Consider the following 57,016-nt stretch of genomic DNA (forward strand, 5'->3'; position numbering starts at 1 on the left):
TATATGCCCCGGAAGCATATACTTTCCTGAAACCTACAGGTCACCCCATGAAAATCGGCGATTCCGGACACACATTTTGACCCTTAACCCCAGTAACATCGTGGAGCTTTTTGGCACTTTAGTCTGTCCAAAGTGTTTGACCGGTGCGGGCGGACGCTATAACTTTGTTACAGGTTTGTCATCTTTTCCTTCATGTTCTTTCAGAAAGAGGTCCTCGTGGGCAAGCACCGCGCTTCCTCCCGTCGCACGTCGCGTCCGATCGTTGCAGCTGGCGTACTTACAGCCGTCGCAGCTGCGGGTTCTACCGTCCCGGCTTATGCCGAGGACGTTGAGACCATGATCAAGGAGATGGAAGATGTCTCCCACCAGGCCACCGAGAAGGCCGAAGAGGTCAAGGAGATCGAGGACCAGATCGTCAAAGGCGATAAGGAAGTCAAGACGCTGCAGAGGCAAGCTGATGATGCAAAGCGTGAAGCAGAACGCGCGGTAGGCGCTCGGTCGGGCGCGCAGCAGGAGGTCGACGGCCACGCGCGTACGCAGTACCGCAACGTCTCTAACGACGCGCGACTTAATGCCCTCGATGCAATGAATCCGCAGGAGGCTATTGACCGCGCTTCCTACCTCGGTTCTCTGAGCCGCTCCGCGCAGCGCACCCTGGATAACTCCACCCAGTTGAACAAGCAAGCAGCCCAGCGGGCCACCGACGCTAACATTGCCGTGGCTGTGGCCAACTACCGCAAGGCGGAGCTGGAGGGCAAGCGCGACAAGCTGGAGAAGGAGCGCAAAGACCTGGACGCCAAGGTCAAGGAAGTCGAGCGTCGCGTGGATGCGTTCACCCCGGAGCAGCGCGCCGCGTGGGAGGCGAAGAACGGACCGGTAGCTCTCAACGTCCCGGCATCCGCCTATGGTGACGGCGTGGTGGGTGCAGCCTTGTCCAAGATTGGTTCACCGTACGGCTGGGGCGCAGCTGGCCCGAACCAGTTCGATTGCTCCGGCTTGATGTACTGGTCCTACGCTCAGAACGGCAAGACCATCCCGCGCACCTCACAGGCGCAGCTGGCTGGCGGCACGCCGGTGCCTTTGTCTGAGCTGCAGCCGGGCGACATCATCGGTTACTACCCGGGAATTACTCACGTGGGCATGTACATCGGTGACGGCCAGGTTGTGCACGCCTCCGATTACGGTATTCCGGTCCAGGTCGTGCCGTTGAACTCGATGCCTGTTCAGGGCGCTGTCCGCTACTAAGCGCTAAGGCATCTGCGCCATTAAGGTTCTCCTGGTCACCAACGACTTCCCGCCTACTTTCGGCGGGATTCAGTCGTATTTGCGGGATTTCACCGACGCTGTCGCTGCTACCTGCGGTGCGGAGTCCATCGTTGTTTTCGCATCGACACAGGATCATGAGCAAGCATCGCTTTACGACGCTTCTTCTGCCATCCCCATCTTTCGCTGGCCGAAGCAGGTCATGCTCCCTACCCCTCGAACCGCTGAACGCATGAGCCAGATCATTCGAGAACAGGGCATTGACACCGTGTGGTTCGGCGCCGCCGCCCCGTTGGGGTTGATGGCCGGGGTCGCGCGCAAGGCGGGTGCGAAGAGAGTTGTCGCAAGCACCCACGGCCATGAAGTCGGGTGGTCGATGCTCCCAGGGCCGCGCCAGGCACTACGGCGGATTGGAAACTCCTCCGACGTGGTGACTTACGTGTCGGACTACACCCGCAGGAGGTTCTCACGCGCCTTCGGGAAGCACGCCGAGTATGTCGCGTTGCCGTCGGGCGTGGATACGGACTTCTTCCGCCCAGCTTCAGAGTCGCAGCGGAGAACGGCCCGGCAACGCTACGGCTACGGGGCAGACCCGTTGGTGGTTGTTCCGTCTCGGCTCGTCGCGCGCAAAGGACAGGACATGTTGATTCGCGTTTGGCCAAGTATCCGGCAGGTCTTTCCGGATGCGAAGCTCGCGATCATCGGGCAGGGACCTTATGAAGACACGCTGCGCAAGCTGGCCGATAGAAACGCCGTCACAGACTCAGTGCGTTTCCATGGCCGCCTGGAGCGTGAGGACATGCGTGATCTTCTCGCTGCGGCCGACGTCATGGCAATGCCGGCCCGGACACGCGGCTGGGGGCTAGACGTCGAAGGCTTAGGCATCGTCTACCTGGAAGCCCAAGCGTGCGGTATCCCCGTTGTGGCGGGGGACTCTGGCGGAGCGCCGGAGACGGTGACGCCGGAGAGCGGCATTGTCGTGGACGGGCATTCAGAGAAAGAGATCACCACGGCCGTGCTCACTTTGCTTGCGGACCCGGAAAGGCGTCGACGCATGGGGCGCGCAGGCCGCGAGCACGTAAGCCAGGCTTTCTCGTGGGAGATGCTGACGAGCAGGCTCGTCCGTGTGTTGGGTCTAGAATGATCTGTCATGGTCACAATCGGATTCGACATTGGCGGGACGAATACGCGCGCTGGTGTCGTCGATAAGTACGGCGACATCGTGGACGTGGAGGAAACTCATACTCCCCACGACGCGGACGGACTGACTCACGCCATCGTCGAACTGGTGGAAGTTTTGCGCCGCAGGCATTCCATCGGCGCTGTCGGTCTCGCCGTCGCCGGTTTCTTGGATCCGGACTGTGAAGTGGTCCGTTTCGCTCCGCACCTACCGTGGCAGGACAACGCGCCAGTGAAGCAGCTGCTGGAAGAAGAGCTGGAGTTGCCGGTATGCCTGGAGCATGATGCGAACGCCGCGGCGTGGGGCGAATACCGCTACGGTGCCGCCCAGGACGCAGACACGTGGGTGTTCTTTGCCGTGGGTACAGGCATTGGTGCAACACTCATGCATCACGGTGAGATCTACCGCGGTTCTTTTGGTACCGCACCCGAATTCGGTCACATCACCGTCGTCCAAGGTGGGCGTGCATGCTCCTGCGGGAAACAAGGGTGCTTGGAGCGCTATGCCTCTGGCACTGCGCTGGTGGACACCGCCGTTGAGATTGCTACGAAGGGTGGATTTGAACCCTGCACGCTGTACCGCAGGGCCGTCGATAAGCGCGCGACTGGCAACGATGTTGTCGCTGCCGCACGCAACGGCGATGCGCTGGCGCTAGCAACAATGGATGACTTTGCGTGCTGGCTCGGACAGGGTCTTTCCATCGTGAGCGACGTGCTCGACCCGGAGTTGATCGTGCTGGGCGGGGGAGTGAGCGCGGATGCTGACCTGTTCCTCGATGCTGCGCACGAAGCCATGCGTCGCAACATGGTCGGATCCGGCTTCCGCCCGATTCCACGTCTGCAAACTGCGGACCTTGGACCGCAGGCAGGTATGATTGGCGTTGCTGATTTGGCCCGCAAACTTCTTTAGGGGAAAACATGAACAACAAGTGGTACAAGTTTTTCAAGTACATCTTGATTGGTCCCTGGCTGCGGTTGTGGAACCGGCCTGAAACGCACGGCCTGGACAACATTCCGCCCGAAGGAACTCCCGCGCTAATGGTGTCCAACCACCAGGCCGTGATGGACTCCTTCTACTTTCCCCTGGTGTGCCCGCGCCAGCTGGTGCACCCCGCAAAGAAGGAGTACTTTACCGCTCCGGGATTGGTCGGGCGCATCCAGAAATTCTTCTTCACTTCCGTGGGACAGGTTCCCATCGACCGATCTGCGAAAGATGCCGGCGACAACTTGCTCAAAGTGACCAAGGAAGTCTTCGACAACGGCGACCTGTTCTGCATCTACCCGGAGGGCACTCGTTCCCCGGACGGCCGCATTTACAAGGGCAAGACTGGCATGGCGCGAATCGCGATGGAAACTGGTGTGCCTTGCATCCCAGTGGCCATGATTGACACCCGTGAGGCAAACCCGATTGGCACCTGGATTCCGCGTCCGGTCAAGGTGACCATCAAAGTCGGTGAGCCCATCGACCCGCACCAGTGGGCCCGCGACAACGGCTACGACCCGTCTGACTCCGCCGTGTGGCGCCCGTTCACGGACTTCTTCATGGAGCAACTCGAGGAACTGTCCGGCTACCCCTACTGCGACGCCTACGCGGCGGCCGTGAAGAAGTCGCTCGAAGCTGGCAACGGGTACCCGGAGGGCACCGAGCCGCCGTGGGGTTGGCTGCAGTAAAGCGTGCGGTACTTCTATGACACGGAGTTCATCGAAGATGGCTCCACCATCGAACTGATCTCCATCGGCATCGTGGCTGAGGACGGACGCGAGTATTACGCAGTGTCCACGGATTTCAACGGTTCACGCGCCAACCCTTGGGTGCGTGAGAACGTTCTAGAGAAACTCCCGAACCCGTCCAGTCCGGAATGGAAGCCTCTGGCGCGCATCCGTGAAGAAGTGCATGCCTTTCTCACCCCAAACGGCACGAGGCCTGAGCTGTGGGCGTGGGTGGGTGCCTATGATCATGTGGTTTTCGCGCAGATGTGGGGCGACATGACGAAGCTGCCTAAGGACTTGCCGCGGTTCACCCGCGAGCTCAAGCAGTACTGGGAGATGGCTGGCCGCCCGAAGATTCCTCCTGCTCCGAAAGATGCCCACGACGCGCTTGTGGACGCTCGACACAACCTGATCAAGTTCCGCGCCTGCAACGACGTTCTGCCATTGGACCGCCGTGGAAGAATTACCCGCCCTGAGTAGGAGAAACGTCTCGGGCGTGCTACAAGTTATAGGGTGAGTTGGACTGTAGACATCCCCAAAGAAGTACTGCCCGATCTACCGCCGTTGCCCGGCGATATCAATGAGGAATTCCAGAAGGTTCTGGGCCTCGAAGCGAAACAGCAGCCGACATGGGATGAGAACGCGGCCGTATACGTCCGCAAGATCCTCGAATCGGTCCCGCCGGTGGTGGTTGCACCCGAGATCCACAAGCTGAAGAGCCAGCTAGCAGACGTCGCTGAGGGCAATGCGTTCCTCCTGCAGGGCGGCGACTGCGCTGAGACATTCGAGTCCAACACTGAGCCGCACATCCGCGCCAACATCAAGACGCTGCTGCAGATGGCCGTCGTGCTCACCTACGGAGCGTCCACCCCGGTGGTGAAACTGGCCCGCATTGCTGGCCAGTACGCCAAGCCGCGTTCCTCGGACTTGGACGAGAACGGTCTGCCGAACTACCGCGGTGACATTGTCAACGGTGTGGAACCCACCGAAGAGTCCCGCAAGCACGACCCGGCACGCATGGTCCGCGCTTACGCCAACTCCTCTGCCGCCATGAACTTGGTGCGCGCTCTGACTACCTCCGGTACCGCTGACCTGTACCGCGTTGAGGCATGGAACCGTGAGTTCGTGGCTAACTCCGCTGCCGGCGCCCGTTACGAGGCCCTGTCACGCGAGATCACCCGCTCCCTGCACTTCATGGATGCCTGCGGCGTGAATGACCGTGAGCTGCGCACCTCCGAGATCTACGCTTCCCACGAGGCGTTGCTGGTGGATTACGAGCGTGCCATGCTGCGCCTCGCCGAAGACGAGAACGGCGAGACCAAGCTCTACGATCTGTCTGCTCACCAGCTCTGGATCGGCGAGCGCACCCGCGGCCTCGACGACTTCCACGTGAACTTCGCGGCGCTGATCAACAACCCGATCGGCCTGAAACTCGGCCCGTCCACCACCCCGGAGGAAGCCGTCGCTTACGCCGCGAAGCTGGACCCGAACCGCGAACCCGGCCGCCTCACCTTTGTCGCCCGCATGGGCCACGACAAGGTGCGTGATGTCCTTCCGGGCATTGTGGATGCTGTTGAGCGCGAGGGACACAAGGTCATTTGGCAGTCCGACCCGATGCACGGCAACACCTTCACCGCGTCCAACGGATACAAGACCCGCCACTTCGACAAAATCATCGACGAAGTGCAGGGCTTCTTCGAGGTCCACCGCCACCTGGGCACCCACCCGGGCGGCATCCACATCGAGCTGACCGGCGAGCACGTCACGGAGTGCCTCGGCGGTGCCCAGGACATCACCGACATCGACCTGCCGGGCCGTTATGAGTCCGCGTGCGACCCGCGCCTGAACACCGAGCAGGCTCTGGAGCTCGCGTTCCTCGTCGCGGAGATGCTCCGCAACTAAGTTGCGCTTAGTAGTACTCCGGCATCCGGATAATCTCGGGGATCTCCCCGTACCATCCGGAGCCGTACCACCAGCCACCGACGGCGACAGCCGCGGTGGCTGTAATCATGAGTAGCACTATGACGGCTGTTGCCGCTGCGGAGCGGTTCGTCTCCGGTTCGGGGATGCGCGGAGCTTCAGGTTCGCGCACCGGTGCCTGTGCTGGAACGGGCGGGTGCGCAGGTGCATCCGCTGGCACTGGCGCAGGGGCTTGCGGCCGATACTGCTGCTGGTGGTCCTGGTGATACAGCGCAGGCGATGGTTCGCGTACTGGTTCTTGCAGGTGCTCGCGCTCTGGTTCGTATACCGGCTGGTGGTCAAAGCGCGTTTCGGGCGCAAGCTCGGGTTCCTCTGCCCCGTCCTGTTCGATCTGCGTCACCCCGGTCGGAATGGCGGCCACACGGTGGGCGGCCGACTGGGTCGGTGCCGGAACGGTGAAGTCGGGCAAGTCCAAGTCGGCGGAAACGTCCTCGAGGGCGTCGAGGAATTCGTCTGCGTCAGCGAAGCGGTCGCGGGGGTGGCGGGCAGTGGCGGTGGCCACGAGCTCGTCGAAAAGCATGGGCACCCCCGCGATGCGTGAGGATGGTGGCGGCACATCCCTGTGCAACCGCGCCATCGCGTGCGCCAGTGAGGTGTCGCCGGAAAACGGCTGGGTACCGGTGAGCAGTTCAAAGAGCACGATGCCGGCGGAGTAGACGTCCGAAGCTTGGGTGAGCTCGGAACCGTCGACTTGCTCCGGGGAGAGATAGGCGACGGTGCCCACGATCTGGTCGGTGGAACGCTGGGATTCGCTGGCTGCGCGAACCAAGCCGAAGTCTGCGAGCTTCACCGAATTGTCGCCGTTAATGAGGATGTTGTCCGGTTTGATGTCGCGATGGACCAACCCGCGGCGGTGCGCCACAGACAGCCCGGTGAGCATCGAACGCATGACTTCAGCAGCGGCATGCGGGGGCATGGGGCCTCGCTCGGCCAAAAGCTCGCGCAGCGTGCCGCCGGTGATGAGCTCCATGATGAGGAAGACATCCTCGCCGTGGGAGGAGAAGTCGTAGACGTTGACTAAGTTCGGGTGGCTCATCTGCGCCATGGCGCGAGCTTCGCGTTGGAAGCGGTCGAGAAACAGCGGATCGTCGACATAGCGCGGGTGCATGACCTTGGCGGCGACTTCGCGGTCGAGACGAGTATCCAGGCAGCGGTAGACCGTGGACATGCCACCGCGGGCAATGGGGCGGTCCACGGCGTAACGTCCTTCCAATACGTCGCCAGCTGCAAGGTCACTCATGGCATATAAGTATGGCCGACGAGGCTGGGGAAGTGCTAGCAGCGCGCGTACAGTGAAGAGCGTGAGTGATATCGAATATGACCTTGACACGCTTCTTGAGGGCGAAACGCTGCTGTCTTTCCCTGAGGTGGCGGACCGTCTCGGTGTCCCAGTGACCAAGGTCCACGATTACGTTGGTGCGGGAAAACTCGTTGCGCACAAGGCTGACGGTGTGAAGTACATTCCAGAGGCGCTTCTGAGCGGTGATGAGCTATCCAAGTTCGTTGGTGGCGCGATCACGGTGCTTCTCGACGGCGGATACCGCCCCGACGAAATCCTCGCCTACCTCTTCACTGACGACGACAGTCTGCCTGGCCGCCCCATCGATGCGTTGCATGGGCATGGTGCCCGCGAAGTAATCAGGCGCGCGCAGGCAATGGCGTTTTAACGCTCCGGGCTGCAAGCCAGCCGAGAAGGAAGACCGCCAGCATCCACCAGCCGACGTAAAAGCGGTGGTTTCCGCTGCCCATGAACGACAGCGCGACAATGACTGACGCAGCGACGGTCACCTTCACCAGCCAGCGCGGCGGTGCGAACGTTCCCGCAACGCTGATCGACGATGCGTAGTACCACGGCAGCGTCACCGCGTTGAACACGAACGCCACTAGGTACGCCAGTGCTACGCCCTTGACGGCGCGGCGCTGCGACTGGCGGTAGAGGACCCACACCACGACGAGACCAACCAGCATGAGCACAGACCCGATGGTGCGGGTGAAGTCGCGGACAGTGTTGTAAGGGAATTCCTCATCCACCAGCCACACGAGCGGAGTGACCAAGTCTGTGATGAGTGTGGCGCCGGAGAGGGGATTGACCACCTTCGAGTTGCCCGAGATCTCCGCTAGCCAACCCCACGATGTGCCGGATGCCCAGGTAACTGCGGCGACGACGGCGATGGACAGCGCGACGACGCTTACTCCCGCGGCCAGGAAAACGGTGACTCGGCGGCCGTAACGCTGCATCGCGATCCACACGACAAACGGCAGTGCAATGGCCGCCGTCGCCTTGAGCGAGACTGCCACGGAGATGAGCACGATCCCCGCAAAGAAGCGGCTATGCAGGCAGGCGAGCAAGCCGATGCTGACCAGGCCGACCATCACAGACTCGTTATGCATGCCGCCGACCATGTGGATGATCATCACTGGGTTGGCCACGCCGAGCCACAGCGCCAATGCAGGATCCCCACCCAGCTCACGCGCGATGCGCGGGACTGCCCACGCGATAGCGGCGAAACCGGCGAAGGAGATGAATTTGTAGACAATGATGCCGGCCATGACGTTGTCGCCGACAGCAGTGGTCACTCCTTCGCCGATCCACAAGTGCAGCGGGCCATAAGGGGTGGTCGTATTCCGCCAGTCGTGCGAGACCTCCAGCAAGTACGGCCCTGGGTTGACGGCCGCGCCCTCGTCGTAAGGGTTGAAGCCGTCGCGCACCATGGCGCCCTGCATGAGGTAGGAGTACACGTCGCGCGACATCAGCGGTGCCGCGAGCAGCAGGGGAGCGGTCCACCCCCATACCGCAGCGCGGACCTGTTCCACGTGAGCTCCCTGCAGCATGACCCACGCGAAAACGAGGAGAAAAAGCCCGGCAGTGAGAGCGACGTCGGCAAGCCCGCGCGCGTGGCCGTAGGACAGGAAGGCCCATCCGAAGTAGTCGAGCATTCCGCCGCGGTTGCGGGTGGCGCCCGCGCCGAAAGAACCGAGCGCGATAAGCGCGGTGCCGGCAACGCCGAGCGGAACTACGACACGGGGAGACATGGTGCGGAGCTTACATGCGCCGCGCGGTGGCATTGACCGCCAGGGTCTCGAGTGTCTCCACCGCCTCGGGCGACAACGCGGCACCACGGACATGTGCAAGGCCGGATTCGGTCAACTCGTCGATACGCTTTTCGACGTCTTCTACCGCCCCCGTCTCACGAATGATCCCCGAGAGTTCGGCGATCTCGTCGGGGGTCAGGGCCGTACCAATGCCGTCCCGGAGGCGCTGCGCTGCCGCCGGGTCACGCTCATCGGCTGCCTGGAGCGCACGGGAATACAGCACAGTGCGCTTGCCTTCCCGCAGGTCGTCTCCGGCGGGTTTTCCGGTGACCTTCGGGTCGCCGAAGACACCGAGAATGTCGTCGCGAAGCTGGAAAGCGATCCCGATGTCGTGGCCGTAACGCCGCAGAGCCGCAATCGTGTCATCGTCCGCACCCGCGATTGCTGCGCCCAAGTGGAGGGGGCGCTCGATGGTGTATGCGGCAGTTTTGAAACGATTGACTGCATTTGCAAGCTCTTCGCTTTCGCAGCCGGCGGCTTCGAGCGAAATATCCAGAATCTGGCCGCCGATGACCTCCGCGCGCATGCCTCGCCAGGGCTCGGAAGCGCGGAGAAGAGCCGCATGGCTCAGGCCGGAGTGGTGCCACATGTCGTCTGCCCACACGAGCGCCAAATCACCGACCAAAATGGCGAGGCTTTCCCCGAACTTGTCGGAATCTCCGAGCCAGTTGTGTTCGCGGTGACTGTGCGCGGCGGCGACGTGCACGGTCGGGTTTCCGCGCCGGGTCGCAGATGCATCGATAATGTCATCATGGATGAGTGCGCATGCCTGAATGAATTCCAAGGAACTCACCGCGCAGAGCACAGCTGCCGGATCCTCCTCCGTATTCTCCAGCCCGTTCGCACCGACAAACCCGACCCATCCGAATGTGGGGCGAATGCGCTTACCACCCCCGAGAACGAAGGTGCGCAGGTGCTCTACCGCCTCCGATACCGGCGGACCGATGACGTCCACTGAATGGCCGTGCTCGGTGAAGAACTTTTCCAGTTCCCGTTCCACAGCCGCGGGGATCTGTGCAGTAGTCGGGACATCGGCCTTATCGGGATGGGTCACCATAGCGGCCACTCTACAGACTGGGAGCCCAGCGGTAGCGTGCGTCCGAGCACCGCAAAGGGACGGGAATCTCCCGCGTAGAGGAAGTTGCGTAGGACATCTTTGAATCCGAGTGAGCGGTAGAGACCGAAAGCGGCATTTGCTTCCGCCGGGACTTCAGGCGTTGACAGCAGGACGTACTTGCGACCTATATCTACTAGCAGCTCGTGAATCAGGGCGTGTCCAACGCCCTGTCCCTGTAGGTCAGGCGCAACGTGGATCTCCGCTAGCTCGAAGTAATGCGATGTCAACTCGCGCCGTATGTGGTCGGGGATGCTCTGTTGCTGCATACCCAGACGAAGTTGCTGGTCCCACCATCTGTCGGGCGTGCCGTTGAAACCGTAGGCGACACCGGCGAGCGCTCCGGTCTCTGTGAATGCCGCCACGGCAGTGAAACCCGGATGTGAGGTCTCACGGCGCCATACCCCGATTCGCTGTTCGCGGAGGGTGCGCGGGTACTTCATGGCAGTGATATAGAGATCAACCAGGTCCGGAGCCATGCGGGCAAAGTCAAAACCGGACAACCTGCGGATAGTGAAGGTCACGTCTTAATCGAATCACGTCGGGGTTAGTGCGGGGCCATTTTTGGGGTTCGAATGTGCGTTCGATTGGGTAGCCCGGTTTGTCGGGTGGGGGTCCTAGGTTGTTACTCAACAAAACGAACTGCCGACAGGTGAGACGGCCAGCCAAAGGAGGCCCATTATGAACAGCGTTATCTCTGCAACCACTGGCACGGTGTACGGAACGGTTCCAGCTGCCTCCCGGAGTGAGAATTTTCTCGGCACCGCTCGAGCTCTGCTGGATGAGTCGTATGCGCACCTTGGCGCCGGCCGGTCCGATCTTGCGCTGGAGAGCGCCTACCGCGCAGCACTGCGAACGGCAGGCGCAGTCGTGGCGGATTCGGCGGTGATTGCTAAAAGGAAGAGGTTGCCAACCAGTGCGTGGGCAAAGCTCAAGCTGACCGGTGTCCGCGGCGGCTATTGGGCGGAAGTGTTCGAGGGCTACTCGCGATTGCGCGGGCGGGTCGCCTCGGGCATCGAGCTAAAGCCTGATGGTGCACTAGTCGCGGAGCTGGTTGACCGGGCCGCCGCGTTCTATGCGGAGGTAGCGGGGGAGGGGCCGGGTATGGCGGCGGCGTAGCATGTCCAGGCGTGTGCAGGCGCTATGATGATGTGAGCGTCCAGGGAACAATGCCGTGTAGTTGAGCGTTGTACTCACATAGTGGACACCGACCAAACATGGCTGGGAGGAAAAGTGGCTCTTTCAGAGCAAGAACAGAAGTTACTCCGTGAGATTGAGGAGTCGCTTCTCGCTGACGACCCTAAATTTGGGTCGACGGTGGCTTCCTCGGCGGGGTACGGGGCTGAGCAGCCGGCCGGCAAGCTGACGATTCGCTCTTTCGCCATCATCGTTTTGGGTCTGCTGCTGCTCATCGGTGGTGTTGCTTTGGCTACGCAGAGCATCTGGTTTGTCATCATCAGCATCGTTGGCTTCGTCGTGATGTTCGCCGGTGGCATGTGGGCGTTGCAGACGCCGAACGAGTCCGCTTCGCCGGCGCAAGAAACGCGCCAAGGTAGTCAGGCGCAGCGCAATGGCATGAGCTCGCGCATGGAAGAAAACTTCCGCCGCCGTTTCGAAGATAGATGACGCTTAACCGCTGACCCCTCGCGCCGCTATCAACGGCGGTACTCAACCCTCCAGGAATTGATGTTCTTGGAGGGTTTTCTTGTATGCGCGATGTCTGCCACTTTGCCCCACCTCGTCCACCCACTTTGCCCCACACGAGCTCATTGACTCTGGCGAACTGGGATATTGCCGATATTCAAGGTGGTGCCATTGTGATTCAAGAGATGTATTTAGGTTAAAGTCATTCATGTTTCGCGCATTTTGACCGTTTTTGGGGCTGGGTGCGGGAGATTCTGCCACCGTATTCAAGCGGTGTGACCTGCAGTGAAGAAACTTTATTAAGAAAACACGCCGCGGAAACTAGCGTTTGTGGGACGAAGTGGGTTAAAGTGGGGCCAGCGAAACGCGATGTGTCGTGTGGAGCTGCATAAAAGTTCACAACCGGAGTCGTTGAGTGAAGGAAGGTAGGGCGCCGGATGTTTCTGGGCACCTATACTCCCAAGCTGGACGACAAGGGACGCCTGACACTGCCAGCGAAATTCCGTGAGGGACTCGCTGACGGTCTGATGGTGACCAAGGGGCAAGACCACTCTCTGGCGGTCTATCCCCGCGAGGAGTTCGCGGCCCGCGCTCGTAAGGCGGCAGCGGTCTCCCGTACGAATCCGAAGGCGCGTGCTTTCATCCGTAACTTGGCAGCAAGTGCGGACGAGCAAGCGCTCGATGGTTCGGGTCGCATCACTCTGTCGCCGGCGCACCGCGATTACGCGAACCTCTCAAAGGAATGCGTGGTCATCGGGTCAGTGGATTTCTTGGAGATCTGGGACGCGGAGTCCTGGGAGAAATACCAAGAAAATACCGAGGCTGCCTTCTCGGCGGCTGATGAGGACGACATTCTCTCGGGTCTGCTCTAACAGGGCAGGCGAGTGGAGAGCGTGTACGAACTCTGCTCGGGGCGCGAGTCGTTCTGGTGTACTTCCCCGATATCAGAATGACCGCCCCGGGCAGGGCTCTATACGTTCCCCGCGGCAACAACTGCAGGTACTTCAAACCCAGGGCGCTCCAAGGGGGTGGACTCGATGGCACAGGAAACAGCAACCGACAACGGCCACGGCCACATCCCCGTCATGCGCGACCGCATGGGAGAACTCCTTCGCCCTGCGGTAGAGCGCTTCGGGCCCCACGCTGTCATCGTCGACGGCACGCTGGGTGCCGGTGGACACACGGAGTACTTCCTGGACACCTTTCCGGAGGCATCAGTCATCGGCATTGACCGTGACGGTGCTGCGCTTGCCCAAGCGGGCGAGCGTCTCGCGCGATTCGGTGACCGTTTCGCGCCGGTGCGGGGCCGCTTTGATTGCCTCGCGGAATCGCTGCGCGACGGTACCGGGCCGGTCTTTGAGACCGTACGCGCGCATGGCTTAGCCGGGGCATTTTTCGACCTCGGTGTCTCATCAATGCAGCTCGACCAGGAAGAGCGCGGCTTCGCTTACCGCGTGGACGCCCCGCTGGACATGCGCATGGACCCGTCGGCAGGTATTACTGCGGCCGATGTGCTGAACACCTACAGCCACGGTGACCTCGCGCATGTGCTCAAGGCGTACGGCGACGAGCGTTTCGCCGGTAAGATCGCCAGCGCTGTCCTCGACGAACGGGAGAAAGCTCCCTTCGACACGTCCGCACGCCTGGTGGAGTTGCTCTACCGGGTGATTCCGGCCGCCACCCGCCGCACCGGCGGCCATCCGGCGAAGCGGACATTCCAGGCGCTTCGCGTGGAAGTCAACCGCGAACTGGACGCACTCACCAACGTGTTGCCGATGGTCGCCGAAGCCCTCGGCCCCGGTGGCCGGGCGGTGTTCATGAGTTACCAATCGCATGAAGACAAGCTGGTCAAGCGCGCGTTCACGGAGTGGACAACGTCCAAAACGCCCGCCGGTTTACCGACCGAACTGCCGGGCATGGCCGCCGAATTCCGCATGGTCACTCACGGTGCAGAGAAGGCGTCGGAGGCGGAAGTGGAAGTCAACAGGCGTGCGGCGCCAGTGCGTGTACGAGCCGTCGAAAAGCTGGAACAACAGTGAAGGGAACAACAATGGGAGCAAGCCGAGACCTCACCGCCGGATCGACGGCGCTGTTGGAGCGTACGACAAAGACCGCTCCGGCCCGCCCGAAGACGACTGGGCTGAAGCCGCACTTGCCTCGCGGCCCACGACGCTTGGGTTCGAAGCAGGTTGTGTCTGTCCGTGGACGCCGCGTGGTCAACACCACGGCGGCAAAGCGAACGTTCTCCAAGCTGTCCATTCTGTCGCTGCCGCTGCTCATTTTGGGCATCTTCGGTGCCATGATGCTCTCCGCTCTGTCCACTCAGCAGACGTTCACCATTCAGCAACTCCAGAATGAGGAACGCACGCTGAGCAACGAAATTGAGACCCTCAACCGCAACCTGGAGGATGCGCGCGCAGCCGCAGACATCGCCGCGAAGGCGGACGCGGCCGGTCTCGTTGTTCCCGAACAACCAGGAATTATTGCCGTGAATGAGAAGGGCGAAGCCCACGAGACGCGCGAGGCCGATCCGGAGAAAACCGGCCAGGTCGTGGACGTCAACGGAGAGACTATTCGCGTCGACCGCGCAACGAGCGACCGTGACGCGACGAGCGATGTTGCCGACAATCTGTCTGCTTTACCGCAAACGTCTAACGGCGCACCGACTGGACCGCCCGCGCCAGCTGCTCCACCCGCAGCGGGCGGGGCCCCGGCAGCGCTGCCGAGCATTCCTGGCGCTCGGTAAAAACGTAAAGGCGTGGCGGTCATCACCTAGCCCCCGTCGCGGGGCAAGATGAGACCCTGAAGTTATTGGGCGTGAGCGAGGTAGGTGACACAAGCGCCGTGAGCAGATTGGACCCGCAACGGCGGAGAATGCCGCACCCGCGGCGGCGCCCGCCGGCAGCGCCAGCACAAAAGGTCATTACCACCAGCCGGATGCGGATTCTCACGGCTATTTTCCTGGTCCTTGCCCTCGTGCTCATTGGGCGTTTGGCATGGGTGCAGCTCAAGTGGGGGCCGGAACTGCAAACCGTCGCTGCGGACCAGCGCACCCGGACCTTCACCGATCCCGCTCGTCGCGGTGAGATCGTGGACCGGGAAGGCAATTATCTTGCCTACACGATGCAGGCGCGCTCCCTGACTGTTTCGCCCGTGATCCTGCGCAAAGAACTTGGCGAGCTCGTGCGCAACGAGATGTATGAAGAGGGTGCCTCCCGTGCGGAAGCCGAAGCTCAGCAGGATGCTCGCGTAGAGGATTATCTGCGCCAGATGGCTAATGAGATTCCCGTCATGGTCGGGGAGGATCCGAAAGCCATCGAGCGTGAGAACGCGGACGACAACGCCGAAAAAGACAAAGACAACAAGGACAGTAAGGACAACAAGGACGCAAAAGGTAAATACGAGAAGAAACTCGAGACTCCGCGCGTGAGCTCCAAAGACATCCTGGAAAAGCTCCACGCGGACACAGATTATGAGGTTCTCGTCCGCAATGTCGACCCAGATGTCGCTGCTGAGGTTGCACAGAAGTTCCACGGTGTTGCAGCTGACCACCAAGACATCCGCGAATACCCCAACGGTGCAATCGGGGAGAACATTATTGGCCGCGTCTCCATGGACGGGCAGGGCCAGTTCGGGCTCGAAGCCTCTAGCGACGCGATTCTGACGGGCATCAACGGCCGCTCCACCGAAGATGTCTCTGCCAACGGCCAAGTCATCCCCGGCACGTTGCGCGACGTTGTGCCGGCAGTGAACGGATCGCGCGTTGAGCTGACTATTGATCTGGATCTGCAGGCCTACGTGCAGCAGCTGTTGGAGCAAGCGAAGGCGAACTCGAAGGCCAAGGACGCCGAGGCTGTGGTCTTGGATGCTGCCACCGGCGAGGTGCTCGCCATGGCCAACACGTCCACGATCGACCCGAACGGCGACTTGGAGAAGCAACTGTCGCAGGGCCGCAGCTTTGATAACCCGTCGATTTCCCACCCCTTCGAACCTGGCTCGGTGGCCAAGATCATCACGGCTACCGCGGCCATTGAAGAGGGCATCACCACCCCGGATGAAGTGCACACAGTTCCGGGACGAATCGAAATGTCCGGCGTCACTGTCGCAGACGCGTGGGAGCACGGTGATGCGCCGTACACCACGACAGGAATCTTCGGTAAGTCCTCGAACGTTGGCACGCTCATGCTCGCTCAGGAGGTGGGCGAGGAGCGTTTCGACGACTACTTGCAGCGCTTCGGAATCGGGCAGGGCACCGGCATTGAACTCCCGAACGAATCCCCTGGTCTCGTGCCGTCCCGCGAGCAGTGGTCGGGTGGCACCTTTGCCAACCTGCCCATCGGTCAAGGCATGTCCCTGACCACCCTCCAACTCGCCAGCGTGTACCAGGCCTTGGCGAACGACGGTGAACGCATCGAGCCGCGCATCGTCAAAAAGGTTGTGCAGCAGTCCGGGGAGGAGCTGCCGCAAGACGAGCCCCGCCGCTCCCGTGTCGCCAGCGAAGAGACCGCACAGACAGTTGTGAATATGTTCCGCTCTCCGTTCCAGGATGATCCGAATGGTGTCCAGAATGGTACTGCTGCCGGCAACGAGATCCCCGGCTACCAGCTCGCCGGCAAGACCGGTACTGCCCAGCAGGTCAACCCCGAAACGGGCGCATACTCTAACTCGGATTACTGGATCACTTTCGCCGGTATTGCTCCGGCGGATGATCCTCGCTTCGTCGTCGCGGTTATGCTGGACGACCCGGAGCGGGGTCCGCTCGAAGGCGGCGCTGGCGGCCAGTCGGTGGCACCGGTGTTCACCGAGATTGCGAACTGGTTAATCAACCGCGAGAACATCGGTCAGAGCCCCGACCCAGGTGAGCCGTTCGTGCTGGAAGCGCGTTAGAAAAGGGAGTGCATAACCATGGCTAAGGTTTCGCTGGAGAATCTGGCGGAGATCGCAGGCGCGCGCGTGGAGAACGCGCCGGAGAGTTCGCTATCCGTCAGCGCAATCAGCCTTGATTCGAATGCCGTGAAAAGCGGTGCGATGTTCGCTGCGCTTCCGGGCACCCGAGTGCACGGCGCCACCTTCGCGCACGCGTCGGACGCCTCTGCGGTGCTGACCGATGATGCCGGGTGGGACATCCTGCGTGAGACGGGATTTGAGCGCCCAGTACTCGTCGTTGAGCGTGTGCGCGACATCCTCGGTGATGTCGCTGCCGAAATCTACGGACACCCGACTGAGCACCTGACGGTGATCGGAGTGACGGGAACGTCGGGAAAAACGACCACGACGTACTTGCTCGAATCCGGGTTGACCGCCGCCGGTTGCGCCGTCGGGTTGATCGGCACGACGGGCACCCGCATCAAAGGTGAGGATGTGCCCACATCGTTGACCACTCCTGAAGCTCCGAAACTTCAAGAGCTGTTCGCGGACATGGTCTCCCGCGGCGTGACGCACGTGGTCATGGAGGTTTCCTCTCACGCGCTCGTGCTGGGCCGCGTCGATGGCACGAAGTTTGCGGCGGCCGGGTTTACCAACCTCTCCCAGGACCACCTGGACTTCCACCCCACGATGGAGGACTACTTCGAGGCCAAGGCCATCCTCTTCGACCGGGCAGAGAAAGCCGTCGTGTGCATTGACGACGAATGGGGCCAGAAGATGACGCAGCGCGCCCACTCACCTGTCACCGTGGGGGTGCATAACACCAGCGCCGATTGCACGGCGCGGCTGGATAGTGTGACTGAGTCCGGTGCGCAGGACATCACTGTGCGCATCGGCGGGCAGGACATTTCCACGCGCATCCCTCTGCCGGGGGCGTTCAACATCGCTAACACTGCGCTGGCGACAGCTCTCGCCGATTCGGTGGGCATCGATCCGAAGGTCTTCCTGCAGGGGCTGGACGCGGCCCGAGTCCCGGGGCGCATGGAACGCGTGAGCGTTGGGCAGCCGTTCGTTGCTGTTGTCGACTACGCCCACAAGCCCGCTGCTGTCGCAGCTGCGCTGGACAGCTTGCGCGAGCAGGTTGACGGTCGGATCGGTGTCGTTGTCGGTGCCGGTGGTGACCGCGACCATTCGAAGCGCCCGCTCATGGGTGCAGAGGCAGCAACACGGGCAGACCTGGTGATCATCACCGACGACAACCCCCGCACCGAGGACCCGGCAGCAATCCGTGCGGCTGTAAAGCAGGGTGCTGAAAGCGTCATCGACGGTGCCGCGACGGACATTCGCGAGGTCGCCTCCCGTGCACAGGCAATCGCGGACCTGGTTGCATGGGCAGAACCCGGAGATGCCATTATCGTCGTGGGTAAAGGGCACGAAGTCGGGCAGATCATTGGGGAGACCACGCACCACTTCGATGATCGTGAAGAAGTCGCGTTCGCCCTGGCGCGTCGAGAGGGCAAGGAGGTCAAGGAATGATCGAGATAACACTCGCCGACATTGCCCGCGTTACAGGTGGGCAGTTGAGCCCGGGCGCAGATCCAGAGGCCACCGTCACTGGTTATGTTGAGTTCGATTCGCGGAAGATCACCGAAGGCGGGTTGTTCGTCGCACTTCCCGGTGCGAACGTGGACGGCCACGACTTCGCGCAGTCCGCGATCGACCGCGGTGCTGTGGGAGCCCTGGTTGCCCGCGACGTAGGGGTGCCCGCTGTCATTCTTCCGCCCGTCGAGCAGATCGAGGGTGATAATTCGGACTTGGCCGCTAATGATCCGGATGGTTCCGCCCGCGCAGTTGTCGCGGGGATGGCGAAGTTGGCGGCGCATGTGGCGACGACGCTCGTCGATAAGCATCAGCTGCGCATCACGGGCATCACTGGTTCTGCTGGAAAGACCTCCACTAAAGACCTCATTGCCAGCGTGCTTGCGGATGCCGGCGAAACGGTTGCACCGCCCGGTTCTTTTAACAATGAGATCGGTTTGCCCTACACCGTTTTGCGCTGTACGGAGGACACAGACTTCCTTGTCGCGGAGATGTCCGCTCGCGGGATCGGGCACATCGCGCAACTCACTCACGTCGCGCCGCCGCAGATCGGCGTGGTACTCAATGTCGGTAGCGCCCACCTCGGCGAATTCGGCTCCCGCGAAAACATCGCGCAGGCGAAGGGCGAGCTCGTCGAAGCGCTTCCAGCCGACGGCATCGCGATCCTCAATGCCGACGACGAGCTAGTTGCCGGCATGGCGTCTCGCACGAAAGCGCGCGTCGTGTGCTTTTCCACTGACCCGCGCTCCAACGCGGAGTATGTCGCCGAGGGCATCACGCTTGACGACGTCGCACGTGCCTCCTTCACCATGCATTCGCCCAACAGCGAACCCCAGCAGGTGAGATTGAAAGTGTTCGGGGCCCACCAAGTCTCCAATGCCCTGGCCACAGCAGCGGTGGGGATGGAAGCCGGCATGGATGCCGCCACCGTTGCCCGCGCTTTGTCTAACGCACATAGTTTGTCCGTTAACCGCATGGACGTGAATACCCGCGCCGACGGCGTGACCGTGATCAACGATGCGTACAACGCTAACCCGGACTCCATGCGCGCTGGCATCGCCGCCCTGGGGTACACTGCTGCGGGCCGCCCCGGCGTCCGCTCCATCGCGGTGCTGGGGGAGATGGGTGAGCTCGGCGAGGACTCGGTGGAAGCACACACCGCGTTGGGCAATGAGCTCGCCCGCTATCGTGTGACGCACCTCGTTGTCGTCGGCGAGAGCGCTGAAACGGCCGCCCTGCTCAGCCGCGCTGCGGAGCGGGGAATTGAAAGTGTCAGCGCCCTCGACATCGAGGACGCAACGGAACGGGTCAGTGAGATCCTGCGCACGGTACCGCTCGGCGAGGAGAACTGGCGCGACCGTCCCGACCGCGACGTTGTGTTGGTGAAAGCCTCCAACGCTGCCGGTCTGTGGAGGGTAGCGGAACGACTGTTAGACGGAGGAAAGCAATAGTGACGCAGATCATCATGTCGGGGGTCATTAGCTTCCTCGTAGCCATCTTCACCACCCCGCTGCTCATCCGCTACTTCACCAACCACGGCCAGGGCCAGGAAATCCGTGAGGACGGTCCGAAGTCGCACATCCGCAAACGCGGCACACCCACGATGGGTGGCATCGCCATTTTGCTGGGCATTGTCGCGGCCTATGTAATTGTGGGCATCTGGGGTTCTGTCACCGGCAAGGGCGGTTTCACGGCCTCGGGTTTGCTCGTCCTTGGCCTGACTATGGGCCTGGGCCTCCTCGGTTTCGCCGATGACGGCATGAAGCTCTTTTTCAACCGCAACCTTGGGCTGAACAAGAAGGCCAAGCTTGCCGGCCAGCTCGCCATTGCCCTGATCTTCGGGTACTTGCTGCTCCAGTTTGAAAATGACAGTGGACTGACTCCGGGCTCGACGCACCTGAGCTTCATCCGCGACATTGAGACCTTCGACATTGCGATCGGTGGAGCGGTCGTGGGCACGATCCTTTTCCTCGTGTTCATCTACTTCCTCATCGCGGCATGGTCTAACGCTGTCAACCTCACTGATGGTCTCGACGGTTTGGCGGCGGGTTCTACAGCGCTGGTCATGTTCGGCTACATGGTGATCACGTTCTGGCAGTTCAGGAACTCGTGCTCCGTGACTCCAGGACCGGGGTGCTACGACGTCCGCGATCCGCTCGACCTTGCCATCTTGTGTGCCGCAGGAATGGGCGCGTGCGCCGGTTTCCTGTGGTGGAACGCCGCCCCGGCGAAGATTTTCATGGGTGACACCGGTTCGCTCGCGCTCGGTGGACTGGTGGCTGGCGTGTCCATCAGTAGCCACACCGAGGTGCTCATGGTGATCATCGGCGCTCTCTTCGTCATGGAAGCCACTTCCGTGGTCATCCAGGTTGCCGCCTTCAAGACCACCGGTAAGCGTGTGTTCCGCATGGCCCCGTTCCACCACCACTTTGAAAATGGTGGTTGGGCTGAGACGACAGTGGTCATCCGCTTCTGGCTGATCTGCGGTATCGCCGTGGTCATCGGTCTGGCGGTCTTCTACGCCGAGTGGCTCACGGCAACCGGAGTGACCTTGGCATGAGCGTAAGCATGCAGGCCGGCGACCCTTTCCTCTCCTTGCTCTCTGGCGGAGTACTCGTGGCTGGGGCTGGTGTCTCCGGGCTCGGCACTGCGAAACTGCTCCGCGCTGCGGGAGTGGACTTCGCTGTCGCCGACGATGATGCGACTAAATGTGCCGCTGTGCAGGAGGAAACAGGCTGCGCCACCATGGACACGGCGGAAGCTGCGCGGCGCGCGACCGAGTTCCCCCTTGTGGTGACGTCCCCGGGATGGCGCCCGGATTCGCCGCTCCTCGTCGCCGCCAGCGATGTCAATTGCACCGTCATCGGCGATGTGGAGCTGTGCTACTCACTCGATCAGCACCGTTTCTTCGGCCCGCCGCGTGATTGGCTCGTGATCACTGGAACGAATGGCAAGACCACCACGACAGGCATGCTCGCCGCGATCATGGAAGAGGCCTCCTCCTACACAGGTAAACGCGCGGCCGCGTGCGGCAACATCGGCATCGCCGTCGCCGACGCACTCACGCGAACTCCACGCATCGACGTGCTTGTCGCTGAGCTATCGAGCTTCCAGCTCCACTGGTCCCACGAACTCACCCCAGACGCCGGAGTGCTCCTCAACCTGGCTGACGACCACATCGATTGGCACGGTAGCTTCGACGCGTACGCGGAGGCAAAAGCGAAAGTCTTCACCGCCTCCACCGCGGTCGCCGGTGTCGACGATGAGCAGGTTGTCCGTTTCGCAGCACAGACCGGCCGCAGTGACATCATCGGGTTCACGCTGAACGCGCCGGACGACAACCAGGTCGGCGTCATTGACGGAAACATCGTGTCCCGCATCGGGGATACGCCGACGCGCATTTCGCTTATCGACGGCATCGAGCCCGCCGGCGAAGCCGGCATCCTCGACGCACTTGCCGCCACGGCCGTCGCTGTCACCCGTGGGGCAAGCCCGGAGCAGATTGACCGGGCACTGCACTCATATCAGGTCTCCGGCCACAGGGGAGCAGTGGTTTACCGGGCAGGCGGTGTCGCCTGGATCGACAACTCTAAGGCGACAAACCCTCATGCGGCTGATTCCGCGCTCAACGGCACGGCAGGCAAGATCGTATGGATCGCCGGCGGTCAACTCAAGGGCGCGGATGTCGATCAGCTCGTGCGCGACCACGCCCATCAATTCAGAGCGGTCGCTCTGTTGGGGGTGGATCGGGATGTGATTGCTGGGGCCGTCGATAAACATGCGCCTGATGTGAATGTGTTCGTGACGGACTCGAGCGACCCTGTTACCGCCATGAACGATGTCGTCCGTTTTGCCTCTGAGCAGGCAAAAGAAGGTGACAGCGTCATCCTCGCTCCCGCCGCGGCGAGCCTGGATATGTACTCCGGCATGGTTCAACGCGGAAATCTTTTCGCGGACGCTGCGCGCGCCCTCGCCGAAAACGGCTAGCCGTAAGGCAATGTGAAAATTGTGACGATGACGAGGCCTGCCGCGAACAAGCGGCCACCGCAGCAAAAGAAGCCGAGCCAGTACTCCTCCGGCATGGCTCGTCGCTTGGCGCGCCTGAACGAATGGATGGATGCCCGGCCGTTGCTGGACTACACCATGACGCGCACCATCGTGCTGGTTCTTGCGGGGCTGGGCGTGATCATGGTGACCAGCTCGTCGATGACGTGGTCCGTTCTCGATGACTCCTCTGTGTGGGCGCAGCCTCTCAAGCAGGGCATCGTCGTGGCGCTTGGTTTGCTCGCGTTCTGGGTCGCGCTGCAGATTTCCCCTGAGCGCGTGCGCGGCTTCGCCTCGCTGCTCATGGTGGGGTCGGTTCTCCTGCTGGGCGCTGTGCTTGTTCCCGGTATCGGAACCGGCCGTGAGGAAGTGGGTTCACAATCGTGGATCTACATTGGCGGATTCCAACTTCAGCCGTCGGAAATCGCCCGCGTAGCTATCTGTGTCTGGGGCGCATCGATTCTGGCGAACAAGAATCCGCGGAGGATGTTCGAACTCACCAACGGGTACGTTCCATTCATTTGCGTCGCTGCGCTGTGCATGTTCCTCATTGGCGCCCAGGGCGACCTAGGCATGATGGTGTCGTTTGCGATCGTTGTCGCTTTCATCCTTGTCTTCGCAGGTGTCCCGTGGAAGATCATCAGCGTCGCAGCCGGTTTCGGCGCGGTATTGCTCGTCGCGGTCATGGCAGCCGGCGGTTACCGTTCGCAGCGTTTCCATGTCTACTCCGACGCGCTCTTCGGCCACTTCGAGGACACGCGCGGCACGGCGTTCCAGTCCTACCAAGGCTTCCTGTCGCTTGCCGACGGCTCCCTTTTCGGTGTGGGCCTGGGCCAGTCCCGCGCGAAGTGGTTCTACCTGCCGGAAGCGAAAAACGACTTCATTTTCGCTGTCATTGGTGAAGAACTCGGCTTGTGGGGCGGGGCACTGGTGATCACCCTGTTCACAATGCTGCTCTACTTCGGTCTGCGCACGGCCCGCCGTGCCCAGAACCAGTACCAAGCTCTCCTGGCAGCGGCGATTACCACCGGGATCGTCTCCCAGGCCTTCATCAACATCGGCTACGTTGTCGGCCTGTTGCCGGTGACTGGTATTCAGCTGCCGATGATCTCCGCCGGAGGCACCTCCGCCGTGATCACCCTGGGCGCGATGGGCTTGGTCGCCTCGGTCGCCCGCCATGAACCGGACGCAGTATCGGCGATGCAGAACTACGGCCGCCCGATGTTCGACCGGGTCTTCTTCCTCCGCGAACCACGCGTCGTTGGAAACGCCGCCGGAACCCCGAACCAGCGCAACATCCGCCGCCAGGACCGCCGCGAACGTGACTACGGAACCCCGGTTACCGCACGTCCGGCACCGCAGCGCCGACCAGCCCCACAGCGCCGCCCGGCCGCGCGTTACGATGGCCGGGAAGAAGTTCGTCGCGCTAGTTAACAAGGCGGTGCACTGCACAATATGAACGATAATGATGCCCCGGTGAATATCGTTGTGGCCGGTGGTGGAACTGCCGGCCACATTGAGCCGGCTCTTGCTGTCGCGGAGGTGCTGCGCGACAATCACGGCGCTGTAGTCTCCGCGCTTGGTACGGAGAAGGGCCTGGAGACGTCTATTGTCCCTGCCCGAGATTTTCCCCTCCACTTGGTGGACCCTGTTCCGATTCCGCGCAAGCAGCCCCTCAAGCTGCTCGGCGTGCCGGGCAAGCTGATGAAATCGGTCAACCAGACCCGTGCAGTCCTGAAGGAGACTCAGGCTGACGCCGTTTTGGGCACAGGTGGCTACGTTGCCGCTTCCGCTTACCTGGCGGCGAAAAGCCTGGGCATTCCGTTCTTCGTCCTGGAGACCAACGCTCTGGCAGGCATGGCGAACAAGCTGGGCACTCGTCTCGGCGGCACGGGCATTAACGCCGTGCCGAACTCAGGCATGCCTGGTGATGTCCTGGGCATTCCCGTGCGTCCTGGTGTCGGCCAAGATCCGGACGGTGTGAAAGCTGAGCGCGGATACAAAATGTGGAACCTGGACCCGGCCCGCGACACCATCCTGGTCACTGGAGGCTCCCAAGGTGCCCAGAGCATCAACCAGGCTCTCGCTGGCGCGGTGGGTAGGCTGACAGCGTCCGGCTACCAAGTCCTTCATGCGTATGGCAGGAAGAACGACGCGCCTGATTCGCACGAGCACTACACGGCCGTCCCGTACATCGACGACATGGAAGCGGCCTATGCAGTCGCAGACGTGGTGATTTGCCGCTCTGGTGCAATGACCGTTGCCGAGAACTCCGCAGCCGGAGTACCGGCGATATATATCCCCCTGCCCCACGGAAATGGTGAGCAGGGGTTGAACTCTGCCCACCTCGTCGAGGCAGGCGCAGCAAAGCGTATCGACGACGCTGATCTGACCGCCGACGCGCTTGTCGGCGCCGTCGTGGAGATTCTCGGCGATGCCGGGGTGAAAGAACAGATGCGCGCCATTCTTCAGGGGTCCGGCGCCGGTAATGCCGCCGAAGAAATTGCCCGTCGGATTGTCGCAGCTGCAGGAGGGAAGTCATGAGCATCGATCTCTCCCGCGTCCACTTGATCGGTATCGGTGGATCCGGCATGTCGGGCGTAGCCCGCATTCTGCTCGACCGTGGCAGCGTGGTCACGGGGTCCGACGTGAAGGATTCCCGCCCGGTGCGGGCACTGCAAGCCCAAGGCGCTCACATTGCCGTCGGTCACGCGGCCGAGAACCTCGAGTTGGCCGGTGAATTGCCCACGGTCGTGGTGACCAGTTTCGCGGCCATCCCGAAGGACAACCCGGAACTTGTCGGTGCCGCCGAACACGGTATCCCTGTCATCCGCCGCTCCGACCTGCTGGGTGAGCTGATGGAGGGCTACACCCAAATGCTCTTCGCCGGCACCCACGGTAAGACTTCGACGACGTCGATGGCTGTCGTGGCGCTCCAAGCCGCAGGGGAGGACCCCTCTTTCGCCATCGGCGGCCAGCTCAACCGCGCGGGCACCAACGCCCACCACGGCAGCGGCGCTGTCTTCGTGGCGGAAGCGGACGAGTCCGACGGGTCGCTGCTGCGCTACCGGCCCGACATCGCTGTGATCACGAACATTGAGCCGGACCACCTCGACTACTTCGGCGATGCCGAGACCTACTACAAGGTTTTCGACGATTTCGCTGACCGCATCACCGACACCGGCACCTTGATCGTGTGCCTTGATGATGAGTCCGCCGCCGAATGCGGCGTGCGCGCCCTGGAGCGGGGTGTGACTGTCGTCGGTTACGGCACCATGACTCACCCCTCGATCCCGAACGCAGCGCATGTCGTGGACTGGCGCACGGAGAACGACCTCAGCGTGGTCAAGGTCAACCTCAACGGCACGGAGATGACGTACCACCTGTCCATCCCCGGAAAGCACATGGTGCTCAACTCTGTCGCAGCTCTGGTAGCTGGCGTGACCGCCGGTGCGGATCCGTTCGCGCTCGCCGAGGGGTTGAGCGGTTTCACCGGTGTGCGCCGCCGGTTCGAGCTGCGCGGTGAGTTGTCGGACGGCACGCGTGTCTACGACGACTATGCCCACCACCCGACGGAGGTCGATGCAGTTCTCAAAGCTGCGAAGGGGACCGGGGCGCGCGTTGTTGTGTGTTTCCAGCCGCACCTGTACTCACGCACGCAGGAATTCGCCGGCGAGTTCGCGGACGCGTTGTCGCTTGCCGACGCCGCTGTTGTCCTCGACATTTTCGGCGCCCGCGAAACTCCGGTGGAGGGGCTCGACTCGCGCATCATTACGGACCACATGTCCATCACAGATGTCGTGTACGAGCCGAACTTCTCTGCGGCGCCGGCAGCCGTCGCAAAGCTTGTGCGCCCTGGTGACCTGGTATTGACGATGGGCGCGGGGTCGGTGACGATGCTCGCCGACCCGATTCTGGACGCACTCGCGGGAGCATGAGAGCAATGCCTGTGAAGAGAATCGCCGGCGCCATTGCGGCCCTCCTTGTCCTCGTCGCCGTAGCGTGGGCGATCATCTACTTCACCCCTGTGATGACTGTGAAGAACGTGGTGGCCGATGGCAACCAGCACGTCTCAGACGAAGACATCGCCTCCGCGACCGGGGTGGAGCCAGGAATCCCGCTCGCGCAGGTGAATACACGGGAGGCAGCGTCCGGGGTCGCTTCCTTGCCGTGGGTGAAGTCGGCGACGGCCTCACGTAGTTGGCCCAGCACGCTCAAGATCAAGGTCGAGGAAAACGTCGCAGTCGCGTTCATGAAGGGCTCGCAGGGTGCCACGCTTATCGACGCTGAAGGCCGCGAATTCGCCGTCGACACTCCGCCCGACAACGCTGTAGAGCTCACAGGCGGTATGAACGACGAGAACGTCCGGAAGGATGCCGTCGATATTGTCGCTAGCTTGAGTGAGAAGGCTAAAGGTGCCGTGGACTCGATTGAGGCGCGGTCGAAGTACGACTTCGTGCTGCATCTCAAAGACAAAACTGTGGTGTGGGGCGCGTCTGAGGACAACGAGAACAAGTCTTTAGCTCTGGACACAGTTCTGCAGCGCGAGGGTGGCGAATTCAACGTGAGCAACCCGCAGCAAATCACCTCTAAATAGCATAACTCCAGGTCACAAACCCTAAAGTAGAGGTTGAGGGTACCGACACGCCGGAAAAATTCGCCGATTTTCGCGGTAGGTTGGTCATGATGGAAAGCGTCTTGTGAAACCCGATTCCCCGTTACCCCTGAAAGGCGAGACCACACCAATGACCTCTCCCAGCAACTACCTCGCCATGATCCGCGTCGTCGGAGTCGGCGGCGGCGGTGTCAACGCAGTTAACCGCATGATCGAAGAGGGCCTCAAGGGTGTTGAGTTCGTTGCCATCAACACCGACTCCCAGGCACTTCTGTTCACCGACGCTGACACCAAGCTCGACATCGGCCGCGAGGCCACCCGAGGCCTCGGTGCCGGCGCCAACCCGGAGGTCGGCCGCACCTCCGCAGAGGACCACAAGCAGGAGATCGAAGAGTCCCTGAAGGGCTCTGACATGGTGTTCGTCACCGCAGGTGAGGGTGGCGGTACCGGTACTGGTGCCGCTCCGGTCGTCGCCGGCATCGCCAAGAAGATGGGCGCGCTGACCATCGGTGTTGTCACCCGCCCATTCTCCTTCGAGGGCAAGCGCCGCACCCGCCAGGCCCTAGAGGGCATCGAGGCGCTCAAGGAAGTCTGCGACACCGTGATCGTCATCCCGAATGACCGTCTGCTGCAGCTTGGTGACGCTGAGCTGTCCATGATGGAAGCGTTCCGCGCCGCTGACGAGGTGCTCTACAACGGTGTCCAAGGGATCACCAACCTGATCACCATTCCGGGCATGATCAACGTCGACTTCGCCGACGTTCGCTCCGTCATGGCTGATGCCGGCTCTGCCCTGATGGGTGTCGGCTCCGCACGCGGAGAGAACCGTGTCATGGCCGCCACCGAGCAGGCCATCAACTCCCCGCTGCTGGAAACGACGATGGAGGGCGCGAAGGGCGTACTCATCTCCGTCGCCGGTGGTTCCGACCTGGGACTGATGGAGGTCAACAACGCCGCATCGATCGTCGAGGAGAAGGCTGACGACGACGCCAACATCATCTTCGGCACGATCATCGACGACAACCTGGGCGACGAGGTGCGCGTGACCATCATCGCGACTGGCTTCGACGAGAAGGCCAACGCCCGCCCGGACCGCACCGGTGCCCCGGAGCAGGTGGTCGTCGAGGCCGAACCGGCGCAGGAGACCCCGACCCCGGCGCCGTCCTCGAGCTCCCTGTTTGAACCGCGCGAGGAGGCCCGCGACTACGACAGTGAGCCCGTCCAGCCTGCCCAGCCAGCTCAGCCGGTCGAGCCGGCAGAGCCCCAGTACGAAGCCCCCGCTCCGCGCCACCGCTACGACGATGACCGCGGCGGGCTGTTCACTGACTCCCGTACCAGCCGCAGCCGCGAAGAGTACCGCCCGCGCCGCCGGGAGGAGCGTCTGGACGACGACCTCGACGTACCGGACTTCCTCCGCTAAGCCGAGCGAAAAACAGGAGTACTCTGGGGTGTCATGATTGACACCACTTCCCGCCCCGTCCGCATGGTCTTCACAGGCCGCGCGGCCGGGGACTTGTCTTTGGAGGACACCCGCCGCACCCTGGGCGAAAAGCTCGGCATCGAGCGTCAGGTGTGGATGGAGCAGCTCCACACCAATACCGTCACCGTGGTGGACGGCGCCACGGCTTCCCCGGTTGAAGCGACTGACGCGATTGTCACCACGACCCCGAAACTGGCGCTGTGCGTGAAAGTCGCCGACTGCGTGCCTGTCTTGCTCGCCGACCATGCCGCTGGCGTGATCGCCGCCGCGCACGCGGGCCGCATGGGTGCGCGCAACGGGATCGTCCGCAACACCGTGGAGACAATGGTCGAACTGGGCGCGACCCCGGCGAATATCCAGGCTCTTCTCGGACCGGCTGCGGCAGGGGAATCCTACGAGGTTCCGCAGGATATGGCTGATGACGTCGAAACGCACTTGCCTGGCTCGCGCACCCGCACAAAGCAGGGCACACCGGGCATTGACGTGCGCGCAGGCCTGGTGCGCCAGTTGCTTGGCCTCGGCGTGACGCACATTGACGCTGATCCGCGCGACACCATCACCGACCCCGACTTCTTTTCCTACCGCCGCGAAGGGCAAACCGGCCGCCAAGCCGGCATCATCTGGCTGACGGGAGCATGATGACACGCAAAGACGAACTAGCCGCCAACCTGGCAGGACTCCGTAAGGATGTCCGCGCCGCGGAACGCTCGGCCGGGCGCGAAGACGGCAGCGTAGCCATTCTGCCGGTGACGAAGTTCCACCCCGCATCTGATGTGGCGCTGCTTGCGGAACTCGGCATCGCCACCGTCGGTGAGAACCGGGAACAGGAAGCGAAGCAGAAGGCGGCGGAGCTGCCCAACATGCGGTTCGCCATGATCGGTCAAATCCAGACGAAGAAGGCGAACTCGGTCGCGCGGTGGGCCAGCGAAGTCCACTCACTCGACTCCGTCAAACTCGCCCGCGCGCTGGATAGCGGTGTGGCGCTTGCGCTCGAGCGCGGCGACAGGACGAGCGATCAGCTGCCCTGCCTCATTCAGCTCTCCTTCGACGAAGATGAAAACAGGGGAGGGGTGCGCGAATCCGACCTCGCGGAACTCGTCGCGGAAGCCGAGCAATTAGAGCATGTGCTTGTCGACGGCTTCATGGTCGTGCCTCCCATCGATGCAGACCCTGCGCGGGTTTTTGAGGCGTCGAGAAGCATCGCGGATGACTACGCTGGGCGCTTGGGTCGCCCAATGTTGCTATCTGCCGGGATGTCACATGATTTTGAGCAGGCAATTACCTGTGGATCCGACATCGTGCGTGTCGGAACACGGCTGCTGGGACAGCGGCCCGTAGGCTGACGGACAACGCATCAACAATCCTCAAAACCGCCCGCGAACAGGAGACTTAAGCCATGTCTTTCTCGAACAGCCTGAAGGAATTCTTCGGCCTCGGCCAGTACGATCCGGCCGTCGACCCGTACTACGATGACCCGGCTTACGAGGAAGCTGGCTCCACGTCCTACAGCGCCCGCGGCTACGTAGAGCGCGACTACGAACAGCGCGACTACACCGCAGCCATCATCAGCGTCCGCCCGCGCAACTACAACGACGCCAAGGAGATCGGCGAGCCGTTCCGTGACGGCGACGCAGTGGTGATGGACCTCTCCGCCGTGGACAAGCCGACCGCGATGCGGCTGATCGACTTTGCCGCAGGCCTGTGCTTCGCTGCCCGCGGCAAGATGCACAAGCTCTCCCGCACTGGTGATGAGCACCTGGTTTTCGCTATCGTTCCGGAGAACGCCCGCACCACCGTAGGCGAGCTGGAGCGCGCAGCACACCTGCGTTAGGGTTTAGTGCCGTGACTATGATCGGCGCCATTCTCTATGCACTTGTGGGTTTGTACACCCTCATGGTGATCGTCCGGCTCATCATCGAGATGATCCAGTCTTTCGCTAAACACTTCGATCCTCCGTCGTGGTTCATGGTCGCTGCGGAGGTCTTTTTTGTCACCACAGACCCGCCGATCCGCTTCCTGCGCCGTTATATTCCGCCACTTCCGCTCGGTGGGGTGGCCTTGGATGTCAGCGTAATTGTGCTGTTCATAGGCCTAATGATCCTTTCTGCGTTGATCGTCACCATCTTCGGGATTTAATCAATCATTGCGCGTTAATACTTACCCTCTGGTAAAGATTGAGGGTACAAGTAACGTGGGTTATTATTTACCTCGGTAAACCAAAACCCCCGGACCATTAACTCGAAGGGAACGCAAATGCCGCTGACACCAGCAGACGTGCACAATGTCGCTTTCAGCAAGCCGCCGATTGGGAAGCGTGGATACAACGAGGACGAGGTCGACCAGTTCCTGGACCTCGTCGAGGACACACTCGCCCAGCTGCAGGATGAGAACGACGATCTGCGCGCTCGTCTCGAGGAGGGCGGCTCCGCCCCGGCTCAGGGTGCCCCGCAGGCAGATGAAGGCGCGATCCGCCGCCGGATCGAGCAGGAGCTGCGCCAAGAGTACGAAGGCCGTCTCCGCGAGGCTCAGCAGGCTCGCGAGCGCGCAGAGAACGAGGCACGCACCGCCCGCGAAGGTGCTGCCGCATCTGCGTCCACCAAGATCGACCCGTCGGCACAGGCCACCGAAGAAGCCAACGTGCAGGCAGCACGCGTTCTGGGCTTGGCTCAGGAAACCGCCGAGCGCGTTACCCGCGAGGCCGAGGAAGAATCCCGCCGCCTGCTCGAGGAAGCACGCACCAGCGCTAGCCAGCAGGTCGGCGAGGCTGAGAGCCGTGCTGCAGCAACCACCCAGGCTGCCGAGCAGCGCGCCAACCAGCTTGTCAGCGACGCAGAGCGTCGCGCCGAGGAAACCACCAACGAAGCAAACTCCCGTGCCGAGGCTCAGATCCGCCAGGCAGAGGAGAAGGCAGCCCAGCTGCAGGCAGATGCCGAGCGCAAGCACACCGAGATCATGAACACGGTGAAGCAACAGCAGTCCGCACTGGAGGCTCGCATCGCCGAGCTGCGCACCTTCGAGCGCGAGTACCGTACCCGCCTCAAGACCCTGCTCGAGTCCCAGCTCGAGGAGCTGGAGACGCGCGGTTCTTCCGCACCGTCCGGCGAAAACTAAAGCCCTGCACTAGGGCTCCATCCCCGCGCACCATTCGGTGGCGCGGGGTTTCGTCGCGCGCACGGCTGGCTTCGGCTTGGCGGGGGTCTGAGCGGTCCGTGCGGAAAAGTTGATATCCCGGTTTCTGTGACCTGGGTTTATTGCGTTCCCGGTCAGCCAAAATGTCAACTTTTCCGCACAGCCCCCCCCAGCGGCACCACTAAATAGGCCCACACAATTGCGCACATCTTCTTGTGGGTGGCTACAATGAGCGCCAGAAAGAGACACGCAATGATCCGGCCATCACCGGGGAGCGTTCCGGAAGAACGGCCGCGGCTACTAAAGCTCGCAGCTCACTAGACCCGGACTTCACCACAAACGAAGAGGGAGTCCGTACATGGGTTCCAAGCGGGGTGGTACCGCGCAGTGATTCAGTGAACTGCGTCCCCGCACGGCAGCAACAGTGTGAGTGAAGGATCGGATTATGAGCAGCAACACCGCCGGCCGTGCGTACCCCAAGGTGGATATGACCGGGGGATCCAACAAGTTCCCCGACATGGAGCGCATCGTTCTGGACTATTGGCAGAAGGACTCCACCTTCCAAGCCACCCTGGAGAACAGGGAAAACTGCGAGGAGTACGTCTTCAACGACGGGCCCCCGTTCGCCAACGGTCTACCGCACTACGGCCACTTGCTCACCGGGTACGTCAAGGACATCGTTCCGCGTTTCCGCACGATGACCGGCTACCACGTGCCGCGCGTCTTCGGCTGGGATTGCCACGGTTTGCCCGCTGAGCTCGAGGCGGAGAAGCAGCTGGGCATCACTGACAAGGCCCAGATCGAAGATATGGGCTTGGCTAAGTTCAACGAGTACTGCGGCCAGTCCGTCATGCACTATGCGGGCGAGTGGGAGGACTACGTCACCCGCCAGGCGCGCTGGGTGGACTTTGAGAATGGCTACAAGACGATGGACATCGAGTACATGGAGTCCGTCATGTGGGCGTTCAAGGAGCTCTATGACAAAGGCCTGATCTACCAGGGCTTCCGTGTCCTGCCGTACTCCTGGGCTGAGCACACACCGCTGTCGAACCAGGAGACGCGTCTCGACGATTCTTACAAGGAACGCCAGGATCCCACCGTCACTGTCACGCTGCCCATCACCGGTGCACGCGCGGGCTTCAAGGCGGAGCAGACGCTTGCTGAGCACCCAGAGCTTATCGACGCCAACGCGCTCGCCTGGACCACCACCCCCTGGACCCTGCCCTCGAACCTCGCGTTGGCTGTCGGCCCGGAAATCGAATACGCACTGTGTGTCGCACACGGCGACACACAGAAAGAAAAGTACCTCATCGCGACCTCGCTCATCGGCTCGTATGTAAAGGAACTGGGGGAGGACCCGGAGGTCCTCGCAACGTTCAAGGGCGCTGAGCTCGAGGGGCTGGAGTACACCCCGGTCTTCGACTACTTCGCCGATCAGCCGAACGCGTTCATGATCCTCGTTGCGGACTACGTCTCCACCGAGGACGGCACCGGTATCGTCCACCAGGCCCCGGCCTTCGGTGAGGACGATATGATCACCTGCGAGAAGTACGGCATCGGCCTGGTCATCCCCGTTGACGCTGACGGCACGTTCACCAGCCAGGTGCCCGAGTACGAGGGCCAGCTCGTTTTCGACGCCAACCGTGACATCATCCGCGACCTGAAGGCTCGCGGCCGCGTCTTCCAGGACAAGGTGATCGTCCACTCCTACCCGCACTCCTGGCGCTCCGGTGAGCCTCTGATCTACATGGCGCTGCCTGCGTGGTTTGTGAAGGTCACCGACATCCGTGACCGCATGGTGGAGCTGAACCAGACCATCGAATGGATCCCGGAGCACGTCCGCGACGGCCAGTTCGGTAAATGGCTGGAAGGCGCACGCGACTGGAACATCTCCCGTACCCGTTACTGGGGCTCCCCGGTGCCCGCCTGGGTCTCGGACAACCCGGACTACCCGCGTGTGGACGTTTATGGCTCACTCGACGAGTTGGAGGCGGACTTCGGCATGCGCCCCGAGTCGCTGCACCGCCCGTACATCGACGAACTGACCCGCCCGAACCCGGACGACCCGACAGGCCAGTCCACGATGCGTCGTGTACCGGATGTACTCGACTGCTGGTTCGAATCCGGCTCCATGCCGTTTGCGCAGTACCACTACCCGTTCGAGAACGCCGACGAGTTCGACACCCGCCAACCGGCAGACTTCATCGTCGAATACTCCGGCCAGAGCCGCGGCTGGTTCTACGTCCAGCACGTGCTGTCTACCGCGCTGTTCGACCAGGTGGCGTTCAAGCAGGTCGTCGCGCACGGCATTGTGCTTGGCGACGACGGCCAGAAGATGTCCAAGTCCAAAGGCAACTACCCGAACATCTACGAGGTGTTCGACCGCGACGGCTCCGACGCCATGCGCTGGTTCCTCATGTCCTCGCCGATTCTGCGCGGCGGCAACCTCATTGTCACCGAGCAAGGGATCCGCGACGGCGTGCGCCAGGCAATCCTGCCGATCTGGAACGCCTACACCTTCCTGCAGCTCTACTCTGATCGGGAGGCGCAGTGGGACACCAGCTCGGATAACGTGCTGGACCGCTACATCCTGGCCAAGCTCCACGACACGGTGGGCAACGTGCGCGCAGCGCTTGACGCAACGGACATCTCTGGCGCGTGCGATGAGGTCCGCGTCTTCGCCGACACCTTGACCAATTGGTACGTCCGTCGCTCCCGCGACCGTTTCTGGGCGGGCCAGGACGAGCACCCGGAGGCATTCAACACGCTCTACACGGTGCTGGAGGTCCTGTGCCGGGCAGCTGCCCCACTTTTGCCGTACATCACGGAGGTCATGTGGCGCGGTCTCACGGGCGAGCGTTCGGTCCACCTCACCGACTACCCGGACGCGGACCAGTTCCCGGCCGATGACGAGCTCGTTGCTGCAATGGACGCGACGCGCTCGGTGTGCTCGGCGGCGTCGTCGCTACGCAAGGCGAAGAAGCTGCGCAACCGCCTGCCGCTGCCTGCGCTGAAGGTGGCGCTACCGGAGGCGAAGTCCTTGGAGCCGTTCACTGATGTGATCCGCGACGAAGTCAACGTGAAGAACGTCGAGCTGACCACGGACGTCGACTCTGCAGGCTCGTTCGAAGTCGTCGTGAACGCCAAGGTGGCGGGCCCGACCTTGGGCAAGGATGTGCAACGCGCGATCAAGAACGTCAAGGCCGGCAATTACGTTCACGACGGCGCAAACGTCGTTGTCGACGGCGATATCGTGCTCACTCCAGAGCTCTACACCGAGCGTCTTGTTGCTGCGGACCCGGATTCGACCGCACGCATCGAGGGCAAGGACGGGCTCGTGGTGCTGGATGACACGGTCACGGAAGAGCTCGAGGCCGAAGGCTGGGCTGCTGACGTGATCCGTGGCCTGCAGGATGCCCGCAAGAAGGAGGGACTGGACGTTTCCGACCGGATCACCGTCACGCTCTACGTTCCGGCCGATAAGGAGCAGTGGGCGAACCAGCACGCTGATCACATTGCGGCAGAGACCTTGGCCACGCAGTTGTCTGTCGCTACCGACGGTGCCGGTGCCCACGAGGTGCTCGACGGCGTCACAGCATCGGTGGCTAAGAACGGCTAGGTGACCGCGGCGAGCCATGAGCGGGCTGAATTCTGCTTGAATGGCGGCATGGGTAGGTCTCCGTCTTTGTTCGTGGTCAACCTCCCGGACGACGCGCGGGCCCACAAGGATCTCCAGTGGGCGCGCAAGCATTCGGTGCTCGGTTTCACCAGCCGCTTTCGGGATCAGCCCGAGGTGGGTGACATCCTCATGCTGTGCACCGGTGTGAAGACGGGCAAACGGAAGGCTGTCGGCCACGTTCTCTTGGCCGTCGTTGTCAGCGCGCCGTTCCACCCCGATAAGGAAATTCCGCCAGTCAACCTGTCATGGCCGTCTGAGGTGGAGGAGCGCAAGCGCAAGTACATCCGCCGGGTTCCTGTGTCCTTCTTCGCGGAGCAACAGGACAATGATGCAGCCAAGCTCGCGCCGCTTTTCGACGCTTTGCGCCGCTCCGGCAAAAACGGCACCCCGCGCAAAGTCGAGGCGTCACCGGAGGATCTTGACACCATTGCACGAAACTTCTGGTTTGGCAGCTGGGCGGAGTTGGAGCGCGCTACGTCCTTCCCGTTTCGCGCGATCGACACGCTGGTGGCCCGCGCAGAGGACTCAGCCCGGGCACATTTCGAATCGGAGGGATGGGACGTCATTCACGTCGGCCACCCGCACAACTTCCTGTGCCGAAGGGGCGGGGAGGAAAAGCGCGTCACGGTCAAAGTGTCCGACACCGCTTCGATCCGTCTCGACCCTTCAGAGCTGGCCAGCGCGCGCCAGCAGACCACCGATCTCGTCGTTGTCAGCTCCGACGACGACTTGCGCATCCTGCCGGACTGGCACCCGCTGGATGCAGACCTGACCGCTTCCGAATTTGAATACCGACTTCCTGAAGGATGACAGAACTTACCCGCTGGGTCCTCCATATCGACATGGACGCGTTCTACGCGTCGTGCGAGCAACTGACCCGCCCCACACTCAAGGGCCGCCCTGTCCTCGTCGCTGGCGTGACAGGTAGGGGAGTTGTCGCCGGAGCGAGCTATGAAGCCCGGAAATTCGGGGCGCGCTCTGCCATGCCCACATACCGCGCCACTCGGCTCGTCGGTCCGCAGGCAGTCCTGGTCACCCCGCGTAGAAAGGTCTACACCACCGCGTCGCGGCGCGTGTTCGAGATCATCGCCCGCCATGTCGACGTGGTGGAACAGCTCTCGATTGATGAGGCATTCATGGAGCCGCACGAGCTCCAAAGCGCGACCGCCGACGAGGTCCGCGACTGGGCGAACACCCTGCGCGACCAGATCCGTGAGGAGACGGGTCTGCCCAGTTCCATCGGTGCCGGCAGCGGCAAGCAGTACGCCAAGATCGGCTCCGGGTTGGCCAAGCCCGATGGCACCTACATCATTCCGAAAGCTCAGCAAACGGACATTCTCCATCCCCTGCCCGTCAAGGAACTGTGGGGTGTTGGGCCGGTGACAGGGGCGAAACTCACAGGCGCTGGAATCGAGACCATCGGCGACTTTGCGGCGATGACAGAGAGGGAAGTGGATATTGCGTTGGGGGGAGTCGTCGGCAAGCAATTGTGGATGCTCGCACGCGGCATCGACGAACGTGAGGTCAAACCCCGCGCCGAGTCGAAGCAAATTTCCGCCGAGCACACATACCCGCAGGATCTGACCACGACAGCAGATGTCGAGGCTGCCATCAGGCGCGCGGCATCCGAGGCGCACCGCCGGTTGCTTATCGACGGCCGCGGCGCCCGCACCGCCACCGTCAAACTGAAAATGGCCGACTTTCGTATTGAGTCCCGCTCAACAACATTGCCGTACGCGACCGATGACCTCGAGACCCTCATCGCCGCCGCGTTCCGGATTGCCCGGTACCCAGATGAGGTCGGCCCGGTCCGCTTGGTGGGGGTGGGGTTCTCGGGCCTCGAAGACGTCATGCAGGACACCCTGTTTCCGGAGTTGGACCAGGCCATCACCCCGCACCGCGTCATTCCGGAGGAAACGGGCGTGAGCGATCTGGCGGACGAACCTCTGCCGACGTTCTCGCACACCGAGCAGTCCGGGTGGACCGCTACCCAAGACGTGTTCCACCCCGAGCACGGTCATGGGTGGATCCAAGGAGCTGGCCATGGGTTTGTCACAGTCCGGTTTGAAACCCGGGCAACGGGTCCGGGGAAGGTGTGTAACTTCCGTGCTGACGCCCCTGACCTCGTCCCGGCCGACCCAGTCGATTCGCTGGCCTGGGACGACTGGCTTGAGAAACAGGACGACTAGGCTCAGCCGAACACGGTCTTAGGGTCGAGTCCTGCCCGCAGCGCTACTGCCAGGGCCATCCGGGCTTGTCCTGCCCGCAGCGGCCCGGATGGGATCGCGCCGAACGCACCCAGGGTGCTGCCGCCGCCGGGGCCGCCGTAGGTGAACTCGACGGTGCCGAAGGGCACAGACGTGGTGACCACTACCGGCACTGTCTGCAGGGCGGCCTCGATCGCTGTTCCCATTGCGTCGGAGACGTTGCCGGCGCCGAGTGCCTCCACCACGATCCCGTTCGCGCCGGAGCGCACCGCAAAGTCGATGAGCTCACCGCCCGCGCCGGGCCACGCGCGAATGATCGGGATGTGCACGCCCGCAAGTGCCACTGGTGCAACCGGTTCGGGCCGCGACGATGGGTTGGCGGAGAACGGCGACATCTCCGCGGTGTCGCGCTTGAACAGCCCCCGCGCCGGCAGCACATCGCCCACGCACACGAGGACCCCGCCAGCGCTGTTGTCAGGATCGTGTGCGAGTTCGATCGCCCGCCTCAGGTTGCACGCCCCGTCTTCGGTGCCCATCGCGCCCGTCACCACGACCGGCTTGGCCGAAGTGTGGAACAGGTCCAGCACGAGCGCTGTGTCTGCCAGGGAATCTGTGCCGTGAGTGACCACTACGCCGGTAACGGAGTCGTCGTCAAGCTGGGCGTGAACCTCCGCGACGAGATTGTCCACATCCGCCAACGTCATGGAGGAGGAGTCAACAGACTGCACGTCCACAGGGCGGCAGGGCACCCCGGGCGCGGCCCGCTCGATAAGGTCTGCAGCGGTCAGTTGCGGTACCAAGGCGCCGGTGTCGTCCGGGACGCAGGCGATCGTCCCGCCGGTGGCAATCACAGCAATTGTGCTCATATCTCAAGGTTGCCACAGGCGTGCCAATTTGAGCTGGCATGCACAAGCGGTAACGTTGACCCAGTTAAGGGAACAGAAGGAGAGATAGTGAAAGCACGCAAACTTATCGCCGTCACCGCCGCGTTCGGTGCAGCGTTGAGCCTGGCCGCCTGCTCCGACGAGGAGAACGGCGCAGAAGAAACTGCCGTGGCCACCGAAACCAACGTGGCCACCGAGCAGGCCGCTCCTGCCGAGATGCCCAATGCTGCGCAGCTCAACGAGATCCTGGCCCGCGCCACCGACCCGAACCTTCCGATGGAGGAGCGCACCCGCACCGTCCAGGGCGGCGAGAACGCTGTCGAGCTGTTCGACGTCATGACGAAGGCCAAGCAGGAGTCCGGTGCCGACTTCCAGGTCGTCGAGCCGATTCTACCCGGCTACACCCCGAACGAAGTTCTCGCAGCCGTGAACTTCACCCAGCCGGAGCAAGGCCCCTCCGTCGCAGAGAACGTGTCCTTCGTCTATGAGAACGGGGCCTGGAAGCTGTCCCAGTCGTGGGCGTGCATTCTGATCCGCAACACCGTGGCCCCGGAACAGGTCCCGCAGATGTGCGAGGCAACTCCGGAAGGTGAGGGCGTTGCTCCGGCACCTGCGCCCGAGGGTGCGCCTGCACCTGCTCCGGAGGGTGCGCCTGCACCTGCTCCGGAGGGTGCGCCGGCACCCGCACCAGGCGGCGCACCGGCACCGGCACCGGCTCCTGAAGGTGCTCCGGCACCGGCCCTCTAAGCTTCCGGGTTTTCTTCGCGCCACACCTCTTCCGTCCACAGCGTGGACAGGGTGAGGATCGTGGCGCGATTGTCTTTCTGCTCAATGCGCCGCCGCCAGTTGCGGCGGACCCACCGGTCGTGGGAGGTCATGATGACTGTGCCCTCGAAATCCAGCAATGCCTCTTCGAGTTCCTCGGCGAGGACGAGGGAGAGGTGGTTGGTCGGCTCGTCGAGAAGCAGTAGATCCGGCGGGTTGGACAGGATCAGGCCCAGCGAAACACGGCGGCGTTGACCCAGGGACAGGTCGTCGAGGGGCTGTGCGGCCTGGTCTTCCGTCATCAGTCCCATCTCGACGATGTTCGGCAGAATGTCGGCGGGGGTGCGCGACAGATCAGTCCAGTCGTCGTCCTGCTCCAGGCGTGCGACGGTGATCTCCTCCGGCATGATGATTTCGCCGTTGTAGTCGGTGAGTTCGCCGTCGATGATTTTCAGCAGCGTCGACTTGCCCGACCCGTTCGGGCCTTCGACAAGTAGCTGCTGGCCCGGCTGAACTTTGATGCTCAGCGGAGCGAGCCGGTCCGGGACGGAGAGGTTCTTCGTCACTACGGCAGGGACTCCCAGCGATGTCGCGGTGTGCTCCGGCAGGCCCTGGAAGCGCAGCCGCTTCGGCGGTGCCGGGATTTGGTAGCGCTCGAGTTTCTCCAGCCGCGCTTCGGCTGCTTTTCGTCGGTTGCCCACCGTTTTCGCAGCCTTGTCAGCGTAGTACTTCGCGGCTTTGCGGGTTTCCGTCTTAGCTTCATGCGAGTGGAACACGTCGTCCTCGGTTTGGTGGGCGGCCTTTTCCAGCCGCTCACGCTCGTGTTCCTGAGCTGCGTAGTCGGTGGCCCAGCGGGCGCGGCGCTTCTCGCGGGCCTCGAGGTAATCGGAGAAGGAGCCGGAGAATTTCGCTCCCTGCTTTGTCTCTTCACCCATACCGCCTTCAGGGCCGAGCCCAGGGTCGAGATCGACCAAGCTGTCACAGGCGGTGTCCAGGAAGTAGCGGTCGTGGGAAGCAGCCAGCACAGGCCCTTTGAATGAGGTGAGCTCGTCGACGAGGAAGTCCACTGCTTCGTCATCGAAGTGGTTCGTTGGCTCGTCGAGAACCATGGCGTCCACCGGGCGCAGCAGCAATGTGGCCAGCGCGAAGCGGCGTCGCTGCCCGCCGGACATCTCGCCGAGCGGAGTCGCCAGATCTACCCCTGCCAGACCTAAACCGGCCAGCACGGTGGCAATGCGCGCATCCAGTTCCCACACGCCGGAATTCTCCGCCCGTGTCAGAGCCACATCGAAGCGTTCCGCCAGTCCGGCATCAGCGGGGTTGTCCGCCATTTGCTCCGACAAGGCTCCGATCTCGCGCTCGACGCCGCGGAGTTCGTCCACGGCGGCGTCGATAAGCTCCGACGCGGGGGACGTGAACGGCAGTGAAGTCTCTTGGGCGATGAACCCCGTCACAGGCGGCGTGATGATCGTGCCTGCGGTCGGCTTGTTATCGCCGGCGATAAGGGAGAGCAACGTCGACTTGCCGGAGCCGTTCTCGCCGATCAGCCCCGTGACAGAACCGGGCGGCACGGCAAAGGAGATATCGGTGAGTACGCGGTGGCCGTCGGGGTAGGAAAAGGAGACTCCGTCAAGTCCGATGTGCAGCGGGGCAGGCATGTTATTTCCCGTAGGTCGTTGCGGTGGTCACGTCCTGGACCACTTTGAAATCGGGGTTGGGGCCGTTGTAGACGGTGCGGGTCGTCGCGGCGTTCTGGCCCTGCGTGGGCAGCGGTTTGGTGAGGTCCACTGTGATGGTCGCGTCGGACGTGGTCGACCACTCGTCAGCCGTCAACGTGCCGCCGGCCTGGGTGTCGTCGATGGTGAGCTCTGTCTCCGTCGGCTCGTCTTCGATGTCGAGGGACAGGACAACGGTGTCACCATCGAGGGAGTCCACGGTGTAGCGCGTTGTGCGCAGCATGCGGGCACCACCGATCGTGCGCGTCTGCACAGTCCACGTCGCCCCCTCGCCGACGGGCTCAATGGGAAACACCGGTTGGGCGGCAAGAACCTGGAGCAGAGCACTCTCAACAATCGCGCGCCCTTCGTCGGAGCTGCCCTCCGGTGGAAGCAGCTTGATGTCCTGGATATTGCCGTGGACGTCGTGCTGCCACCGCATGCGGAAGTCCTCCGCAGTCAGGGAGTCCGTGCCGGCATCCAAGTTCGAATGCTTCGGCTCACCGACCCTCGCCTCGGAGGCATCGTCCGCGATGTAGATAGTCAACGGCAGCGTGACCTTGTCCACGTCACCGCCGGCCGGGGCCTCGGGGTCGACGCTGTCGGTGGCTACTGCGCCTTGAGCGACGCCGTAGGAGACCTCAACGGTCGTGGTTTGCTCCCCGCCTGAATACACCAGCTGACGCTTCTCACCGTCGCCCTGGTCTTCCAGAGTCACGGTGGCGGTGTCGACCTCGAAGGCTGGGACATCGTCCATCGGGTCGGTTTTCGCGCATGCGCTCAGCCCGAGCGATGCGGCAAGCAGCAGGGAAAGGAACCGATATCTCACACATTGAACCTACCGCACTGCCAAGCGACTACAGTAAGGCGACGATGACCACAGAAAGCCGAGCTACCCGCACCCGCCCTTATGTTCCGCTCATCGTGAGCGTCATGGCCGCGGTCGGTGTGATCGATCAAATCCTCAAACAGACCATGGTCACGGTGCTCACCCCGGGTGAGCCGGTGTATCTGATCGGCGACTGGTTCCGTCTTTACCTGCTGTTCAACCCCGGCGCGGCCTTTTCGATGGGCCAGAACTCCACGTGGATCTTCACCACGATCCAGCTCGTCTTCGTTGTCGGCGCGCTCCTTGTGGCCCCGCGGATCCGCGATAAGTGGGAGGCACTGGGCATCGCGCTCATCGCCGGCGGCGCGCTGGGCAACCTCATCGACCGCCTGTTCCGCGATCCGGGATTCTGGTTCGGGCACGTGGTGGACTACATCTCCATCGGCAGCTTCGCGGTGTTCAACGTCGCGGACATCGCCATCAATGTCGGAGTGGCGGTCTTCGTGCTCTCCTTGTTCCTGGGGGACAACAATGAAGATAAGGATGAGGACAAAGACGGGGGCAGCAATGAGTAGGTACCGTTCGCTCGTTGTTCCAGAGGGGCTCGACAGCATGCGCGTCGACGCTGCCGTGGCCAAAGCATTCGGTCTGTCGCGCACTGTCGCGGCTGAGCTCATTGAAGCGGGCGAGGTGCTTATCGACGGCTCCCGAGTGACCAAATCCGACCGCGTCTCCACCGGGCATAGCCTCGAGGTGACCTTGCCGGAGCCGAAGCAGGCGCCGATGCCGAAGGAGGAGATCGTTGAAGGTCTGACGGTGCTGTACGACGATGATGACGTCATTGTCGTGGACAAGCCCGTCGGCGTCGCCGCGCACCCGACGCTGGGTTGGGACGGCCCCACGGTGGTGGGCGGGCTGCAAGCCATGGGCTACCAATTGCCCGATGCAGGCCCGCCGGAGCGCAAGGGCATTGTGCAGCGGCTCGACGTGGGTACCTCGGGTGTCATGGTCGTGGCCAACTCGATCCCGGGATACTCGGTGCTCAAGCGCGCGTTCAAAGAGCGCACGGTGGAGAAGACTTATCACGCCGTCGTGCAGGGTTTGCCCGATCCGATCGTGGGAACGATCGACGCGCCGATTGGCCGGCACCCGTCGTCGGGGTGGAAGTTCGCCGTCACCGCAGACGGGCGTCACTCAGTCACCCATTACGAGGTTCTCGAGGCGTTCCGGGAAGCAAGCCTGCTGGAAGTCCACTTGGAAACGGGACGCACGCACCAGATCCGCGTCCACATGTCCTCGGTGGGCCACCCCTGCGTGGGGGACCCGATGTACGGCTCCGACCCGAACTTGGGCAAGCGGCTGGGGCTGATCCGGCAGTGGTTGCACGCCACTGCACTCGGTTTCGTCCACCCCGGCACCGGAGCGTGGATGGAAGTGGAGTCACCCTATCCACCCGACCTTCAGCACGCAGTGGACGTGCTGCGGGCATGAGAAAGTTCCCCACTGCACTGACCGCCGTCATCGGGGTGCTCGCTGTCTCGGTGGTTCTCATCACCGGGATCTGGCTGTTGGGAACCCGTACCGGATTTGAACCGGCGCCCCAAGGCGACCAGCTCGGTCCAGACGCGGGGGAGAGTGCGCAGGAATATGCGCAGCGAGCGTCGATAAGCATGCGCAGCGCTCCGGGCGACGAACCTGCCTTCGCCCTGGTCACGTTCTCACCGGCGTTGAGCGCGGAAGAGGCCGCGGATGTCTTGGAGCCCATTGGTCGAGTGAACGCGATTCTGCCGCCCGAGTCGCATCCGCTGCCTGTCGGGGAGGGCGACCGCGCCCACAATTTCACCGTGGCAACCGCGGAAGAACTCGCCGGAGTAGTCGTGTGGGACACCGGCGATGCGTTACGCCGACTCTCCGACAATGAGCGGGTGCGGTCCGTCGAGGCGCTTCCTCCCGATGCCGTGTGGGGGGCCTTCGCTATTCGCCCCGTCGATACTGTCGGAGGTGAATTATAAGGATGACGGTGTAATGTCAAGAAGAGCTTGAAGCCCAAGCGACCCTGTTTGATCGATGATCAGGAGATGACATTGTCTTCTTTCCGCACTGCCCGTAAAACTGGAGTGTCCCTGGCTGTTGCCTCGACCCTATTTTTTGTCTCGGCCTGCGGCATGGGCGGCGGGGGAGATGCCGCCTCCGGTGACCTCGGCTCCGGCGACTACCAGGTCGTCGCGAAGGAAGGTGTGGTCAACAGCATTGTCGTCGACGGTTCCGTCGCGCCGATCAAGCAGGCCGGCATCTCCTCCGCTATGGCAGCACCCGTTGAGAAAATTCACGTGCAGCTGGGCGACAAGGTGAAAAAGGGCCAGCTCCTGGTCACCATGGACACCTCTGCCGGCCCGCAGCTGCAAAGTCAGGGTGCTGGGGCGGAAGCGCTTGAAATGGATGCTGCGGGCAGCCTGCACGAGACCCTCTTGGATGCCGGCAGTGCCATCGAGGACTGCCTGAAACCGTTGCTGCCGGGCCACCCGAAACCCGGCCAAGCGTGCGCCCCGCCTCCACCGCCGCAGGGACAGCCGGCACAGCCGAGCAACTCTGGCCCGAGCAGGGAAGAGGTCGAGCGTGCATTGGGCGAAGCCCACGCGCAAGGCCGCGAGCAGGGGCAGCGCGAAGCACAGCAGGCCATCGAGCAGCAGATGATGGACGCGCAGGGTGCTCCGGGTGCCCCAGGTGCCCCAGGCGCCCCGGGCGTTCCTGACCCAGGAATGGGTGATCCGGCAGCTGATCCGGCCACGCAAGAAATGCTCATGCAGCAGCAGGCTCAGGCGCAGGCCGAAGAAAGCATCCAGGAATACGAGACGCCAGATCCGGAAATCTACGCCCCCATGGACGGCGTGGTGACCAAGATCGAGGCGGAGGAGGGATCGCCGGCCGCGGGTGGCCTGATGACCGTGTCCGATACCTCGCGCTTCCTCGTCCGCGCCAACGTGCGCGAGTCCGATGTGGCCAATGTGCGCGAAGGAAACCGCGTCACCTTCACCACCCCGGTGACGGATGACAAGGAGTTTGAGGGCCGCGTGCGCCGCGTCGCCCCTATGGCTGACGGTGATCCCGCTGGAGCTGGCGCTGAAGCCGCTGCGCGTGCGATGCAGGGCCAGGGCGGCGACAAGAAGGACACCGGTGTCACCTTCCCGGTGGAGATCGAAGTCACCGGCGATACCAAAGACCTGCGCTTGGGAGCGTCCGCGCGGGTGGAGATCATCACCGACGAAAGCCCGGATGGATTGAGCATCCCACGCGACGCTGTGTTCGACGGCAACAAGGTGCTCGTGCTCGCCCGCGAGAACGAGGACGCCACCACGGGCAAGATCGAAGAGCGCACTGTGGAGACCGGTGTGAAGAACGACACCGACATCGCCGTCACCGGAGGCGACCTCAAAGAGGGCGACACGGTCATCGCCTGGCCGGACGATTATCGCGATCGCATCGGTGAAGAAGTGACCATCGCCGATGACACATCCGCTGACAAGTCCGGTGACAAACCCGCCGATAAGTCCGCGCAGGAGTAACCACCGTGACGGAAACTCCCGCAGCTGACCAGCCGCAGCTGGTCAAGATTGATCCTGACCAGCTCATTTTCATGCGCGGCATCATCAAGAAGTACAACGAGGGCAAAGACACCGAGCTCACGGTGCTTCACGGCATCGACTTCGACACCAAACAGGGTGAGTTCGTCTCCATTGTGGGCCCGTCCGGTTGCGGTAAATCGACCCTGATGAACCTCATCGGCATGCTGGATAAGCCCACCCACGGCGGTTACGCCTTCAACGGTGAAGATGTCTTCCAGAAAAACGACACGGAACTGGCGACGTACCGCTCCCAAAACATCGGCTTCATCTTCCAGAACTTCAACTTGGTCGGCCGCATCAATGCGCTGCAAAATGTTGCCATGCCGATGATGTACGCGGGCGTCGGCAAGCGTGAGCGCGAAGAACGCGCCGCAGAGCTGCTCGAGATTGTCGGCATGGGTGACCGCCTCACGCATGAACCGAATGAGCTTTCCGGTGGTCAGAAGCAGCGCGTGGCCATTGCGCGCAGTCTGGCGAACGACCCGGATCTGCTGCTTGCGGACGAACCGACGGGTGCCCTGGACTCCCAAACCGGACGCATGGTCATGGATCTTTTCCATCGTCTCAATCAGGACTACGGCAAAGCCATCGTCTTCATTACCCACAACCCGGACCTAGCCGAAGAGACGCAGCGGGTTGTGGAAATGAAGGACGGCCACGTTGTGGATGTGCGCGCAGGAGGTGCCCATGGAGCTGCGTGAATCAATCAACCTGGCCACAAGCAGCCTGCGCACGAATAAACTGCGCTCCATTTTGACCCTGCTGGGCATCATCATCGGCATCATGGCCGTGATCATCATCATGACGCTCGGCCGCGGCCTGCAGAACCAGGTGATGAGCGGTCTGGAAGACATTGGCGCGTCCCGGCACGTGGTGATGATCGCCCAAACTCCAGACGAAGAAGAAGCGATGCCGGAAGACGAGTTCTCCGGCGGCATGGACATGCCGGTCGATGATGAGTCCGACATGGTTTCTATCGACGAGCTCGGCCAGCTCCGGGACCACTTCGGTGAGCGGGTCATCGGAACGGATATCTCCGAGATGGTCCCCGCGGAGACGAAATACGGCGAAAAGACAGCATCTGCCGATATCAATCCGGTGCTTGCGGATTCCTTGGGCGTTCGCGCCATCAACGTTGAATTCGGTCGGGGAGTGACGCAGCAGGACATTGATACCGAGCGTCCCGTCGCGGTGATTTCGCAGGAGCTTGTCGACGCATTCTTTGACGGCGACGCAGCCGCCGCCCTCGGTGAGCGCATCGATATCGAAGGCGATTCCACCGGGGTGTTCACCGTGATCGGTGTCGCCGAAGCCGAGGAAGAAAGTGCCGATAGCTTTGGTCAGATGCAGGCCTATGGTCAGATCTATATCCCGTTGAGCTCACTCGAGCGGGTCGCCGAACCCATTGACAGCGTCAACATGTTCATCGTGCAGACCACCGGTGATGAGGACCCGGCTGAGTTCCGCAACGAGCTGCAAAGCTACATGGACCGCCAGTACGCGCACAATGACAACGCCGAGGCGCAAGTCATCGACATGGAGTCGTCCCTCGAGGGATTCACAGCCATCTTTGGCGCCATTAGCACGGTGATCGCGTCCATCGGTGGTATTTCTCTGCTCGTCGGCGGCATCGGCGTGATGAACGTCATGCTCATCACCGTCACCGAACGCACCCGGGAAATCGGTGTGCGTAAGGCGCTCGGCGCGACCCGCCGCGACATCCGCACCCAGTTCATCGTTGAGGCAGTGATGGTGTGTCTGCTCGGTGGAATCATTGGCGTGCTACTCGGCGGCCTCATCGGCGTGTTGTCGAGTGGCTTGCTCGGCTTCATTGAAGGTGACTCTTACGGCCCGGTGGCATTCCCACCGATCGGGGCAGTGGTGTTCTCGCTGTTGTTCTCGATGGGTATCGGCGTCTTCTTCGGTTTCTACCCGGCAAACAAGGCTGCCAAGATGCAACCGATCGACGCTTTGCGCTACGAGTAGACTCTCCTCATGGCCAAAAAATCCTCCTTTGTCCACCTGCACAACCACACCGAGTTCTCCATGCTCGACGGCATGGCCAAGGTGGATCTGCTGGCGGAGGAGGTCTCCCGCCAGGGCATGCCCGCAGTCGGCATGACCGACCACGGCAACATGTTCGGGTCGAATGCGTTCTACCGCCGGATGACAGACGCGGGCATCAAGCCCATCATTGGTATCGAGGCCTACATGGCACCCGAGTCGCGCTTCAATAAGAAGCGCGTGCTGTGGGGCACCCCGGACCAGAAGGGCGATGACGTTTCCGCCTCCGGTGCGTACCTGCACCAGACCATGTTGGCGGAGAACGCGACAGGGTTGCGCAATCTGTTCCGCTTGAGCTCGCTGGCATCTTACGAAGGTCAGCTAGGTAAGTGGCCGCGTATGGATGCGGAGCTCATCGCCGAGCATGCCGACGGCATTATCGCCACGACGGGGTGCCCGTCCGGTGACGTGCAAACGCGCCTGCGATTGGGCCAGTATGACCAGGCGCTCGAGGCCGCCGCGATGTGGCAGGACATCTACGGCAAGGACAACTACTTCCTCGAGCTCATGGACCACGGGCTGACCATTGAACGCCGCGTCCGTGAGGATTTGCTGCGCATCGGTGAGGCTCTGGACCTGCCGCCGTTGGTCACCAACGACTGCCACTACGTGCTGGAATCCCAGGCGCCCGCCCACGAGGCGATGCTGTGTGTGCAGACCGGTAAGACGCTGCTGGACCCGGACCGGTTCAAGTTCGACGGCACCGGCTACTACATCAAGTCCGCCGAGCAGATGCGCAACGACTGGGACGACATGGTGCCCGACGGCTGCGACAACACTCTCTGGGTCGCCGAGCGCGTCGGTGACTACGGCGAGTTGTGGGAGGAGCACCCGCACGACCGCATGCCGATCGCCACCGTGCCGGAGGGGGAGACCCCGACGACGTGGCTGCGCAAGGAAGTGCACCGCGGCCTGGATGAGCGGTTCGAGGGCAAGGAGGTGCCGGAGGATTACCGCACCCGCGCCGACTACGAGATCGACGTCATCGACATGAAGGGCTACCCGTCGTACTTCCTGATCGTCGCTGAGCTGATCAAGCACGCACGTTCCATCGGTATCCGCGTCGGTCCGGGCCGTGGTTCCGCAGCAGGTTCCCTGGTCGCGTACGCGCTGACCATCACCAATATCGATCCGATGGAGCACGGCCTGCTCTTCGAGCGTTTCTTGAACCCTGAGCGTCCGTCCGCACCCGATATCGATATTGACTTCGACGACCGCCGCCGCGGCGAGATGCTCACCTATGCCGCAGAGAACTGGGGCGAGGACAAGATCGCCCAGGTGATCACCTTCGGCACCGTGAAGACGAAGCAGGCGATCAAGGACTCCGCCAAGGTCAACTTCGGCCAGGAAGGTTTCCAGAAGGCCGACCGGATCAACGCTGCACTCCCACCGGCGATCATGGCGAAGGACATCCCGCTGTCCGGTATCACCGACCCGGAGCACGACCGCTACTCCGAGGCCACCGAGGTCCGTTCGATGATTGAGACTGACCCGGATGTGGCGAAGATTTATGAGACGGCACGGGGTCTGGAAGGCGTCGTCAGGCAAGCAGGCGTGCACGCGTGTGCCGTGATTATGGCGTCGGTGCCGCTCATGGACCACATCCCGATGTGGAAGAGGCCTGCCGACGGCGCACTGATCACCGGCTGGGACTACCCAGCGTGTGAGGCCATCGGCCTGCTGAAGATGGATTTCCTGGGGCTGCGTAACCTCACGGTGATCGGTGACGCCATCGAGAACATTGAGAAGAACCGCGGCGAGACGATCGATCTCGAGGCATTGGACACGGACAATGAGGCGGTCTACAAGCTGCTGTCCCGTGGTGACACACTCGGTGTGTTTCAGCTCGACGGCGGCGGCATGCAGGAGCTGCTCAAGCGCATGAAGCCGACCGGCTTCAACGATATTGTCGCCTCGTTGGCGCTCTACCGTCCCGGCCCGATGGGTGTGAACGCGCACTGGGATTACGCGGACCGCAAGAACGGCCGAAAGCCGATCACTCCGATCCACCCGGAGCTGGAGGAGCCGCTCAAGGAGATCCTCGACGAGACGTACGGGCTGATCGTTTACCAAGAGCAGATCATGAACATCTCCCAGAAGGTGGCCAACTACACCGCCGGCCAAGCAGACGGCTTCCGTAAGGCGATGGGTAAGAAGAAGCCGGAAGTGCTCGCCCAGGAGTACGAGAAGTTCTCCCAAGGCATGTTCGACAACGGCTACTCCAAGGCGGCTGTCGACGCTTTGTGGGGCACGATCGAGCCGTTCGCGTCCTACGCGTTCAACAAGTCCCACGCCGCCGGATACGCGCTCGTGTCCTACTGGACGGCCTACCTCAAGGCGAACTACGCCGCGGAATACATGGCCGCTCTGCTGACGTCTGTCGGCGACAAGAAGGACAAGTCCGCCATCTACCTGGCGGACTGCAGGCACCTGGGCATCTCGGTGCTCCCGCCGGACATTAACGAGTCTGAAGAGACCTTCATGGCCGTGGACAAGGACATCCGCTACGGGCTTGCCGCGATCCGCAACGTCGGTACAGAGGTGGTGGAGTCCATCATGGAGTCCCGCCGCACCAAGGGCGCCTTCACCAACTTCTCCGATTACCTGGACAAGATCGATCTGCTGCCGTGCAACAAGCGCATTACCGAGTCGCTGATCAAGGCGGGCGCGTTCGACTCGCTCGGCCACCCGCGCAAGGGTCTGTTGCTGGTGTCTGACGACGCCGTCGACTCCGTGCTGACCACCAAGAAAGCGGCGGACAAGGGACAGTTCGACCTGTTTTCTGCCTTCGGAGGGGAGCAGGAGGCATCGAACGCGTTCTCCATTGAAGTGCCTGACGACGAATGGGAAAAGAAGCACAAACTCGCCCTCGAGCGCGAGATGCTTGGTCTGTACGTCTCGGGCCACCCGCTCGACGGTTTCGAGGAAGCCATTGACGTCCAGACCGACACTCCGCTGCCGAAGATCCTAGAAGGAGAGATGCGCCACGGTGATGAAGTCACCATCGGCGGCATTATTTCCGGCGTGGATCGGCGGTACTCGAAAAAGGACGGTTCCCCATGGGCCATCGTCACCCTCGAGGACCACCACGGTGCGCAGGTCGAAGTGCTACTGTTCAACAAGGTCTACGCGCTGGTGGCGCCGCAGATCGTCGAGGACAACATCATACTGGTCAAGGCGCACGTGTCCATCCGCGACGACCGCATGAGCCTATTCGGCGACGACGTGAAGGTACCGGAACTCGGACCCGGCAACGGTGCGGGTTTGCCGCTGCGCCTGACTCTGAAGACTGAGCAGTGCACGATGGACAACATCCGCAAACTCAAGCAGGTTCTGTCGAATAACCCGGGTGACTCGGACGTCTACTTGAACCTGGTCAACGGTGACCAGTCCCAATTGATGATCTTGGGGGACCACCTGCGGGTTGAAAGATCCGGCAGCCTCATGGGCGATTTGAAGGCCGCCATGGGTGCCGGAGTCCTGGGATAGAAAAAGCTGGCGAGCGCATCAGCTCGCCAGCTTTAGTGCTCTGGATAACTAGCTCATCTAACTATCCAGCATGTTTCTACTTCTTGAACAGAGCCTCGAACTGCGCCTTCGCAGCCGGGTTGATCTTGATGATCAGCGCGGCGAGCTGAGTGGCCACGGTAACCACGCCGGCAAGAGCAGCGACGATGGCAGAGATCGACTCGAAGTGGTTGGAATTCAAGTACGCCTCGAGGCGGTTCAGGCCGGAAGAACCCTCGGGGAAGCTGCCGCCGTTCTCCCATGGCCCCTCACTGGATGCGCCGTTCTTGTCCCAGGGGCCCTTGTTATCGCTCTTGTCTTCTTCCTTATCCTCGTCCTTGTCCTCAGACGGGGTGTCGTTGTCCTTGACACTTTCGACCTTCCCATCGTTAGCGTCATCAGCAAACGCAGGGGTGGTGGAACCGAAGATCATAGTGGCGGACAGTGCGGCGGCGATAAGGCCAGTGCGCTTCTTCACGGGGAAAGACTCCTTCAAAACGTTCACGGGTAACGTGCGTGCGACGTGCAGTAGTAGGTTTGGAAACCGCGACATAGTCTAGTCTCTTTTTCGGCAAAATCCAAGGGGTCTAAGATGATCTTCTATGACTTCCGCGCCTGATTTCACGCCCGTGCACGCCTCCGATATCCAGGGTGCGCAGGCTGGAATTTCCAGCGTCATCGCGCCCACCCCGTTGCAGTACTGCCCGCGTCTGTCGCAGCAGTACGGGGTGGAGGTGTATCTGAAGCGGGAAGACCTCCAGGACGTGCGGTCGTACAAGATCCGCGGCGCCTACTACAACATTTCCAACTTGAGCGATGAGGAGAAAGCGGCTGGGGTCGTCGCAGCGTCGGCAGGCAACCATGCGCAAGGGGTGGCGTACGCGTGCCGGGCGATGGGCATTGACGGCAAGATCTTCGTGCCCAAGCGGACCCCGAAGCAGAAACGCGACCGGATCATGGTCCACGGCGGGCACAGCGTGGAGCTTGTGCTCGTGGGCAACAACTTCGACGAAGCCGCGGAAGCAGCGCGCCGAGATGCGGAAGATCGCGGTGCCACCCTCGTGGAGCCTTTCAACGCGCGTGACACCGTCATCGGTCAGGGCACTGTGGCTGCGGAGGTGCTCACGCAGCTGACTGGTTTCGGCAAATCGCTCGACTCCATCTTCGTCCCCGTTGGCGGTGGGGGTCTGATCGGAGGAATCGCCGCCTACCTCGCCGACATGTCGCCGCGCACGGCCATCATCGGTACTGAGCCAGCAGGCGCTGCGTCCCTGGCAGCTGCGATGAACGCGGGCGGACCGGTCACGCTCGAGGCGATTGATCCGTTCGTCGATGGGGCCGCGGTCAAGCGCATCGGCGACGTCAACTACCGCATCATCGAGGAAAACCAGGGACGCATCCACATCGTCGACGTCGATGAAGGCGCTGTGTGCACGAACATGCTGGACCTGTACCAGAACGAAGGCATCATCGCGGAGCCTGCGGGCGCGCTGTCGGTCACCGCGCTCGATGAGGTCAAGCTCGCACCAGGCAGCACGGTCGTCTGCGTCATCTCCGGCGGCAACAACGACGTGCTGCGCTACGCCGAGATCATGGAGCGCTCCCTAGTCCACCGCGGGTTGAAGCACTACTTCCTGGTCAACTTCGCCCAGGAGCCGGGCCAGCTACGCCGTTTCCTCAACGATGTGCTGGGCCCGGACGACGACATTTCGCTGTTCGAATACCTGAAGAAGAACAACCGGGAGACCGGTGCCGCGCTCGTCGGCATCGAACTGGCTCGCGCGACGGATCTCGATCCGCTGCTTGCACGCATGGAGGATGCCTCCTTCGACTGTCAGCGCCTCATGCCGGGCACACCGGAGTACGAATTCATCGTCACCGGTTAGCGCGAGTCAGCGCGGGGCTAGCGTGCGATGATCGCGAACTCCCATGCGCCCAGCACGGTCTGCTGCTTATCGACGCGCGGCGAGCCGTACGAGTACACCAACTCACCACCCGCGGGCACTGTGACCTCCTCGTCGGAAAAGTTGACGGCGAGGAAGACGTCGTCGTACCCCATGGTCAACCACTTCTCGCCGTCTGCTCCGTGATCGACCTGGAGCTCGCGCAGGTCGTCTTTGGCCAGTCCGAGCCGGCGGCGCAGCGTGAGCAGATCCTTGTAGGTTTCGTACATCTTCACGTTGTCGCCGGCGAAGTTCCAGTCGAGTTTCGCCGACTCGAAGGTCTCGGGGTCGACCGGGTCGGGCACATGGTCGAAGTTCCAGCCGTAGCGGGCGAATTCGTGCGCGCGGCCTTCGCGGGTGAGCCGCTGCAAGTCCTCGTCAGTGTGGGAGACGAAGAAAGGGAACGGGGTTTGGGCGAAGAACTCCTCGCCCATGAAGATCATCGGCGTGAACGGGCTGAAGAAGATCACTGCCGCCTTCAACGCGTGCTGCGCCATCGTCAGGTTTTGCGACGGCCGGTCGCCCGCTGCGCGGTTGCCTACCTGGTCGTGCGTGGTGGTGTAGGTGATCAGCTTCCACGGTGCGATCTGCTCTAGGTTCAGTGCGCGCCCGTGCGTGCGTCCGCGGAAGTTGGACCAGTCTCTGCGGAAGCGGTAGCCGTGGCGGAGACTGTCGGCGAGGATTTCCACTGTTCCGAAGTCCTCGTAGTAAGCGATGTTTTCGCCGGTGATGACGGTGTGGAGGGCATGGTGGACGTCGTCAAGCCACTGCGCGTCCAGCCCGTACCCGCCGTGGGCGTAGTCGGCGATGATGCGCGGATCATTCAAGTCGCTCTCTGCGATGATGATCGGGTTCGGGCCGTTCTTCACCTCGATCTCGTCGGCGAGCATGTTGATCTCCTCCATGATGGAGTACGCTGCGCGGTCGTCGTAGGAGTGCACCGCGTCGAGTCGCAGCCCGTCGATGTGGAACTCGTCGAGCCACTGCCGGACAGAATCAAGCACGTAGGCGCGCACCTCGTCCGAGTTGGCCCCGGAGAGGTTGACCACATCGCCCCAGCCTGTCGAGCCAGCGGTGGTGTAGGGGCCGAACATGCCGTTGTAGTTGCCGTCGGGGCCAAAGTGGTTGTACACCACGTCGAGGAAGACGCCCACGCCACGGTGGTGGGCAGCATCGACAAGCCGTTTGAGGCCCTCCGGTCCGCCGTAGGACTCCTGGACTGCAAACCAGTCGACACCGTCATACCCCCAGTTGCGCTCGCCCCCGAACGGCTGGACAGGCATGAGTTCAATCGTGGTCACACCGAGTTCAACGAGGTAATCAAGCTTATCGACGATCGCATCGAACGTTCCCTCCGGCGTGAACGTGCCCACGTGAAGCTCGTAGATGACTTGGCCCTGCAACTCGTAGTTGACCCAGTGGTCGTCGGTCCACGGGAAGTCTGTACTGACGACTTCCGAGAGTCCGTGAATGCCGTCCGGCTGGCGCCGGGAGCGCGGATCGGGGAGGGGTTTGGACCAGTCGTTGCCGTCGAAAAGCGTGAAGCCGTAGCGCTGGCCAGGAACCTGCTCGACATCGCTGGTCCACCACCCGCGGCGACTGTCATCGCGGCGCATATCGTGCTCGGTGTCGTCGACGATGAGACGAACATCGTGCGCGTGCGGGGCCCAGACTTCAAACCTCATGTCTCCCACACTAAGTAATATCTGAAACTCATGCTGACGACATTCACCCTTCCTCCGCCAGGCGACCCGGTGGTCAATGAGATAGTGATCAAGAAATCTCGCTTCATCACCTGGATCGCCCGCGCTGAATCCGAGGAGGAAGCCCGCGACGTGATCGCGCGTGCCCGCGCCGAGTTCCCCGACGCGCGGCACCACTGCACCGCCTTCATCGCGGACCCGGAAGGACGCATCGAGCGTTCTTCCGACGACGGCGAACCGTCCGGCACAGCTGGCAAACCAATGCTCGACGCGCTGCGCGGGTCGGGGCTGCGCTGTGCGGTCGCTGTGGTCACCCGTTATTTCGGCGGCGTGAAGCTCGGCGCGGGAGGTCTCGTCCACGCGTACTCGGAATCGGTGTCGCAGGCGCTGGAGCTGGTGGAACCCGTCGAAAAGCGAAGGCGCGAACTCGCCCGCGTCGACTTGCCGCATGCTGACGCAGGCAGAGTGGAGGCGGACCTGCGTGCTGCAGGAGTGGACGTGGTCGATGTCGAATACGGCGCCCAGGCGGCCTACACCCTCGCTGTTGCGCCGGGTGGGGTGGAGGAGTTGAACGAGCTGTTGGCGGCTCTGACTCAGGGCACGAGCGAAGCACGCACGGTGGGGCAGACGTGGGTGGAGCGTGCGTTAGACTGAACCCCATGACGATCCAGCCCCGCCCGAATAACCCGATCGAAGCACGCAAGCAGGCCGTGCGCCGCTATTCCCGCAATGGCGCGTTGTGGGTCGGCGGAGGTGTTGTGGGCGGTGTCGCACTGGCACTTCTGACCCAAACGTGGTCGCTTATCGTGCTCGGTTTCGTAGTTGCCGTTGTCGGCGGAATGGTCAACTACAGCAAGGTTCAGAAGATCATCAACCACCGGGACCAGTACTAGTGCCAGACGGATCCGCCGTCCGCATCGACGTGTGGGTGTGGGCGGTGCGCATGTATAAAACCCGCACAGAGGCCGCGAACGCTGTGCGCGCCGGGCACGTGAAACTCAACGGCAATGCGGTCAAACCCTCAGCTCAAGTTGTGCCGGGGGACCGCGTCAAAGCTTGGAGGGATTACCGCGACCTGGATTACGAAGTCGTCGACACGCCCCGGAAACGCGTCGGCGCACCCATCGCGCGGCAGTGCTACATCGACCACTCTCCGCCGCCACCGCCGAAGGAGTACTTCTACTCCATGCCGAAGCGTGACCGCGGCGCTGGCCGGCCGACGAAGAAAGAACGCCGCGAGCTGGACAAACTGCGTGGCAGGAGCGGCTAAGCGTGGAGCGGGAAGCGCCGCCAAGGGGAGTTCGGGTCAGTCAACGCCTCCGTGAGAATGTGGTGAAACACCTGGAGTTCACCCTGCATGTCGTCCGCGTTGTCGCGGATGGTGTCAGCTGACCAAATCGCGCGGCCCCACCAGAAGCTCGCTGCGGCATCCGCCCAGGACATGAAGTGCTTCTGCAGCTCAGCGACGGCGCGGGCGGCGTAGCTGGAGTACTCTTCCGGGGTGATGATCCCGACGAGGGCGGCGGTCGCAGCGGTCATTTCCACACGCATGATGTCCCAGGCGCGGGTCGTTGCCGGGGCCGACGGTGCATTGACGTTCGCAAACGACGGGTGGGTGCGCACTGCGAGCCAGTGGTCGAAGTCTGTCCAGAGCTGCTTCGGATCCATCCAGTTGGAGATAGCCAGGTGCTCCAGGAAGATCTCCATTGTTCGGCGGCGCTCGGCGAAATCCTGCGAACGCCATTCCTGCGGTGCGAACTCGCCCGTGAGCATCTCGGCGGTGTGCAGCACCGCATCTGACGAGGCTGTGTGCACGTCGCCGGCGATGAGCCTCTCCGTCATCTGTCGAGTTTCTTCGGCGGAAGTGATACCCCACCACTGCTCGAGCATGCGCTTGTACTGCACGCGGTCCTTCTTCACGGGCAACGTGGGGGTGTCCACGGGCCGGTCATGCCCGACCCGGTACGGCAGCGCGAAGGAGGCTTCCAGCACTGTCTGACGGTCCGGCTGCGGGGTGCTCCATTCCCACAGGTCAACGGCAACATCCTCAGCCTTAGCGCGGGGGCGTTCAAACCGTGCAGCAGTGATGGCGGTCATCGGGGGATTCCTTCCTCAAACAGCGGACTCAAACCTCAGCTCACTCAGATTTCGCTACATAGATTCTAAGTCCATTTTCACGCAACGCACATGATAACCTGCCGTATGTGGTGAATGAGAACGAGTTTGCGCGTAAAGCTTTAGAGCGCTGCGGCGACACCCAAATCGCACCGGCCGTCGTGAACGACGTCATGCAGGTGCTCGGTCCTGGAGAGGAAATCCTGGAGGTTGCACTCACGAGTGCTCCCGGGTTCACGTCGGCGTGTGTGTGTGTGCACCTCCTC

At 62.4% G+C, this 57,016-nt stretch carries 52 protein-coding genes; 42 read left to right on the forward strand and 10 right to left on the reverse strand.

From position 1 onward, the window contains the following. Positions 1-192 precede the first annotated feature (192 nt). The 6 genes from KBX17_RS02015 to KBX17_RS02040 are packed head-to-tail and all read left to right on the forward strand — an operon-like array spanning position 193 to position 6,054. Positions 193-1,245: a C40 family peptidase gene (locus KBX17_RS02015; protein WP_256018314.1), complete on the forward strand. Its 1,053-nt coding sequence runs from the start codon at positions 193-195 to the stop codon at positions 1,243-1,245. Positions 1,246-1,264: 19 nt separating this feature from the next. Beyond that, entirely contained in the window at positions 1,265-2,407 is a 1,143-nt protein-coding gene (locus KBX17_RS02020; RefSeq protein ID WP_256018482.1) for a glycosyltransferase family 4 protein, read from the forward strand. A 6-nt stretch (positions 2,408-2,413) separates the two neighbouring features. Then, positions 2,414-3,352 (forward strand): ROK family protein, encoded by a 939-nt coding sequence (locus KBX17_RS02025; RefSeq protein WP_256018316.1) that lies wholly within the window; start codon positions 2,414-2,416, stop codon positions 3,350-3,352. 8 nt (positions 3,353-3,360) lie between these two features. Continuing rightward, positions 3,361-4,113: a 1-acyl-sn-glycerol-3-phosphate acyltransferase gene (locus KBX17_RS02030; RefSeq protein ID WP_005289525.1), complete on the forward strand. Its 753-nt coding sequence runs from the start codon at positions 3,361-3,363 to the stop codon at positions 4,111-4,113. A gap of 3 nt (positions 4,114-4,116) precedes the next feature. Then, the gene (locus KBX17_RS02035; protein WP_005289528.1) at positions 4,117-4,632 is read left to right on the forward strand and encodes a polyadenylate-specific 3'-exoribonuclease AS; all 516 of its coding nucleotides are present in this window, start codon (positions 4,117-4,119) and stop codon (positions 4,630-4,632) included. Between the two features lie 33 nt (positions 4,633-4,665). Then, complete coding sequence (locus KBX17_RS02040; RefSeq protein ID WP_005289530.1) at positions 4,666-6,054, forward strand: class II 3-deoxy-7-phosphoheptulonate synthase; 1,389 nt, start codon at positions 4,666-4,668, stop codon at positions 6,052-6,054. A 7-nt stretch (positions 6,055-6,061) separates the two neighbouring features. Here the strand turns inward: KBX17_RS02040 and KBX17_RS02045 are convergent, their stop codons facing one another. Further along, entirely contained in the window at positions 6,062-7,372 is a 1,311-nt protein-coding gene (locus KBX17_RS02045; protein ID WP_256018317.1) for a protein kinase, read from the reverse strand. Positions 7,373-7,424: 52 nt separating this feature from the next. Here KBX17_RS02045 and KBX17_RS02050 point away from each other — a divergent pair, with 52 nt between their 5' ends. Next, positions 7,425-7,799: an Rv2175c family DNA-binding protein gene (locus tag KBX17_RS02050; protein ID WP_005289534.1), complete on the forward strand. Its 375-nt coding sequence runs from the start codon at positions 7,425-7,427 to the stop codon at positions 7,797-7,799. Here the strand turns inward: KBX17_RS02050 and KBX17_RS02055 are convergent. Genes KBX17_RS02055 through KBX17_RS02065 form a run of 3 tightly spaced genes read right to left on the reverse strand, consistent with a single transcriptional unit; the run spans position 7,771 to position 10,863 of the window. After that, on the reverse strand, positions 7,771-9,165 hold the full coding sequence (locus KBX17_RS02055) for an alpha-(1->6)-mannopyranosyltransferase A (protein ID WP_256018319.1): 1,395 nt from the start codon (positions 9,163-9,165) through the stop codon (positions 7,771-7,773). The two genes, KBX17_RS02050 and KBX17_RS02055, sit on opposite strands and share 29 nt — an antisense overlap. A gap of 10 nt (positions 9,166-9,175) precedes the next feature. Beyond that, on the reverse strand, positions 9,176-10,282 hold the full coding sequence (locus KBX17_RS02060; protein ID WP_255994791.1) for a polyprenyl synthetase family protein: 1,107 nt from the start codon (positions 10,280-10,282) through the stop codon (positions 9,176-9,178). After that, on the reverse strand, positions 10,276-10,863 hold the full coding sequence (locus KBX17_RS02065) for an N-acetyltransferase (protein ID WP_256018320.1): 588 nt from the start codon (positions 10,861-10,863) through the stop codon (positions 10,276-10,278). The genes KBX17_RS02060 and KBX17_RS02065 overlap by 7 nt, the downstream gene beginning before the upstream one ends. A 157-nt stretch (positions 10,864-11,020) precedes the next feature. On the opposite strand from KBX17_RS02065, the gene KBX17_RS02070 reads away from it, so the two are divergent. The 23 genes from KBX17_RS02070 to KBX17_RS02180 all read left to right on the forward strand — a co-directional run bounded on the left by KBX17_RS02070 (position 11,021) and on the right by KBX17_RS02180 (position 37,584). Continuing rightward, on the forward strand, positions 11,021-11,458 hold the full coding sequence (locus KBX17_RS02070) for an SAV_6107 family HEPN domain-containing protein (protein ID WP_005289544.1): 438 nt from the start codon (positions 11,021-11,023) through the stop codon (positions 11,456-11,458). 114 nt (positions 11,459-11,572) lie between these two features. After that, positions 11,573-11,965 (forward strand): DUF3040 domain-containing protein, encoded by a 393-nt coding sequence (locus KBX17_RS02075; protein ID WP_040423594.1) that lies wholly within the window; start codon positions 11,573-11,575, stop codon positions 11,963-11,965. Positions 11,966-12,420: 455 nt separating this feature from the next. Beyond that, positions 12,421-12,855, forward strand: coding sequence for a division/cell wall cluster transcriptional repressor MraZ (mraZ, locus tag KBX17_RS02080; RefSeq protein WP_005289548.1), 435 nt, complete (start codon positions 12,421-12,423; stop codon positions 12,853-12,855). Between the two features lie 165 nt (positions 12,856-13,020). After that, entirely contained in the window at positions 13,021-14,022 is a 1,002-nt protein-coding gene (rsmH, locus tag KBX17_RS02085) for a 16S rRNA (cytosine(1402)-N(4))-methyltransferase RsmH (protein WP_256018322.1), read from the forward strand. 11 nt (positions 14,023-14,033) lie between these two features. Beyond that, positions 14,034-14,729, forward strand: coding sequence for a hypothetical protein (locus KBX17_RS02090; RefSeq protein ID WP_050748800.1), 696 nt, complete (start codon positions 14,034-14,036; stop codon positions 14,727-14,729). A gap of 191 nt (positions 14,730-14,920) precedes the next feature. Further along, positions 14,921-16,870, forward strand: coding sequence for a peptidoglycan D,D-transpeptidase FtsI family protein (locus KBX17_RS02095; protein ID WP_370687577.1), 1,950 nt, complete (start codon positions 14,921-14,923; stop codon positions 16,868-16,870). Positions 16,871-16,888: 18 nt separating this feature from the next. After that, positions 16,889-18,385, forward strand: a complete 1,497-nt coding sequence (locus KBX17_RS02100; protein WP_005289555.1) for a UDP-N-acetylmuramoyl-L-alanyl-D-glutamate--2,6-diaminopimelate ligase — start codon at positions 16,889-16,891, stop codon at positions 18,383-18,385. Continuing rightward, positions 18,382-19,899, forward strand: coding sequence for a UDP-N-acetylmuramoyl-tripeptide--D-alanyl-D-alanine ligase (murF, locus tag KBX17_RS02105; RefSeq protein ID WP_005289557.1), 1,518 nt, complete (start codon positions 18,382-18,384; stop codon positions 19,897-19,899). The genes KBX17_RS02100 and murF overlap by 4 nt, the downstream gene beginning before the upstream one ends. Then, entirely contained in the window at positions 19,899-21,008 is a 1,110-nt protein-coding gene (gene mraY / locus KBX17_RS02110; RefSeq protein ID WP_005289559.1) for a phospho-N-acetylmuramoyl-pentapeptide-transferase, read from the forward strand. Before murF ends, mraY begins: the two co-directional genes overlap by 1 nt. Beyond that, positions 21,005-22,435 (forward strand): UDP-N-acetylmuramoyl-L-alanine--D-glutamate ligase, encoded by a 1,431-nt coding sequence (gene murD, locus KBX17_RS02115; RefSeq protein ID WP_256018323.1) that lies wholly within the window; start codon positions 21,005-21,007, stop codon positions 22,433-22,435. Before mraY ends, murD begins: the two co-directional genes overlap by 4 nt. A 27-nt stretch (positions 22,436-22,462) precedes the next feature. Then, entirely contained in the window at positions 22,463-23,926 is a 1,464-nt protein-coding gene (locus KBX17_RS02120) for an FtsW/RodA/SpoVE family cell cycle protein (protein WP_256018325.1), read from the forward strand. 21 nt (positions 23,927-23,947) lie between these two features. Continuing rightward, positions 23,948-25,036 (forward strand): glycosyltransferase, encoded by a 1,089-nt coding sequence (locus KBX17_RS02125; protein ID WP_256018326.1) that lies wholly within the window; start codon positions 23,948-23,950, stop codon positions 25,034-25,036. Continuing rightward, on the forward strand, positions 25,033-26,430 hold the full coding sequence (gene murC, locus KBX17_RS02130) for a UDP-N-acetylmuramate--L-alanine ligase (RefSeq protein WP_256018328.1): 1,398 nt from the start codon (positions 25,033-25,035) through the stop codon (positions 26,428-26,430). The genes KBX17_RS02125 and murC overlap by 4 nt, the downstream gene beginning before the upstream one ends. Before the next feature lie 5 nt (positions 26,431-26,435). Next, positions 26,436-27,089 (forward strand): cell division protein FtsQ/DivIB, encoded by a 654-nt coding sequence (locus KBX17_RS02135; RefSeq protein ID WP_232210288.1) that lies wholly within the window; start codon positions 26,436-26,438, stop codon positions 27,087-27,089. Positions 27,090-27,237: 148 nt separating this feature from the next. Then, on the forward strand, positions 27,238-28,527 hold the full coding sequence (gene ftsZ / locus KBX17_RS02140; RefSeq protein WP_256018329.1) for a cell division protein FtsZ: 1,290 nt from the start codon (positions 27,238-27,240) through the stop codon (positions 28,525-28,527). Between the two features lie 33 nt (positions 28,528-28,560). Beyond that, complete coding sequence (gene pgeF, locus KBX17_RS02145; RefSeq protein ID WP_256002447.1) at positions 28,561-29,226, forward strand: peptidoglycan editing factor PgeF; 666 nt, start codon at positions 28,561-28,563, stop codon at positions 29,224-29,226. Further along, positions 29,226-29,930: a YggS family pyridoxal phosphate-dependent enzyme gene (locus KBX17_RS02150; protein WP_256018485.1), complete on the forward strand. Its 705-nt coding sequence runs from the start codon at positions 29,226-29,228 to the stop codon at positions 29,928-29,930. The genes pgeF and KBX17_RS02150 overlap by 1 nt, the downstream gene beginning before the upstream one ends. Positions 29,931-29,983: 53 nt before the next feature. Continuing rightward, positions 29,984-30,418 carry a cell division protein SepF gene (locus KBX17_RS02155; protein WP_005289575.1) on the forward strand — a complete coding sequence of 145 codons (435 nt, stop codon included), beginning with the start codon at positions 29,984-29,986 and terminating at the stop codon, positions 30,416-30,418. 17 nt (positions 30,419-30,435) lie between these two features. After that, entirely contained in the window at positions 30,436-30,723 is a 288-nt protein-coding gene (locus tag KBX17_RS02160) for a YggT family protein (RefSeq protein WP_005289578.1), read from the forward strand. 117 nt (positions 30,724-30,840) lie between these two features. Then, a complete protein-coding gene (locus KBX17_RS02165; protein ID WP_005289580.1) occupies positions 30,841-31,698 on the forward strand; it encodes a DivIVA domain-containing protein in 858 nt (285 codons plus the stop codon). A 463-nt stretch (positions 31,699-32,161) separates the two neighbouring features. Continuing rightward, positions 32,162-35,335 carry an isoleucine--tRNA ligase gene (ileS, locus tag KBX17_RS02170; RefSeq protein WP_256018331.1) on the forward strand — a complete coding sequence of 1,058 codons (3,174 nt, stop codon included), beginning with the start codon at positions 32,162-32,164 and terminating at the stop codon, positions 35,333-35,335. 48 nt (positions 35,336-35,383) lie between these two features. After that, positions 35,384-36,205 (forward strand): hypothetical protein, encoded by an 822-nt coding sequence (locus tag KBX17_RS02175; protein ID WP_256018333.1) that lies wholly within the window; start codon positions 35,384-35,386, stop codon positions 36,203-36,205. Continuing rightward, on the forward strand, positions 36,202-37,584 hold the full coding sequence (locus KBX17_RS02180; RefSeq protein WP_256018340.1) for a DNA polymerase IV: 1,383 nt from the start codon (positions 36,202-36,204) through the stop codon (positions 37,582-37,584). Before KBX17_RS02175 ends, KBX17_RS02180 begins: the two co-directional genes overlap by 4 nt. A 2-nt stretch (positions 37,585-37,586) precedes the next feature. Here KBX17_RS02180 and KBX17_RS02185 read toward each other — a convergent pair whose 3' ends face one another. Continuing rightward, the gene (locus KBX17_RS02185; protein WP_256018341.1) at positions 37,587-38,468 is read right to left on the reverse strand and encodes an asparaginase domain-containing protein; all 882 of its coding nucleotides are present in this window, start codon (positions 38,466-38,468) and stop codon (positions 37,587-37,589) included. An 87-nt stretch (positions 38,469-38,555) separates the two neighbouring features. Between KBX17_RS02185 and KBX17_RS02190 the strand changes: the two genes are divergently transcribed. Then, the gene (locus KBX17_RS02190; protein WP_256018343.1) at positions 38,556-39,233 is read left to right on the forward strand and encodes a hypothetical protein; all 678 of its coding nucleotides are present in this window, start codon (positions 38,556-38,558) and stop codon (positions 39,231-39,233) included. Here the strand turns inward: KBX17_RS02190 and KBX17_RS02195 are convergent. Then, the gene (locus KBX17_RS02195) at positions 39,230-40,909 is read right to left on the reverse strand and encodes an ABC-F family ATP-binding cassette domain-containing protein (protein WP_256018344.1); all 1,680 of its coding nucleotides are present in this window, start codon (positions 40,907-40,909) and stop codon (positions 39,230-39,232) included. The genes KBX17_RS02190 and KBX17_RS02195 overlap by 4 nt on opposite strands. A 1-nt stretch (position 40,910) precedes the next feature. Next, positions 40,911-41,795, reverse strand: coding sequence for a hypothetical protein (locus tag KBX17_RS02200; protein WP_256018345.1), 885 nt, complete (start codon positions 41,793-41,795; stop codon positions 40,911-40,913). A gap of 44 nt (positions 41,796-41,839) precedes the next feature. Here KBX17_RS02200 and lspA point away from each other — a divergent pair, with 44 nt between their 5' ends. The 7 genes from lspA (at position 41,840) to dnaE (ending at position 50,971) form a co-directional block, all read left to right on the forward strand. After that, entirely contained in the window at positions 41,840-42,370 is a 531-nt protein-coding gene (gene lspA, locus KBX17_RS02205) for a signal peptidase II (protein WP_256018347.1), read from the forward strand. After that, a complete protein-coding gene (locus KBX17_RS02210) occupies positions 42,363-43,286 on the forward strand; it encodes an RluA family pseudouridine synthase (protein WP_255997913.1) in 924 nt (307 codons plus the stop codon). The genes lspA and KBX17_RS02210 overlap by 8 nt, the downstream gene beginning before the upstream one ends. Next, on the forward strand, positions 43,283-43,807 hold the full coding sequence (locus KBX17_RS02215) for a hypothetical protein (RefSeq protein WP_256018348.1): 525 nt from the start codon (positions 43,283-43,285) through the stop codon (positions 43,805-43,807). Before KBX17_RS02210 ends, KBX17_RS02215 begins: the two co-directional genes overlap by 4 nt. A gap of 66 nt (positions 43,808-43,873) precedes the next feature. Further along, on the forward strand, positions 43,874-45,358 hold the full coding sequence (locus tag KBX17_RS02220) for an efflux RND transporter periplasmic adaptor subunit (protein WP_256018350.1): 1,485 nt from the start codon (positions 43,874-43,876) through the stop codon (positions 45,356-45,358). A gap of 71 nt (positions 45,359-45,429) precedes the next feature. After that, entirely contained in the window at positions 45,430-46,119 is a 690-nt protein-coding gene (locus tag KBX17_RS02225; protein WP_256018487.1) for an ABC transporter ATP-binding protein, read from the forward strand. Further along, a complete protein-coding gene (locus KBX17_RS02230) occupies positions 46,106-47,404 on the forward strand; it encodes an ABC transporter permease (RefSeq protein WP_256018352.1) in 1,299 nt (432 codons plus the stop codon). Before KBX17_RS02225 ends, KBX17_RS02230 begins: the two co-directional genes overlap by 14 nt. Positions 47,405-47,413: 9 nt before the next feature. Further along, a complete protein-coding gene (gene dnaE, locus KBX17_RS02235) occupies positions 47,414-50,971 on the forward strand; it encodes a DNA polymerase III subunit alpha (RefSeq protein WP_256018353.1) in 3,558 nt (1,185 codons plus the stop codon). A gap of 76 nt (positions 50,972-51,047) precedes the next feature. Here dnaE and KBX17_RS02240 read toward each other — a convergent pair whose 3' ends face one another. After that, positions 51,048-51,467 carry a hypothetical protein gene (locus KBX17_RS02240; RefSeq protein ID WP_256018355.1) on the reverse strand — a complete coding sequence of 140 codons (420 nt, stop codon included), beginning with the start codon at positions 51,465-51,467 and terminating at the stop codon, positions 51,048-51,050. Positions 51,468-51,591: 124 nt separating this feature from the next. Here KBX17_RS02240 and ilvA point away from each other — a divergent pair, with 124 nt between their 5' ends. After that, complete coding sequence (gene ilvA / locus KBX17_RS02245; protein WP_256018356.1) at positions 51,592-52,875, forward strand: threonine ammonia-lyase IlvA; 1,284 nt, start codon at positions 51,592-51,594, stop codon at positions 52,873-52,875. 17 nt (positions 52,876-52,892) lie between these two features. Here the strand turns inward: ilvA and treZ are convergent, their stop codons facing one another. Then, positions 52,893-54,617, reverse strand: a complete 1,725-nt coding sequence (gene treZ, locus KBX17_RS02250) for a malto-oligosyltrehalose trehalohydrolase (RefSeq protein ID WP_256018358.1) — start codon at positions 54,615-54,617, stop codon at positions 52,893-52,895. Positions 54,618-54,647: 30 nt separating this feature from the next. On the opposite strand from treZ, the gene KBX17_RS02255 reads away from it, so the two are divergent. The 3 genes from KBX17_RS02255 to KBX17_RS02265 are packed head-to-tail and all read left to right on the forward strand — an operon-like array spanning position 54,648 to position 55,905. After that, positions 54,648-55,289 carry a YigZ family protein gene (locus KBX17_RS02255; protein WP_255994815.1) on the forward strand — a complete coding sequence of 214 codons (642 nt, stop codon included), beginning with the start codon at positions 54,648-54,650 and terminating at the stop codon, positions 55,287-55,289. A 5-nt stretch (positions 55,290-55,294) separates the two neighbouring features. Next, positions 55,295-55,528: a hypothetical protein gene (locus tag KBX17_RS02260; protein ID WP_005289620.1), complete on the forward strand. Its 234-nt coding sequence runs from the start codon at positions 55,295-55,297 to the stop codon at positions 55,526-55,528. Next, positions 55,528-55,905, forward strand: coding sequence for an RNA-binding S4 domain-containing protein (locus KBX17_RS02265; protein WP_255994816.1), 378 nt, complete (start codon positions 55,528-55,530; stop codon positions 55,903-55,905). Before KBX17_RS02260 ends, KBX17_RS02265 begins: the two co-directional genes overlap by 1 nt. Here KBX17_RS02265 and KBX17_RS02270 read toward each other — a convergent pair. Beyond that, entirely contained in the window at positions 55,902-56,732 is an 831-nt protein-coding gene (locus tag KBX17_RS02270; protein WP_256018360.1) for a DUF1266 domain-containing protein, read from the reverse strand. The genes KBX17_RS02265 and KBX17_RS02270 overlap by 4 nt on opposite strands. Between the last annotated feature and the right edge of the window lie 284 nt (positions 56,733-57,016).

Source organism: Corynebacterium sp. CCUG 65737 (assembly GCF_024454115.1).
GTDB lineage: Bacteria > Actinomycetota > Actinomycetes > Mycobacteriales > Mycobacteriaceae > Corynebacterium > Corynebacterium genitalium.

What these genes read in the sequence shown, in the direction of transcription:
- KBX17_RS02090 (WP_050748800.1), top strand. Translation starts at nt 14,034, where the DNA reads ATGGGAGCAAGCCGAGACCTCACCGCCGGATCGACGGCGCTGTTGGAG.
- KBX17_RS02230 (WP_256018352.1), top strand. Translation starts at nt 46,106, where the DNA reads ATGGAGCTGCGTGAATCAATCAACCTGGCCACAAGCAGCCTGCGCACG.
- KBX17_RS02185 (WP_256018341.1), bottom strand. Translation starts at nt 38,468, where the DNA reads ATGAGCACAATTGCTGTGATTGCCACCGGCGGGACGATCGCCTGCGTC.
- KBX17_RS02030 (WP_005289525.1), top strand. Translation starts at nt 3,361, where the DNA reads ATGAACAACAAGTGGTACAAGTTTTTCAAGTACATCTTGATTGGTCCC.
- ileS (WP_256018331.1), top strand. Translation starts at nt 32,162, where the DNA reads ATGAGCAGCAACACCGCCGGCCGTGCGTACCCCAAGGTGGATATGACC.
- KBX17_RS02060 (WP_255994791.1), bottom strand. Translation starts at nt 10,282, where the DNA reads ATGGTGACCCATCCCGATAAGGCCGATGTCCCGACTACTGCACAGATC.
- KBX17_RS02155 (WP_005289575.1), top strand. Translation starts at nt 29,984, where the DNA reads ATGTCTTTCTCGAACAGCCTGAAGGAATTCTTCGGCCTCGGCCAGTAC.
- KBX17_RS02135 (WP_232210288.1), top strand. Translation starts at nt 26,436, where the DNA reads ATGCCTGTGAAGAGAATCGCCGGCGCCATTGCGGCCCTCCTTGTCCTC.
- murC (WP_256018328.1), top strand. Translation starts at nt 25,033, where the DNA reads ATGAGCATCGATCTCTCCCGCGTCCACTTGATCGGTATCGGTGGATCC.
- KBX17_RS02255 (WP_255994815.1), top strand. Translation starts at nt 54,648, where the DNA reads ATGCTGACGACATTCACCCTTCCTCCGCCAGGCGACCCGGTGGTCAAT.
- KBX17_RS02175 (WP_256018333.1), top strand. Translation starts at nt 35,384, where the DNA reads ATGGGTAGGTCTCCGTCTTTGTTCGTGGTCAACCTCCCGGACGACGCG.
- KBX17_RS02215 (WP_256018348.1), top strand. Translation starts at nt 43,283, where the DNA reads ATGAGAAAGTTCCCCACTGCACTGACCGCCGTCATCGGGGTGCTCGCT.
- KBX17_RS02025 (WP_256018316.1), top strand. Translation starts at nt 2,414, where the DNA reads ATGGTCACAATCGGATTCGACATTGGCGGGACGAATACGCGCGCTGGT.
- pgeF (WP_256002447.1), top strand. Translation starts at nt 28,561, where the DNA reads ATGATTGACACCACTTCCCGCCCCGTCCGCATGGTCTTCACAGGCCGC.
- KBX17_RS02070 (WP_005289544.1), top strand. Translation starts at nt 11,021, where the DNA reads ATGAACAGCGTTATCTCTGCAACCACTGGCACGGTGTACGGAACGGTT.
- KBX17_RS02100 (WP_005289555.1), top strand. Translation starts at nt 16,889, where the DNA reads ATGGCTAAGGTTTCGCTGGAGAATCTGGCGGAGATCGCAGGCGCGCGC.
- lspA (WP_256018347.1), top strand. Translation starts at nt 41,840, where the DNA reads ATGACCACAGAAAGCCGAGCTACCCGCACCCGCCCTTATGTTCCGCTC.
- KBX17_RS02195 (WP_256018344.1), bottom strand. Translation starts at nt 40,909, where the DNA reads ATGCCTGCCCCGCTGCACATCGGACTTGACGGAGTCTCCTTTTCCTAC.
- KBX17_RS02210 (WP_255997913.1), top strand. Translation starts at nt 42,363, where the DNA reads ATGAGTAGGTACCGTTCGCTCGTTGTTCCAGAGGGGCTCGACAGCATG.
- ilvA (WP_256018356.1), top strand. Translation starts at nt 51,592, where the DNA reads ATGACTTCCGCGCCTGATTTCACGCCCGTGCACGCCTCCGATATCCAG.
- KBX17_RS02015 (WP_256018314.1), top strand. Translation starts at nt 193, where the DNA reads ATGTTCTTTCAGAAAGAGGTCCTCGTGGGCAAGCACCGCGCTTCCTCC.
- dnaE (WP_256018353.1), top strand. Translation starts at nt 47,414, where the DNA reads ATGGCCAAAAAATCCTCCTTTGTCCACCTGCACAACCACACCGAGTTC.
- treZ (WP_256018358.1), bottom strand. Translation starts at nt 54,617, where the DNA reads ATGAGGTTTGAAGTCTGGGCCCCGCACGCGCACGATGTTCGTCTCATC.
- murF (WP_005289557.1), top strand. Translation starts at nt 18,382, where the DNA reads ATGATCGAGATAACACTCGCCGACATTGCCCGCGTTACAGGTGGGCAG.
- KBX17_RS02180 (WP_256018340.1), top strand. Translation starts at nt 36,202, where the DNA reads ATGACAGAACTTACCCGCTGGGTCCTCCATATCGACATGGACGCGTTC.
- KBX17_RS02160 (WP_005289578.1), top strand. Translation starts at nt 30,436, where the DNA reads ATGATCGGCGCCATTCTCTATGCACTTGTGGGTTTGTACACCCTCATG.
- murD (WP_256018323.1), top strand. Translation starts at nt 21,005, where the DNA reads ATGAGCGTAAGCATGCAGGCCGGCGACCCTTTCCTCTCCTTGCTCTCT.
- rsmH (WP_256018322.1), top strand. Translation starts at nt 13,021, where the DNA reads ATGGCACAGGAAACAGCAACCGACAACGGCCACGGCCACATCCCCGTC.
- KBX17_RS02120 (WP_256018325.1), top strand. Translation starts at nt 22,463, where the DNA reads ATGACGAGGCCTGCCGCGAACAAGCGGCCACCGCAGCAAAAGAAGCCG.
- mraZ (WP_005289548.1), top strand. Translation starts at nt 12,421, where the DNA reads ATGTTTCTGGGCACCTATACTCCCAAGCTGGACGACAAGGGACGCCTG.
- KBX17_RS02125 (WP_256018326.1), top strand. Translation starts at nt 23,948, where the DNA reads ATGAACGATAATGATGCCCCGGTGAATATCGTTGTGGCCGGTGGTGGA.
- KBX17_RS02225 (WP_256018487.1), top strand. Translation starts at nt 45,430, where the DNA reads ATGCGCGGCATCATCAAGAAGTACAACGAGGGCAAAGACACCGAGCTC.
- KBX17_RS02045 (WP_256018317.1), bottom strand. Translation starts at nt 7,372, where the DNA reads ATGAGTGACCTTGCAGCTGGCGACGTATTGGAAGGACGTTACGCCGTG.
- KBX17_RS02270 (WP_256018360.1), bottom strand. Translation starts at nt 56,732, where the DNA reads ATGACCGCCATCACTGCTGCACGGTTTGAACGCCCCCGCGCTAAGGCT.
- KBX17_RS02220 (WP_256018350.1), top strand. Translation starts at nt 43,874, where the DNA reads ATGACATTGTCTTCTTTCCGCACTGCCCGTAAAACTGGAGTGTCCCTG.
- KBX17_RS02150 (WP_256018485.1), top strand. Translation starts at nt 29,226, where the DNA reads ATGACACGCAAAGACGAACTAGCCGCCAACCTGGCAGGACTCCGTAAG.
- ftsZ (WP_256018329.1), top strand. Translation starts at nt 27,238, where the DNA reads ATGACCTCTCCCAGCAACTACCTCGCCATGATCCGCGTCGTCGGAGTC.
- KBX17_RS02260 (WP_005289620.1), top strand. Translation starts at nt 55,295, where the DNA reads ATGACGATCCAGCCCCGCCCGAATAACCCGATCGAAGCACGCAAGCAG.
- KBX17_RS02095 (WP_370687577.1), top strand. Translation starts at nt 14,921, where the DNA reads ATGCGGATTCTCACGGCTATTTTCCTGGTCCTTGCCCTCGTGCTCATT.
- KBX17_RS02165 (WP_005289580.1), top strand. Translation starts at nt 30,841, where the DNA reads ATGCCGCTGACACCAGCAGACGTGCACAATGTCGCTTTCAGCAAGCCG.
- KBX17_RS02055 (WP_256018319.1), bottom strand. Translation starts at nt 9,165, where the DNA reads ATGTCTCCCCGTGTCGTAGTTCCGCTCGGCGTTGCCGGCACCGCGCTT.